The sequence below is a fragment of the Sulfurospirillum sp. HTRB-L1 genome (genome assembly GCF_059415125.1).
Genome location: NZ_JCAHZR010000005.1, coordinates 165,635 through 209,621 on the forward strand (window position 1 = coordinate 165,635; position 43,987 = coordinate 209,621).

Annotated in this window: 54 protein-coding genes (1 of these 54 only partly in view); 30 read left to right on the forward strand and 24 right to left on the reverse strand. The window is 45.9% G+C overall.

What is annotated here, in order from left to right:
- The 8 genes from AC5SLM_RS10015 to AC5SLM_RS10050 form a co-directional block, all read right to left on the reverse strand.
- Positions 1–86 carry the 5' portion of a hypothetical protein gene (locus AC5SLM_RS10015; RefSeq protein ID WP_495250811.1) on the reverse strand. The gene continues 151 nt to the left of window position 1, outside the view, so 86 of the gene's 237 nt are visible here — the first part of the coding sequence; the start codon lies at positions 84–86; its stop codon lies off the left edge, out of view.
- Positions 79–453: a flagellar export chaperone FliS gene (fliS, locus tag AC5SLM_RS10020; RefSeq protein ID WP_495250812.1), complete on the reverse strand. Its 375-nt coding sequence runs from the start codon at positions 451–453 to the stop codon at positions 79–81. Before fliS ends, AC5SLM_RS10015 begins: the two co-directional genes overlap by 8 nt.
- A gap of 12 nt (positions 454–465) precedes the next feature.
- Positions 466–2,166 (reverse strand): flagellar filament capping protein FliD, encoded by a 1,701-nt coding sequence (gene fliD / locus AC5SLM_RS10025; RefSeq protein ID WP_495250813.1) that lies wholly within the window; start codon positions 2,164–2,166, stop codon positions 466–468.
- A 3-nt stretch (positions 2,167–2,169) separates the two neighbouring features.
- On the reverse strand, positions 2,170–2,553 hold the full coding sequence (gene flaG / locus AC5SLM_RS10030) for a flagella length regulator FlaG (RefSeq protein ID WP_495250814.1): 384 nt from the start codon (positions 2,551–2,553) through the stop codon (positions 2,170–2,172).
- 119 nt (positions 2,554–2,672) lie between these two features.
- A complete protein-coding gene (locus AC5SLM_RS10035) occupies positions 2,673–3,416 on the reverse strand; it encodes an amino acid ABC transporter ATP-binding protein (protein ID WP_495250815.1) in 744 nt (247 codons plus the stop codon).
- Positions 3,417–3,424: 8 nt separating this feature from the next.
- Positions 3,425–4,513, reverse strand: a complete 1,089-nt coding sequence (locus tag AC5SLM_RS10040; RefSeq protein ID WP_495250816.1) for an amino acid ABC transporter permease — start codon at positions 4,511–4,513, stop codon at positions 3,425–3,427.
- Position 4,514: 1 nt separating this feature from the next.
- Positions 4,515–5,669 (reverse strand): amino acid ABC transporter permease, encoded by a 1,155-nt coding sequence (locus tag AC5SLM_RS10045; RefSeq protein WP_495250817.1) that lies wholly within the window; start codon positions 5,667–5,669, stop codon positions 4,515–4,517.
- A 66-nt stretch (positions 5,670–5,735) separates the two neighbouring features.
- Positions 5,736–6,755: an amino acid ABC transporter substrate-binding protein gene (locus AC5SLM_RS10050; protein WP_495250818.1), complete on the reverse strand. Its 1,020-nt coding sequence runs from the start codon at positions 6,753–6,755 to the stop codon at positions 5,736–5,738.
- 338 nt (positions 6,756–7,093) lie between these two features.
- Here AC5SLM_RS10050 and AC5SLM_RS10055 point away from each other — a divergent pair, with 338 nt between their 5' ends.
- The 15 genes from AC5SLM_RS10055 to AC5SLM_RS10125 all read left to right on the forward strand — a co-directional run bounded on the left by AC5SLM_RS10055 (position 7,094) and on the right by AC5SLM_RS10125 (position 18,525).
- Positions 7,094–7,459: a hypothetical protein gene (locus tag AC5SLM_RS10055; RefSeq protein ID WP_495250819.1), complete on the forward strand. Its 366-nt coding sequence runs from the start codon at positions 7,094–7,096 to the stop codon at positions 7,457–7,459.
- Entirely contained in the window at positions 7,449–8,024 is a 576-nt protein-coding gene (gene rsmD, locus AC5SLM_RS10060) for a 16S rRNA (guanine(966)-N(2))-methyltransferase RsmD (protein WP_495250820.1), read from the forward strand. The genes AC5SLM_RS10055 and rsmD overlap by 11 nt, the downstream gene beginning before the upstream one ends.
- Before the next feature lie 55 nt (positions 8,025–8,079).
- Entirely contained in the window at positions 8,080–9,132 is a 1,053-nt protein-coding gene (locus tag AC5SLM_RS10065; protein WP_495250821.1) for a flagellar basal body P-ring protein FlgI, read from the forward strand.
- A complete protein-coding gene (locus AC5SLM_RS10070) occupies positions 9,132–9,419 on the forward strand; it encodes a rod-binding protein (RefSeq protein ID WP_495250822.1) in 288 nt (95 codons plus the stop codon). The genes AC5SLM_RS10065 and AC5SLM_RS10070 overlap by 1 nt, the downstream gene beginning before the upstream one ends.
- A 59-nt stretch (positions 9,420–9,478) precedes the next feature.
- Positions 9,479–9,676, forward strand: a complete 198-nt coding sequence (locus AC5SLM_RS10075; protein WP_495250823.1) for a flagellar biosynthesis anti-sigma factor FlgM — start codon at positions 9,479–9,481, stop codon at positions 9,674–9,676.
- A 30-nt stretch (positions 9,677–9,706) separates the two neighbouring features.
- Positions 9,707–10,135 (forward strand): hypothetical protein, encoded by a 429-nt coding sequence (locus tag AC5SLM_RS10080; RefSeq protein WP_495250824.1) that lies wholly within the window; start codon positions 9,707–9,709, stop codon positions 10,133–10,135.
- A 2-nt stretch (positions 10,136–10,137) separates the two neighbouring features.
- The gene (gene flgK / locus AC5SLM_RS10085; RefSeq protein ID WP_495250825.1) at positions 10,138–11,991 is read left to right on the forward strand and encodes a flagellar hook-associated protein FlgK; all 1,854 of its coding nucleotides are present in this window, start codon (positions 10,138–10,140) and stop codon (positions 11,989–11,991) included.
- A 12-nt stretch (positions 11,992–12,003) separates the two neighbouring features.
- Positions 12,004–12,801 carry an ABC transporter permease gene (locus AC5SLM_RS10090; protein ID WP_495250866.1) on the forward strand — a complete coding sequence of 266 codons (798 nt, stop codon included), beginning with the start codon at positions 12,004–12,006 and terminating at the stop codon, positions 12,799–12,801.
- Entirely contained in the window at positions 12,785–13,534 is a 750-nt protein-coding gene (locus AC5SLM_RS10095; RefSeq protein WP_495250826.1) for a TIGR02757 family protein, read from the forward strand. Before AC5SLM_RS10090 ends, AC5SLM_RS10095 begins: the two co-directional genes overlap by 17 nt.
- A gap of 82 nt (positions 13,535–13,616) precedes the next feature.
- Positions 13,617–14,297 carry a F0F1 ATP synthase subunit A gene (locus AC5SLM_RS10100; protein ID WP_495250827.1) on the forward strand — a complete coding sequence of 227 codons (681 nt, stop codon included), beginning with the start codon at positions 13,617–13,619 and terminating at the stop codon, positions 14,295–14,297.
- Between the two features lie 8 nt (positions 14,298–14,305).
- Positions 14,306–14,590 carry a hypothetical protein gene (locus AC5SLM_RS10105; RefSeq protein WP_495250828.1) on the forward strand — a complete coding sequence of 95 codons (285 nt, stop codon included), beginning with the start codon at positions 14,306–14,308 and terminating at the stop codon, positions 14,588–14,590.
- Entirely contained in the window at positions 14,565–15,125 is a 561-nt protein-coding gene (locus tag AC5SLM_RS10110) for a thiamine phosphate synthase (protein ID WP_495250829.1), read from the forward strand. The genes AC5SLM_RS10105 and AC5SLM_RS10110 overlap by 26 nt, the downstream gene beginning before the upstream one ends.
- Before the next feature lie 8 nt (positions 15,126–15,133).
- On the forward strand, positions 15,134–16,561 hold the full coding sequence (gatB, locus tag AC5SLM_RS10115; protein WP_495250830.1) for an Asp-tRNA(Asn)/Glu-tRNA(Gln) amidotransferase subunit GatB: 1,428 nt from the start codon (positions 15,134–15,136) through the stop codon (positions 16,559–16,561).
- Between the two features lie 3 nt (positions 16,562–16,564).
- Entirely contained in the window at positions 16,565–17,458 is an 894-nt protein-coding gene (locus tag AC5SLM_RS10120) for an NAD(P)H-dependent glycerol-3-phosphate dehydrogenase (protein WP_495250831.1), read from the forward strand.
- Complete coding sequence (locus AC5SLM_RS10125; protein WP_495250832.1) at positions 17,455–18,525, forward strand: glycoside hydrolase family 3 protein; 1,071 nt, start codon at positions 17,455–17,457, stop codon at positions 18,523–18,525. The genes AC5SLM_RS10120 and AC5SLM_RS10125 overlap by 4 nt, the downstream gene beginning before the upstream one ends.
- On the opposite strand, the gene truA is transcribed toward AC5SLM_RS10125, so the two are convergent.
- Genes truA through glmU form a run of 7 tightly spaced genes read right to left on the reverse strand, consistent with a single transcriptional unit; the run spans position 18,519 to position 24,891 of the window.
- Positions 18,519–19,247, reverse strand: coding sequence for a tRNA pseudouridine(38-40) synthase TruA (truA, locus tag AC5SLM_RS10130; protein ID WP_495250833.1), 729 nt, complete (start codon positions 19,245–19,247; stop codon positions 18,519–18,521). The two genes, AC5SLM_RS10125 and truA, sit on opposite strands and share 7 nt — an antisense overlap.
- 1 nt (position 19,248) lies before the next feature.
- Positions 19,249–20,283, reverse strand: a complete 1,035-nt coding sequence (locus AC5SLM_RS10135) for an LptF/LptG family permease (RefSeq protein WP_495250834.1) — start codon at positions 20,281–20,283, stop codon at positions 19,249–19,251.
- Positions 20,276–21,001: a prepilin peptidase gene (locus AC5SLM_RS10140; protein ID WP_495250835.1), complete on the reverse strand. Its 726-nt coding sequence runs from the start codon at positions 20,999–21,001 to the stop codon at positions 20,276–20,278. Before AC5SLM_RS10140 ends, AC5SLM_RS10135 begins: the two co-directional genes overlap by 8 nt.
- A gap of 1 nt (position 21,002) precedes the next feature.
- On the reverse strand, positions 21,003–21,674 hold the full coding sequence (gene uppS / locus AC5SLM_RS10145; RefSeq protein WP_495250836.1) for a polyprenyl diphosphate synthase: 672 nt from the start codon (positions 21,672–21,674) through the stop codon (positions 21,003–21,005).
- A gap of 3 nt (positions 21,675–21,677) precedes the next feature.
- Positions 21,678–22,403, reverse strand: a complete 726-nt coding sequence (locus AC5SLM_RS10150) for a hypothetical protein (protein WP_495250837.1) — start codon at positions 22,401–22,403, stop codon at positions 21,678–21,680.
- A complete protein-coding gene (coaBC, locus tag AC5SLM_RS10155; protein ID WP_495250838.1) occupies positions 22,403–23,590 on the reverse strand; it encodes a bifunctional phosphopantothenoylcysteine decarboxylase/phosphopantothenate--cysteine ligase CoaBC in 1,188 nt (395 codons plus the stop codon). Before coaBC ends, AC5SLM_RS10150 begins: the two co-directional genes overlap by 1 nt.
- Positions 23,591–23,592: 2 nt before the next feature.
- Complete coding sequence (glmU, locus tag AC5SLM_RS10160; RefSeq protein WP_495250839.1) at positions 23,593–24,891, reverse strand: bifunctional UDP-N-acetylglucosamine diphosphorylase/glucosamine-1-phosphate N-acetyltransferase GlmU; 1,299 nt, start codon at positions 24,889–24,891, stop codon at positions 23,593–23,595.
- A 188-nt stretch (positions 24,892–25,079) separates the two neighbouring features.
- On the opposite strand from glmU, the gene AC5SLM_RS10165 reads away from it, so the two are divergent.
- The 4 genes from AC5SLM_RS10165 to AC5SLM_RS10180 are packed head-to-tail and all read left to right on the forward strand — an operon-like array spanning position 25,080 to position 28,206.
- Positions 25,080–25,844: a motility protein A gene (locus AC5SLM_RS10165; RefSeq protein WP_495250840.1), complete on the forward strand. Its 765-nt coding sequence runs from the start codon at positions 25,080–25,082 to the stop codon at positions 25,842–25,844.
- A 9-nt stretch (positions 25,845–25,853) separates the two neighbouring features.
- Positions 25,854–26,633, forward strand: coding sequence for a flagellar motor protein MotB (locus AC5SLM_RS10170; protein ID WP_495250841.1), 780 nt, complete (start codon positions 25,854–25,856; stop codon positions 26,631–26,633).
- A gap of 2 nt (positions 26,634–26,635) precedes the next feature.
- The gene (fliP, locus tag AC5SLM_RS10175) at positions 26,636–27,367 is read left to right on the forward strand and encodes a flagellar type III secretion system pore protein FliP (protein ID WP_495250867.1); all 732 of its coding nucleotides are present in this window, start codon (positions 26,636–26,638) and stop codon (positions 27,365–27,367) included.
- Complete coding sequence (locus AC5SLM_RS10180; protein ID WP_495250842.1) at positions 27,364–28,206, forward strand: CvfB family protein; 843 nt, start codon at positions 27,364–27,366, stop codon at positions 28,204–28,206. The genes fliP and AC5SLM_RS10180 overlap by 4 nt, the downstream gene beginning before the upstream one ends.
- Here the strand turns inward: AC5SLM_RS10180 and AC5SLM_RS10185 are convergent.
- The 5 genes from AC5SLM_RS10185 to AC5SLM_RS10205 are packed head-to-tail and all read right to left on the reverse strand — an operon-like array spanning position 28,193 to position 32,068.
- Positions 28,193–29,041: a DMT family transporter gene (locus tag AC5SLM_RS10185; RefSeq protein WP_495250843.1), complete on the reverse strand. Its 849-nt coding sequence runs from the start codon at positions 29,039–29,041 to the stop codon at positions 28,193–28,195. The two genes, AC5SLM_RS10180 and AC5SLM_RS10185, sit on opposite strands and share 14 nt — an antisense overlap.
- A 9-nt stretch (positions 29,042–29,050) precedes the next feature.
- Positions 29,051–30,004 carry a hypothetical protein gene (locus AC5SLM_RS10190; protein WP_495250844.1) on the reverse strand — a complete coding sequence of 318 codons (954 nt, stop codon included), beginning with the start codon at positions 30,002–30,004 and terminating at the stop codon, positions 29,051–29,053.
- The gene (locus AC5SLM_RS10195) at positions 30,001–30,654 is read right to left on the reverse strand and encodes an ABC transporter ATP-binding protein (RefSeq protein ID WP_495250845.1); all 654 of its coding nucleotides are present in this window, start codon (positions 30,652–30,654) and stop codon (positions 30,001–30,003) included. The genes AC5SLM_RS10190 and AC5SLM_RS10195 overlap by 4 nt, the downstream gene beginning before the upstream one ends.
- The gene (locus tag AC5SLM_RS10200) at positions 30,651–31,811 is read right to left on the reverse strand and encodes an ABC transporter permease (RefSeq protein WP_495250846.1); all 1,161 of its coding nucleotides are present in this window, start codon (positions 31,809–31,811) and stop codon (positions 30,651–30,653) included. Before AC5SLM_RS10200 ends, AC5SLM_RS10195 begins: the two co-directional genes overlap by 4 nt.
- Positions 31,808–32,068, reverse strand: coding sequence for a hypothetical protein (locus AC5SLM_RS10205; RefSeq protein WP_495250847.1), 261 nt, complete (start codon positions 32,066–32,068; stop codon positions 31,808–31,810). The genes AC5SLM_RS10200 and AC5SLM_RS10205 overlap by 4 nt, the downstream gene beginning before the upstream one ends.
- 326 nt (positions 32,069–32,394) lie before the next feature.
- Here AC5SLM_RS10205 and AC5SLM_RS10210 point away from each other — a divergent pair, with 326 nt between their 5' ends.
- From AC5SLM_RS10210 to AC5SLM_RS10235, 6 genes are read left to right on the forward strand one after another with little or no spacing between them, the layout of a single operon-like run.
- The gene (locus AC5SLM_RS10210; protein ID WP_495250868.1) at positions 32,395–35,217 is read left to right on the forward strand and encodes a monovalent cation/H+ antiporter subunit A; all 2,823 of its coding nucleotides are present in this window, start codon (positions 32,395–32,397) and stop codon (positions 35,215–35,217) included.
- Complete coding sequence (locus AC5SLM_RS10215; protein ID WP_495250848.1) at positions 35,217–35,567, forward strand: Na+/H+ antiporter subunit C; 351 nt, start codon at positions 35,217–35,219, stop codon at positions 35,565–35,567. Before AC5SLM_RS10210 ends, AC5SLM_RS10215 begins: the two co-directional genes overlap by 1 nt.
- Positions 35,564–37,081: a monovalent cation/H+ antiporter subunit D gene (locus tag AC5SLM_RS10220; RefSeq protein ID WP_495250849.1), complete on the forward strand. Its 1,518-nt coding sequence runs from the start codon at positions 35,564–35,566 to the stop codon at positions 37,079–37,081. The genes AC5SLM_RS10215 and AC5SLM_RS10220 overlap by 4 nt, the downstream gene beginning before the upstream one ends.
- The gene (locus tag AC5SLM_RS10225; RefSeq protein WP_495250850.1) at positions 37,081–37,590 is read left to right on the forward strand and encodes a Na+/H+ antiporter subunit E; all 510 of its coding nucleotides are present in this window, start codon (positions 37,081–37,083) and stop codon (positions 37,588–37,590) included. Before AC5SLM_RS10220 ends, AC5SLM_RS10225 begins: the two co-directional genes overlap by 1 nt.
- On the forward strand, positions 37,584–37,853 hold the full coding sequence (locus AC5SLM_RS10230) for a K+/H+ antiporter subunit F (protein WP_495250851.1): 270 nt from the start codon (positions 37,584–37,586) through the stop codon (positions 37,851–37,853). The genes AC5SLM_RS10225 and AC5SLM_RS10230 overlap by 7 nt, the downstream gene beginning before the upstream one ends.
- An 11-nt stretch (positions 37,854–37,864) precedes the next feature.
- Positions 37,865–38,164 carry a Na+/H+ antiporter subunit G gene (locus tag AC5SLM_RS10235; protein ID WP_495250852.1) on the forward strand — a complete coding sequence of 100 codons (300 nt, stop codon included), beginning with the start codon at positions 37,865–37,867 and terminating at the stop codon, positions 38,162–38,164.
- Positions 38,165–38,215: 51 nt separating this feature from the next.
- Here the strand turns inward: AC5SLM_RS10235 and AC5SLM_RS10240 are convergent, their stop codons facing one another.
- The 3 genes from AC5SLM_RS10240 to AC5SLM_RS10250 are packed head-to-tail and all read right to left on the reverse strand — an operon-like array spanning position 38,216 to position 40,186.
- Positions 38,216–39,217, reverse strand: a complete 1,002-nt coding sequence (locus tag AC5SLM_RS10240) for a diguanylate cyclase domain-containing protein (protein WP_495250853.1) — start codon at positions 39,215–39,217, stop codon at positions 38,216–38,218.
- Entirely contained in the window at positions 39,214–39,816 is a 603-nt protein-coding gene (locus tag AC5SLM_RS10245) for a chemotaxis protein CheX (protein ID WP_495250854.1), read from the reverse strand. Before AC5SLM_RS10245 ends, AC5SLM_RS10240 begins: the two co-directional genes overlap by 4 nt.
- Entirely contained in the window at positions 39,800–40,186 is a 387-nt protein-coding gene (locus AC5SLM_RS10250) for a response regulator (protein ID WP_495250855.1), read from the reverse strand. Before AC5SLM_RS10250 ends, AC5SLM_RS10245 begins: the two co-directional genes overlap by 17 nt.
- Before the next feature lie 190 nt (positions 40,187–40,376).
- Between AC5SLM_RS10250 and AC5SLM_RS10255 the strand changes: the two genes are divergently transcribed.
- Positions 40,377–40,808 carry a DoxX family protein gene (locus AC5SLM_RS10255; protein WP_495250856.1) on the forward strand — a complete coding sequence of 144 codons (432 nt, stop codon included), beginning with the start codon at positions 40,377–40,379 and terminating at the stop codon, positions 40,806–40,808.
- Positions 40,809–40,991: 183 nt separating this feature from the next.
- Here AC5SLM_RS10255 and AC5SLM_RS10260 read toward each other — a convergent pair whose 3' ends face one another.
- Entirely contained in the window at positions 40,992–41,660 is a 669-nt protein-coding gene (locus AC5SLM_RS10260; protein WP_495250857.1) for a helix-turn-helix domain-containing protein, read from the reverse strand.
- Positions 41,661–41,803: 143 nt separating this feature from the next.
- Between AC5SLM_RS10260 and AC5SLM_RS10265 the strand changes: the two genes are divergently transcribed.
- From AC5SLM_RS10265 to AC5SLM_RS10280, 4 genes are all read left to right on the forward strand, one after another.
- A complete protein-coding gene (locus AC5SLM_RS10265) occupies positions 41,804–41,995 on the forward strand; it encodes a helix-turn-helix transcriptional regulator (protein ID WP_495250858.1) in 192 nt (63 codons plus the stop codon).
- Entirely contained in the window at positions 41,958–42,353 is a 396-nt protein-coding gene (locus AC5SLM_RS10270) for a hypothetical protein (protein ID WP_495250859.1), read from the forward strand. The genes AC5SLM_RS10265 and AC5SLM_RS10270 overlap by 38 nt, the downstream gene beginning before the upstream one ends.
- 71 nt (positions 42,354–42,424) lie before the next feature.
- On the forward strand, positions 42,425–43,000 hold the full coding sequence (locus tag AC5SLM_RS10275; RefSeq protein ID WP_495250860.1) for a hypothetical protein: 576 nt from the start codon (positions 42,425–42,427) through the stop codon (positions 42,998–43,000).
- Between the two features lie 10 nt (positions 43,001–43,010).
- Positions 43,011–43,880: a hypothetical protein gene (locus AC5SLM_RS10280; RefSeq protein ID WP_495250861.1), complete on the forward strand. Its 870-nt coding sequence runs from the start codon at positions 43,011–43,013 to the stop codon at positions 43,878–43,880.
- Positions 43,881–43,987 lie beyond the last annotated feature (107 nt).

Here is a 43,987-nt window from a genome sequence, read left to right on the forward strand (position 1 = left end):
GTGTGAAAGGTAGCGACTAGCGTTTCACACTGGAGTAAATCTTCGGTGATGATAGCAAGCTTGAAGGCTTTGAGCCAGTTATTCATAGATGCGCGTGCTCTCTTTCCAAGCTTCTAAGAGGCTTTTGGTTACGTTAATCACCTCGTCCAAATGGGCTGTTTTACTTTCGATATTGGCAAGTGCTAAGAGTTGAAGTTGGCGAACATACAAGCCACTCAAATAATGCGCCACGTCCCCTCCTGAATAATTAAGAGAATTTAACAATTCTGCAAAAATAGCTGAACACCGGTTAATCCAGTAGGTTTTTTTCTCGATATCTTCATTTTCGATAGCTTTTCTTGCCTGTGCCGCGAATCGCAAAATCCCTTCATAAAGCATTTCAATGAGCTTTTCGGATGACTCAATGGCAACATTGTTGCGCGAATAAGCCGCGTAGGCTAGATTACTTTTCATTTAAACCCCTTGTTAATTGCTGTTAAGTTGTGCATCAATCATAGATTGAAGTGTGGAAAATTGGTTATTAAGATTAGCAATCATGACATCATAAGCAGCAAACTGTGCCACCATGGTCGCGTACTTGCTGTCTAGCTGTTCAATAGCACGCGTTCTTTCTTTGGTAAGGCGCGTTTGCGCGTTTGTAAACTGCTCGCTTAGGAGAGTAATGGAACCACCGTTGCTAGAGACCATGTTTTCGATGGATTGGTTGAGTTGGCTAAAAATGCCCTCATTGCTCTCAAAACTACCAGTGACAGTGCGCGCTGTGTAGCCTACGGCATTAAGCCCTGTTGAGCTCCCTTTGACGGAAATATCCCATCCCTCTTTTTGGCTTAGGGTTACTTTGGTTCCAGAAGAATCCAAAGAGGCCGTAATACCCTCAGCAACAAGGGCTTTGTTGATAGCATCACGCAACGCCAACGCATTGTCCTCCGCACTTGAACCTTCAGGTGTGGTAAAAATAATTGCGGTGCCATTGATGGTTAAATCGCCATATTTTAAGTCAAGTGCGCCCGCACTTACGGTATTTTTAGGGGTGTAAAGTGTGGTATTTGGCGTACTCATGCCCTTGAAAAAAGATTCGACATCCAAGGCATTGTTAGTAAGCTTTTCTTTGAGCGTGGATTCTGTTAGTTCAAGAAGCCCGCCTTCGTTGAGGGCGAGGCCGTATTGGTCTAAAGAACGCCCCTCAGAGTCCATGCTTGTTAGTAAACGGTTAAGAACAGTTTTGATAGCATTGATTTGGGAATTTCCCTGTAAAGAACCCGACTCTCCCGTTTCACTATCATAATCCGTAGCGACAGCAAGGTTGTTGACCAAATCGTTGTAAGCAGTTACAAAATTGTTCATCTCTTCAATCAACGCATCGGTGTCTTGGGTAACGTTAAAGGTTGTTCTTCCGGTTTCTGTTAGTTTTAGTGTTAACCCAACGGTAATATCATCGATAGTATTGGTTTCACGTTGTACAAAAATGCCATTGTAGGTAAATTTTGCATTGCTCGCGCTAGAGAGTCGGCTTGTTTGGGCATCATCTTCTCCAACAAGGTCATTATGGTTGAGTCCAAGATCGTCTAGCACAGTATTGCCAGAAAACTCAATTTTTTGACTCTCACCCGTGTTGGCCGATTGGATGATGAGTCTGTAGGGATTTTCACCGCCCACGTTCATGATGCGTGCCTCGACTTTTCCATCGGTGCCATTGTTGATGGCATCGGCAAGTTCAGTAAGCGTCATGCTTGCTTTAACGTCAATAGAATAGGTTTTCCCATCAATAGAAATGCCAAGGGTGTCGTTACCGCTTGCAAACGTTGATGTTTGGCTTGCCTTGCCCACGGTTTGAAAAATATCTTTTGCAGCAAGTTGGGTAACGTTGACGGTGATTTCTTGGGTCAACACGCCCGCCTCCGCCGTTAAGCTAGCGGAAGTTCCTGAAGTGCTGACATTTCTACCTTGAAAGAGCAAGTCGCTTGACAAAGCAGAGGCGGCACTTTTGAGTGAATTGAGGTAGCCTGTGATAGCCGTTAAGTCTTTTTGTTGTGTAAGGTTTTGTTCTAGCTTGGTGTCAATAGGTGTTACTTTTGCGCTTTCGTCAACTGCACGGAGTTGTTCGATAATCTCATAGGTTAATACACTGCTACCAATACCAAGTGAACTTAATGCGCCAGTTGCCATGGTCTATCCTTTTTTATCAAAAATAAGTCCGATAATTTCTCTAAAATGCTCCGAAAGCTTCATAGCTTCCTCGGTTGGGATTTTACGAATGGTTTTTCCACTACTTTTTTCCATAACGCTCACATACAACGTTTCGATTTTGTCATTAAAACCAAAAGCAATATTGGTGTTAAGTGATTCCATGTGTGTGTTTAGACTACGTACGGTTTCGTTTAACTGCTGTTCGATTTCTTTTCTCTCTTGCGCATTTTGTGTTTGTGCGTCTGTGGCTATTTTGCGGGAAACATCCGCTTGTTCCACCTGCCTTGTTTCGACAGTGGTGTTCGAAGCAGGTTTTACTGTGGTGGCAGCATCCATCTGCTTACTGACAGCGCTAAAAATTTCCATCTGCAACTCCTTTGCTTGGGTGCTTTACCAGCTATTTATTGTAAGACATATCGACGGAACAAAAAAAAAGTTTACATATAAGGAGGTGATACCCCTGATGATTAGGGGTATCGTGTGAATTAATGGGAAAGAATTTGTTCGAGGAAAAGTTTAAGGCGGTCAGATTCTGGGTTTTTAAAGAATTTATCAGGGGTGTTTTCTTCAACAACCTGCCCTGCATCCATAAAGATGATACGATCCGCTACTTTTTTGGCAAAGCCCATTTCGTGGGTGACACACACCATAGTGCGCCCTTCTCTAGCAAGTTCAATCATAACATCAAGCACTTCTGCAACCATTTCAGGGTCAAGGGCGGAGGTGGGTTCATCAAAAAGCATGATTTTTGGGTTTTTGCACAAACTGCGCGCAATAGCAACCCGTTGTTGTTGACCGCCTGAGAGTTGGTTGGGGTATTTGTGGGCTTGCTCGGCAATGTTGACACGTGTGAGGTACTTCATCGCCAGTGCTTCTGCGTCCTTGCGTGACATCTTTTTAACCCACATGGGAGAAAGGGTGAGGTTATCAAGAATAGAAAGGTGCGGAAAGAGGTTGAAGTGTTGGAAAACCATGGCAACTTCTTCGCGAATCGCTTTGATTTTTTTAACATCGTTGGTGAGCTCAATATTGTCCACCACAATGGTTCCTTCTTGAAACTCTTCGAGGCGATTAATACAGCGGATAAGCGTTGATTTTCCCGAGCCAGATGGCCCACATACGACAATGATTTCACCTTTTTTAACACTCAGATTAATCTCTTTTAGGACGTGAAAGTCCCCGTACCATTTGTTGAGATTGTTAATTTCAATAATATTATTTTCTTCCATAATTTGTCCTATCGTAAATTTGTATTAAAGCGTTTTTCAAGTCGCTGGCTAAACCGAGACATGGAATAACAAAAGAACCAGAAGATAAACGTTACAAACACATACCCTTCTGTTTCAAACCCTAACCAATAAGAATCCGCAGCGCTCAGACGTACCATTCCCAATAAGTCGAAAAGCCCGATAATCAGTACCAATGTGGTGTCTTGAAAGAGGGCAATAGAAACGCCGACTAAGTTAGGGATAGCAACTTTAAGGGCTTGGGGCAAGATAACTAAGCCCATTTTTTGCCAATAAGAAAGTCCAATAGCATCTGCTGCTTCGTATTGCCCTTTAGGGATAGCTTGAAGGCCGCCGCGAATATTTTCAGCAATGTAAGCTGCTTCAAACATGGCAATCCCAATGAGTGCGCGAAGGAGCTTATCAAAGGTGATGCCTTCGGGAAAAAACAAAGGAAGGATAATGGAAGACATGAACAAAATCGTAATCAGAGGAACCCCGCGAATAAACTCAATGTACGTCACACAAATACTACGAATAATAGGCAAATCCGAAGCGCGTCCTAGGGCTAAAAAGACCCCAATAGGAAAAGCAACGATGATACCAGTGGCCGCGACAACAACAGTGAGCATAAGTCCGCCCCATCTGTCTGTGGGGACCATTTCAAGCCCCAATGTTCCGCCGATGGTCAAGACAGCAGCCGTGGCTAAAAAGAGGTTAAAAAGGGCAAATTTTATCAAAGTGCCTTTAAGGTAGCGCAAGGCAAAAAGCAAAAGAATGAAAAGTCCAAGCCCAAGATTAAGCCGCCACCGTTCACCTTCGGGGTAGAACCCATACATAAACATGTCGAGTTTGTAGTTAATGAACACCCAACAAGCACCGCCATTTGCCGCACAGTCTTCACGTGTACTTCCAACAAAAGTCGCATCAAAGTATGCCCACTGAAGAAAAGGTGGGATGATGATGTATAAAAGTCCTACGCCCAAAAGGGTTAAAATAATGTTTAGAGGGGAAGAGAAAAGATTCTCATGCGCCCAGCGCCACGCGCCTTTAGAATAAACAGGAGCGGGCTTGATTGGTTTGATGTCATATACAGCCATCTTAACGCTCCTTGATTTTCATTTTGTGATTAAACCAGTTTAAAATTGCTGAAACTAGCAAACTGATGGTGAGATACACGAGCATCGTAATGGCAATGATTTCGATGGCTTGTCCTACTTGGTTGAGCGATGTTCCGGCAAAAACCGTCACAATCTCAGGATACCCAATAGCTGCAGCTAGTGAAGAGTTTTTAATCAGGTTAAGGTATTGATTGATGATAGGAGGAATAGAGATGCGAATCGCTTGGGGTAAGATAACAAGTTTGAGGGTTTGATAAGGGCTCAAACTTAACGAATCTGCCGCCTCTCGCTGTCCTTTTCCCACCGCTTCAATGCCTGAACGTACGGCTTCAGCGATGAAGGTGGCCGTGTAAATGGTGAGGGCAAAGGTTAGGGCTAAAAATTCGGGTGAAATGGATTTTCCGCCTGAGAAGTTAAAGCCGCGAAGTTCAGGATAACTAAACCCAAAATCCGCCCCGCCAATGAAAAATGCGATGATAGGAACAAGGATAAAAAGGGCAAGACCAAGCCAGATGACAGGGAAAATCTCCCCTGTTTTTTCTTGGCGAATATTGGCCCATCGGTTGATGAAAAATACAGCAACAATGGCGACAAAAAAGCCAACTAAAACACTGAGGGTCGTGCTATTCCAAGAAAACTGAGGGATGAAAAAGCCGCGATTATTGAGAAAAAAGGTATCAAAAAATTCTAAACTATGACGAGGGCTAGGAAGGGATTTAAGAACAACGTTGTACCAAAAAAAGATTTGCAAAAGAATAGGAATATTGCGGAAAATATCGATGTAAGCAGCGGCAAGTTTGCGAATAAGCCAGTTGTTTGAAAGCCGCAAAATCCCGATAAAAATCCCAAGGATAGTGGCCAATAAAATGCCCGTAAAACCAACAATAAGTGTGTTGAGTAATCCCACCAAAAAAACACGTGCATGGGTGTCCGTTTCGGTGAAAGAGATGGGGGATTCATAAATCCCAAATCCTGCCGTTCCTTCAAAAAATCCAAACCCCGTTTGGATGCCTCTTTGTTCTATATTGTTGAGGGTGTTAACCCCAATATACCACAAAAAAGCAACGAGGCCTACGACAGTTAAAAGTTGAAAGAGAAAACCTCTTACCTTTTCGTTTCGTAAAGCAGCTAGCATTAAATTCCTTTTACATGTAAAGTGCGCGGGCAGGGGTTAACCTGCCCGAAATATCTAAAAAAGTGATTATCTAAAAGGAGGAGAGTACTGTAAGCCGCCTTTGTTCCATTGTGCGTTTAGACCGCGCTCAATATTTAAAGGAGTGCTTGTTCCGACATTGCGCTCAAACACTTCGCCGTAGTTGCCCACTTGCTTGACAATGTTGTAAGCCCATTCGGGTTTTAAACCAAGATTTTGGCCCATTTGACCTTCAGTACCTAGGATGCGTTTGACTTCTGGGTCCGTTGCTTTTGTTTTAAGTTCGTCTGCATTTTTGCTAGTGATGCCGTATTCTTCAGCAGCAACCATGGCAAAGAATGTCCATTTTACAATGTTAAACCACTTGTCATCCCCTTGGCGTACCACTGGTCCTAAAGGCTCTTTAGAGATGATTTCAGGAAGAACGATGTGGCCAGCTGGGTCGGAGAGTTTTGTGCGAAGTCCGTAGAGTTGTGAAGCGTCTGAGGTGAGGATGTCACAACGTCCTGCTTCGTAGCTTTGAACCACTTGGTCGTTGGTGTCGTAAGAGACGGTTTTGTATTTCATGTTATTGGCGCGGAAATAATCGGCTACGTTAAGTTCTGTGGTAGTTCCTGTTTGCAAACATACAGAAGCGCCATCAAGCTCAAGGGCGCTTTTAACACCAAGAGATTTTCGTACCATAAAGCCTTGGCCGTCGTAGTAGTTAACACCAACAAAGTTAAGGCCCAAGGAAGTGTCACGCGATTGTGTCCAAGTAGTGTTGCGAACAAGGACATCAATTTCACCAGATTGAAGGGCAGCTAGACGCTCTTTAGCGTTGAGCGCAATGTAGCGCACCTTGGTTGCATCTCCAAGAACAGCCGCAGCAACTGCGCGACAACCGTCTACGTCCATACCGCGGTATTGACCGCCTGAGATAATTTCAGAAAAGCCTGGCAAGCCACCATCGATACCACATTTAACAAAACCCTGTTTAATCGTGTCATCAAACGTATCTGCTTGCACGCTCAAACTTCCAACACTTAATGCAGTCACCGCTGCAAGTGCCAACTTTGTCAACTTCATACGAACTCCTCGTGGTAAGTTTTAGATTCGTGACACAAGCCCAAGGGACTTGTTGCCATGTCACCTATTGTAATGAGAATTTATACAGCCACCATTAAAAACCCAGTGAAACCTGTGGGAAAAAAGCAATTTTGACCCCCTTGCTACCATAAGAAACAAGCAAAGGGAGAAAAAAGTGACACTTTGAACCGACCGTAAGTTCAACATAAGTTTTTGATAAGTGACAAGAACGTTGTGATTTTAACATAAAACAGACTGCGGGGAGAAAAAAAATGGTTATTTTTTACGCACAAAACTGTTTTATGCTACAATTTTGAAAATTTATCTTTGGACTGTTTATGAAAATCGCACTTTCTTGCCGTTCCGTCTTGTTGGACAAGGCTCTCTCCCTCTTTTTAAAGCCCCACATTGTGCCCTTGAAGCAGTGTGACTTTGTGGTTTGCGACCATGAAGCAACCCTAGGCACCCCCTTGTTTCGCATTGGAATTAATACGCCTTTCCCTTTTTCTAAAAGCGCTTTAATGTTGGCGTTGGAAAATTTTTACACCTCCTTAAAAACCACTGCGCTCATAGAGCAAGAACCCCTTGTCCATGCCGCGCCCGTAGCAAAAGATTTTTCCAAACTCGAAGCAGCACTGAGTGCCATCACAGCAAAGTACCAAGAAGACGTGCTTCAAGCAGTGAGGGAGCATTATGAAGGATAAGGCCTTACATGTAAGCATTGGGGGCGGAAAATTTCGTGGTAAAAAACTCAAACTTCCCTCCCTTTCCACAACCCGTAGCACGAAAAGTATTTTGAAAGAATCCTTGTTTAATACCTTGCAATTTGACCTGTGCGATGCCGTGTTTGTGGAAGTGTTTGGCGGAAGCGGTTCTATTGGGATTGAAGCGGTGAGCCGTGGGGCAAACCATGCGTATTTTATCGAAAAGGACGCGGCAGCTTTTGGGGTACTTGAAGAGAATTGCGCCAGTGTAGACAAAACGCGCTTTACATGTAAAAGAGGAAACGCTTTTGAACTTTTGCCCAAACTTGTCGCTTCTCTTACGGCGCCCGCATACGTTTATTTTGACCCTCCCTTTGCCTTTCGAGAGGGAATGGACGAGGTATACCAAGCGTGTTTTGACTTGGCTCAAACCCTCCCACCCCACAACATTAGAATGCTTATTTTTGAACATATGCATTCTTTAACGATGCCTCAGACCCTTGGGGATTTTGTCCTTCAAAAAACCAAAGCCTTTGGAAAGAGTGCCTTGAGTTATTACATGTAAAGAGTGGAACGCTTCTTGCTTTTTCTTCTCGACTTCTGTCGAAAAAAGGAAAACAATGAAGCGGATTCTTGTTGGGTTACTCTTTCTCTCCTTCCATTTACACGCCGATCGCGTTAAAGATATTGCCAATGTGATTGGCGTGCGCGAAAACCAATTAATCGGTTACGGCCTTGTGGTGGGTCTTAGCGGCACGGGCGATGGCTCCTCTTCCGAATTTACCCTGCAATCCCTTTCTAATCTTCTCCAAACCGTAAACGTAAAAATCGACCCCGATGATATTAAATCAAAAAACATTGCTGCGGTGATTGTTACCGCCAAGCTTCCTCCTTTTGCACGCCAAGGCGATACATTGGACACCATCGTTTCTTCCATTGGGGATGCAAAATCCCTTGAAGGAGGCACCTTGCTTATTACGCCGCTTAAGGGAGTGGATGGGGAAATCTACGCCCTTGCCCAAGGTTCAGTGAGCATTGGTGGGCGCAACATTCGTGGCGCGGGACAACCTAGCCATGCTACTTCTGGCGCTATTTTTAGTGGTGGCATTGTGGAGCGGGAAGTGGTGTATGATATTTACAACCAATCCAACGTCAACCTTAGCCTTAACCATTCTGATTTTAAAACCGCCCTTGCTATCCAAGAAAGCATCAATACCCATTTTGATGCGCGGGTTGCCATTGCGATTGACCCACGAACAGTGACGATGCAACGCCCCCACAATTACTCCATGGTAGAGTTTTTAGCCAAGACCTTAGACTTGTATGTTGCCTATGAAAAAGAGGAAAAAATCATCATCGATGAGCGCACGGGAACCGTGGTGGCGGGAATCAACATTTTAGTGGACCCTGTGGTTATTACCCATGGTGAAATTACGCTCAAAATCCGACCCATGGATGCGTTTAATCCCGAAGAAGTAGGGCAGGTAGATTTGCAAGATGGGGTTGCGCTAAGCCCTAATAATAACCTTTTAAATATGCAAAATGGTCGTACAACCGTTGCTAATGTCACCCGAGCGCTTAACCGCTTGGGCGCAACACCCAAAGAGATTATTGCCATCTTGGAAAACATGAAACGCGCGGGTGCTATTCGCGCAAAATTGGAGGTCATCTGATGAATATAGATACAAGTCTTGCCACCCTTTCTCGCATATATGAAGTGCCTTCGGTAAAGATTGAGACGGAAGATGATGCGCGATTAAAAGAACAAACAGATAAGTTCGAGGCATTTTTTATTAAACAAGTACTAGACATCGCCCTAAAAAATGAAAACACGCTCTTCCCTAAAGACCCTGGGGATAAGATTTATCAGTCTATGTACAACGACACCATGAGTGAGAGTTTTAGCGGGTCATTTGGGTTTAGTGAGTTGTTATTTAATTTTTTAAAGGAACAAAGTTAACAAATTAGGCGCACTGCCGATGTAGTAGGAAAGTTATTTTTTACGACAAAGGAAGTGTCATGATTCAAGCGGTGCAATCGCAAGCTTCAGTGCTTGCGTCGCAAGTGTCGCAACGCGGCGACAAAAACGAACCAGTAGATATAAAAACCAAAGAGACGGACCGAGCAAGTGCTTTAAAAGAGCAAATTGCTAAAGGAACCTACGCGATTAACCTCGAACAAACAGCCAAGGCTGTGGCGGAGGAGTTGCTCGGCTGATCTCTTTACCTTAACCCGTAAAGGACGATCATGCTACACCATTACTTACAAAATGCAACCAAGGACATCCAAAGCCTCATCCAACTCACGCAAGCGGATATTGTAGAGATTAAAGAGGCAAGGCACCAAGGTGTTCAAGAGCGTGCAAAACTTAAAAGTGATCTCATCTACGCCTTTCAAACTAAAAAATCCCTTCTTGATAATGAACTTGTAAAGCTGATGGGAGAGAACCAAGGGAAAGAACTTTCAGAGGTATTGAGCGAAGAAGAAAAAGACGGGCTAAGCATCATGAAAGAAGAGCTTGCTTCGTTGCATAAGCTTAACAAAGAGTACGCTAAATACGTGGTGATTGTAGGTGAATTTTACAATTCCTTGCTAGAGAGCATGTTTCCCCGCGAGATGGATGGCTACCACAAGTCCCTTCCAAAGCCCGCGTCACTTCTGAAGGTGAGGGCATAGCTATGAGCCTTTTTAGCACGCTTAACACGGGGGTTTCTGGGCTTAACACGGCCAGTTTATCCATTGCAACAACAAGCCATAATATCGCCAATGCAAACAACCCTTACTACACACGCCAACGTGTCGTAACCTCTGCGAGTATTCCTTTAAAAACAATACCCGGAGACGTGGGCACGGGAGTAAAAGTTGACACCATTGCGCGGATTCATGATGAGTTTCTTTATGCCCGCCTCAAACAAAGTACTAATTCTCTCTCCTACAGTAGCTATTCACAGCAACGTTTGCAAGAAGTTGCGCGCTACTTTCCAGATTTAGACGATGTGGGGATTCAAAATGACATCAAAAATTATTATGATGCGTGGAACAATTTTGCCTCCAATCCCAGCGAAGGGTCGCAAAAGATTAACCTGATTCAAAGCGCAAAAAGCCTAGCAACCGACATCCAAAACACACGAAATCAAATACGAACTTTGCAAGATACTGTCAACGATGAACTCAAAACCAATGTGGATGAGCTTAATCGCATTGGGGAGCAAATCGCTAAGATTAACGGCGAGATTTCAAGAGTAGAAAGTTCGGATCAAAACCGTGCCAATGATTTGCGCGACCAACGCGACCAACTTGAGCTTACCATGGCGGGATTAATCGACTTTTCTGTTTTTAAAGGGCAAATGGTAACGGAAAACGTTATTGATGTAAATTTAACAGATCAAGGGAAAGATTATCATCTTAATATTGCAGGATTTTCTTTTGTGGATGGTACAACTTTTCACCCGATTGTGATTGATAATGCCAACAATGAAAGTTCGTATTATTCTGTTTATCATGAGCAACAAGACGGTAAGCGTATTGAAATGACGGGATTGTTGCAAGGGGGAAAGATAGGGGCGATGCTTGATTTGCGCGGGCGTGTCATCGAAGCAGGTGGTGGCGGGTACCCATCGGATGGTACCTTGCAAGGCTATATCGATGATTTGGATACGTTTGCCAAAACACTGATTGTGCAGACCAATAATATTTATGCGCAAAGTGCCCAAGCACGCATGGAGTCTTCTTCTATGGCAGGGTTGACGCCCAATACATCACTGATGAATTACGACAATAGCTTTCAACGCGGCACTTTTGAAGCAGTGGTGTACGATGCACAGGGCAATGAAGTAGCGCGTAAAACTATTGAAATCAACGTCTTAACCACCATGGATGATGGTTCGGCACAAAGTATTGTGGGGCAATTTAACCGCAATACGGATGATAACAAAGACAACGATGCCACTAACGATGTGGACGATTATTTCTTCGCCAATTACAACTATGACCCTGAATCCAAGCAAGGCTCCCTTAGCTTTGCACCAACAGATGCACAAGCTGGCTATACGATTGCCATTGTAGATAATGGCAGTAATTTTCCTGGCGTGGTGGGCATGAGCCGTTTTTTTGATGGAGAGAGTGCGGCCGATATAAAAGTAGACAACGTATTTATCACCGATCCAACCAAGCTTCAAGGTTTTAGCGCTCCGGTTGAGGGGAACAATACGCTAGCCAATGCTATGGTGCAAATGCAGTACGATAAACTTTCTTTTTTTCGTGCTAATGGAACGGTCGCCAATGAAACCATCGAAGGGTTTTATCGTTTTGTGACGGTAAAAGTGGCAACCGACACGGAATCCGCTGGGCGAAGCAATGACACCAATCAGGCACTTTATAACACGATTTACTCTGAATTTCAATCCGTTAGCGGGGTGAGTATCGATGAGGAATTGATTGACTTGATGAAATTTCAAACTGCCTATTCGGCCAATGCCAAAGTGATTACGGCCATCGACCAAATGCTCGATGTGCTTCTTGGGATAAAATAGCGCGTGAGACGTCTGCCTCTTGTTAGCGTGGTTGTTCTTGGGGTGATTGTTTGTGTCTCTTTTTTGGGACATTGGATTTACCCCATCAGCCCCACGGACTTACAGCCAGATGCTATTTTATTGCCCCCTTCTTTTTCCCATCCCATGGGAACGGACAGGCTGGGGCGCGATGTATTTGCGCGGGTGATTGCAGGAGGGCAGGTTTCTTTGTTGATTGGCACGGGTAGCGCTTTGATTGCAAGTTTGGCGGGCTTGATGATTGGGGTGAGTGCAGGTTTTTTGGGGAAAACAGCCGATAAAACCATCGTTGTTTTGATTGATTTGTTTTTAACCTTCCCCACCTTTTTCTTGTTGCTTGCTTTGGTAAGTTACGTGGAAGCTTCGGTGTGGGTATTGGTTGTGGTGATTTCCATCACAGGGTGGATGGGGATGGCACGCTTGATTCGCAGTGAAAGCTTTGGTATTGCGCAAAAACCTTTTATTAAAATCCTTGTGATGGCCAAGGTTCCTTCGGTGAAAATCATTCTTAAATACTTCGCTCCCTTGTTGGCTCCGATTTTTTTCATCAGTTTTACCTTTGGGGTCAGCGGTGCCATCTTGGCCGAGAGTGGACTCTCTTTTTTGGGGATTGGCATCATGCCCCCGCAAATGAGTTGGGGGACGATTTTGGCCGAAGGAAAAGAGGTGTTAGACATTGCGTGGTGGCTTAGTTTTTTTCCTGGATTGATGATTTTTGGAGTGACTTACGCTTTAATTACGCTCTCGGATTACTTCCAGTCTCGTACCAATCAAAATGAACTTCACGCTTAAAGCTCACCTCGAAGCGGAGGTGAAAAAGCGCAATAATGCGTGCGAACTCCTTCCTAGCGCCTCTCCTGATCCTTTGTGGATTGCTAAAGAACACCAAGACGAATACAGCGCTTTGGTGTGCGCCTTGTTTGCCTATGGCAACGCGCGGGCTATTGTAAATTACCTTTCCACCTTTCCTTTTGATGCCTTACATGTAAAGAGTGAGGCAGACTTGCATGCTTTTACCTGGAAGCCCTATCGCTTTCAAAGTGCCTCTGACGTAGAAGCGTTTATGCTTGCCCTGTGGCGCTTGAAGCAAGAAAACTCCCTCAATACCTTGTTTTTAGAAGGGTATGACACTTCCCAGCGTGTGATTGAAGGGGTTGCTAACATCATGAGGGCACTGCATGCAAACATAACACACCCAAGCAGGGGCGTGGAATTTTTAATCGGAAAACCCTTTACATGTAAGCCCAAAAGTCCTCTAAAACGGTGGATGATGTATTTGCGGTGGATGGTGCGCAAAGACGCTATTGATCTTGGACTTTGGCATGGGGTGGCGCGCAAGGATTTGCTCATGCCCCTTGATACACACACCTACAAAGTTGCGCATGCTTTGGGGCTTTTAAAAAGAAAGAGTTATGATTTTCGTGCCGTTGAGGAACTTACCTGTGCCTTAAGAGCATTTGATGAAAACGATCCCGTGAAATATGACTTTGCTTTGTTTCGTTTAGGCCAAGAAAGAGGCTTGTAGCGGGTGTTTTGAGAGAAGTTTCATCTAAACTTAACAAAACGACTGCTATAATCAGCCCAAAATTTACACAAAGGCGTGCTGGATGAAAGACCTATTTCTCTTTGCTGGGTTTGTTTCTTACGACCACTCTTGGATATTTATTTTCCACGTATTTTTAACGGCAGTGGTATGTTTACTGATTGCTCGCGCAGCAACTTCTTCAATGCAATTGGTACCACGCGGGGTGCAAAATGTAGCGGAAGCCTATTTGATGGGCGTAATGAAAATGGGCCGTGATACCTTTGGTTCTGAAGAACTCGCCCGCAAATATTTGCCGATGATTGCTACGGTGGGTTTGATGGTACTAATCGCCAACGTGATGGGGATTATTCCAGGTTTTGAATCTCCTACAGCAGACATTAACTACACGTTGGCTTTGGCGATTATCGTCTTTCTTTACTACAATTACGAAGGTATTCGCACCAATGGGGTAAAGAAATATTTTGCCCACTTTATGGGGCCATCACCCTTTCTAGCGCCTATTATGTTCCCTGTTGAAATTCTCTCCCATATGTCACGGGTAGTCTCGCTCTCTTTCCGACTTTTTGGCTGTATTCGTGGAGATGACCTTTTCTTGGCCATTATCCTTGTGTTAGCCCCTTGGATTGCGCCTTTGGCACCCTATACCCTTCTTGGTGTTATGGGCTTGCTCCAAACCTTTGTTTTCATGATGCTCACCACCGTATACCTCGCGGGCGCAGTGATTATAAGTGAGGACCATTAGGCACGCCTTTGGCCTCAAAACCCTTTTTTGATACACTGGCCACACTCTTAGCAGGTGCCTCTTGGGCATTTGCTTTAGTGGGGGCTAGTGTTGGTTTTTACCTCTTCTTCCCCTACGGACTCCTAAGCGCCTTGCTTGTCTCTTTTGTTGCGGCTTTGCCCGGACTGTTGTGTGTGATTTTTTTTGAAATTGCATTATTGCAAAAACAAAAGCTAGAAGAAATGAAGCGCCACACCGAACTTCTTGAATCCATCGATGCTAAATTAGATGTTCGCTTCTTATCTCATCACTGATCCTCATTTTTATTCCCAAGACCCCGTGGTGTTACGCAAAATTCTTGCGGGAGTTTTTATGCGCCATCTCCCAACCCATGCGTGTTTACGTGATAAAAGCACCCCAGAGTATGCTGCGCTAGCGAGTGTGTTTGTACCTTTCGTTCGCTCTTATGGGGTAAAGGCTGTGTTACACAGCGATGTTGACTTGGCGCTTGCTTTAGAGGCAGACGGGGTTCATCTCCCTTTTCCTTTGGCACATCGCATTGGGCAGGCAAAAGAAAATGGGTTATATGTTATGGTGAGTACACACACCCAAGAAGAGGCATTAATTGCGCAAAAAGAAGGGGCAGACGCGATTACCTTTAGTCCTATTTTTCCTACGCCTGGCAAAGGCCCCGCCGTTGGTTTAGAGAAACTAAAAGAAATAATCGGTATACTAAGCCTCGACGTATTCGCACTTGGTGGCATTATCACCGATGCGCAAATTCGCTTGTGCAAGCAAGCGGGCGCATCCGGATTTGCCTCCATTCGATACTTTTGTAATCCACGCTAAGGCAACCCATGTTTGAAACCGTTATTGGGCTTGAGGTTCACGCTCAGCTTAACACAAAAACAAAAATCTTTTGCGCGTGTTCGACGCGTTTTGGAGATGCCCCCAACACCAACGTATGTACCGTGTGCTTAGGCCTTCCAGGTGCCCTTCCTGTGCTTAATAAAGAAGCCGTAAAAAAATCCATCAGTTTTGGAACGGCCGTGAATGCTACGGTCAATAAAACTTCTATTTTTAACCGAAAAAATTACTTTTACCCCGACCTTCCCAAGGGCTATCAGATTAGCCAGTTTGAGATTCCTATTGTGGAAAAAGGGGAGATTTTTTTAGATTTTGAAGATGGCACCCAAAAACGCATCGGCGTAACACGTGCGCACTTGGAAGAAGACGCAGGGAAAAACATTCACCACGGCAACGAAAGCCATGTAGACTTAAACCGTGCCGGAACGCCTTTGCTTGAGATTGTCAGTGAGCCAGATTTGCGCAGTAGTGAAGAAGCGGTGATGTATTTGAAAAAACTTCATGCCATCTTGCGCTACCTTGACATCAGTGATGCCAACATGCAAGAGGGGAGTTTTCGGTGTGACGCGAACGTCTCCATTCGCCCCAAGGGCGACACGAAACTCTACACACGCGTGGAAATCAAAAACCTGAACTCGTTTAAATTTATCCAAAAAGCGATTGAATTTGAAGCGGCCAGACAGCGCGAAGCGTGGGAAGATGGGCTGTATGCGCGCGAAGTGGTGCAAGAGACCCGCCTCTTTGATACGCAAACAGGAGTGACACGGAGCATGCGTGGCAAGGAAGATAGCGCAGAGTATCGCTATTTTCCAGACCCTGATTTGTTGCCAGTAATCATTCCTGATGCCATGATGGAAGAATGCCGCAAGATTCCCGAGCTTCCTGATGGGAAAAAAGCACGCTTAGTAAAAGAATACGGCATCAAAGAATACGATGCCGCAGTCATTACAGGCTCAGTGGAAATGGCCCATTATTTTGAAGCGATGGTCAAAGAAGGCGCGGGGGCAAAAACTTCGGTGACATGGCTTACCGTAGAGCTTTTGGCGCGACTAAACCATGGGCTTAGCATTGAAACTTCTCCTGTGGATGCGTGCAAGCTTGGTGCGCTGGTTAAACGCATTGAGGATGGTACCATTAGCGGCAAGGCAGCCAAAGAGGTGTTGGACTATCTGATGGACCATGCTGTTGGTGTGGACGCGGCCATTGAAACGCTAGGCTTAATGCAAGTGAGTGATGATGGGGCGATTTTAGAGATTATTGATGCCATTATCGCAGCCAATGGGGACAAGGTAGCACAATACAAAGGCGGCAAAGAGCAACTCTTTGGCTTTTTTGTGGGGCAAACCATGAAAGCTAGCAAGGGCACTGCAAACCCTGCAAAAGTCAACGAACTTTTGCGAACAAGACTCAATGGTTAGCCTGTGAACGTCGGTGTTATTGGGGGAGGAAAGTGGGGGCAAGCACTGCACTTTGCCTTTTCAAGAAACCACGAAAGCCGCTTGTATTCGCGCACACCAAAGGAGATAGAAGGCTTTGCTTCCCTTGAGACGGTTTTAGCCCATTCGCTGCTCGTGTTTGCCTTGCCAGCCCAAGTAGCAAGCGTGTGGCTAGAGGCGCACTTTGTGGATAAGGGGCAAAGTATTTTAGTGGCGGCGAAGGGGATTGATGTAGCAGAGCATCTGTTTTTGAATGAGATTTTTTCCAAACATCTCTCAACAGACCGCCTCGCTTTTCTCTCAGGCCCCTCCTTTGCAGCCGAAGTAATGCGCTCACTGCCTACGGCGCTGGTGATTAGCTCCTCTTCTTCGTCCCTTGCCAAAACCTATGAAAAACTTTTTCCCGCATTTATTAAAACCTACACAAACGACGACGTGGTCGGTGCAGAAGTAAGTGGGGCGTATAAAAATGTCATTGCCATTGCCAGTGGTATTTGCGATGGCTTGGAGCTTGGCAATAACGCAAGGGCAAGTTTGATTGCTAGAGGGCTTGTGGAGATGGCGCGCTTTGGGGCACATTTTGGCGCCAAAGAATCTTCTTTTTTAGGACTCAGCGGTGCAGGAGACCTGTTTTTGACGGCTTCAAGCACGCTTTCGCGCAACTACCGTGTTGGATTAGGACTAGCGCGCCAAAGACCTCTTACGCAGATTTTAGAAGAATTAGGCGAGGTGGCCGAGGGGGTTTACACCGCCAAAGCGATTGTCTCCATGAGCCTCCAATATGGGATTTACACACCTATCGCCAAGGAAGTAGCGCGCATGCTTGAAGGCAAATCACCCCTTGAAAGTTTACGTGATTTATTGAGCCAATCCGCATGAAATTTTCTTTACATGTAAGCCTTTTGTGCGGCCTTTTTGCCTCCCTTGCTTTGGCTTCTCCTTCGGTGGAGACCATGGTAGGACAAATGGTGATGGTGGGGTTTGAAGGCCAAGAAAACGCACAATTAGCTCCTGTGTCCAAGGCGGTAGAAGAGGGAAGTGTTGGCGGGGTGCTTTTGTTAGGACGCAATATCGCAAGTTCCCAACAGCTCAAAACCCTCACCCACACGCTCCAATCGCACGCATCAGTGCCTTTGTTGATTGCCGTGGACCAAGAAGGGGGAAGGGTCGCGCGTTTAAATACCACCAATGGATTTAACGCTTCCCCTTCAGCCAAAGAAGTGGCGATGGAGATGAGCCTTGAAGCGGCGGCTACTTTGTACCAGAGTATGGCGCAAGAGCTTAAAGCCCATGGTATTAACTACAATCTCGCCCCTGTGGTGGACCTTGAAAATCCTAATTCCCCCATCATTGGAAAAATTGGGCGGAGTTTTAGCCCCTATGCCACCACCACAAGTGTGTATGCTCAAGCCTTTGTGGAAGCCTTTGAGGGTGAAAATGTTGCCACTTCCTTAAAGCATTTTCCAGGGCACGGAAGTGCGGTGAGTGATTCCCACCTTGTCCTAACCGATGTTACGCACACGTGGAGCTTTGATGAGTTGCGGCCGTATTATGATTTTATTCAACTGGGTAAAGCCCAAAGCATCATGGTAGCGCACGTTTATTTGCGCCGTTTTGACCCAGATTTTCCTGCCTCTTTGTCAAAGATTTTGGTTAATGACCTCTTGCGCGAACGTATGGGATTTAAAGGCGTGGTGATTAGCGATGATATGCTTATGAAAGGTGTTTCCCATAACTTTTCTTTTGAAGAACGCATTATTCATAGTATTAATGCGGGGGTGGACATCATCATTGTTTCGGATTTTTATATCCAAGGTGTGCCCGTGCCTAAACGGATACACGTTATTGTACTAGAGGCACTAGGCCGTGGTGAGATTGAATTACAAACCCTTGAAGCAGCGTACTCGCGTATTTTGGCCTTTAAAAAACCTTTTTACCCTCAGTAATAGATGCGCGTTAAATAAAGCCCGTTTGGCGGCACGGGTTTTGTGAAGACTTGGCGTTTATTGGCAAGTTGTGCCCGTAAATCCTCCAAAGACAAACTCCCTCTCTCATGCGCAAGGGCCGCCCCAATCATCATCCGTACCTGCGAGCGCAAAAACCCACTTCCTCGAAAGGAAAACACACTCAGATGTTTATGGGCATACACCCGTGCATCAAATAAGAGGCGAATGTTGTGGGTAGTGGGGCTTCCTACTTTTTTAAACAAGGTAAAATCATGGGTGCCTATAAAACACGCCAACGCTTCGTTGGTGCGTTCAAGAGAGAGAGGCTGGGGCTCAAAGAGGCGGTAGGGGGCTAAAAATGGAGAAAAAGGACCGTGGTCAAGCACGTAGCGGTATTGCCTTGCCTTGGCGCTATAGCGCGCGTGCATGGCGTCACTGTGAAGGGTGATTTTCGTGATGTAAGCGTAGGGGGAAAGATGGCGATTGAGCGCAGATTGCAAGTGTGTGAGAGCATGCCAGTGGGGCGGCAAGTCTACGTGTACCACTTGCCCAAGGGCGTGCACCCCTTTGTCTGTGCGCCCCGCACCCGCAGGTGTGGCAAAGATATTGAGCTTGCGCAAAGCGGTAATGAGGCAGTGCATCACCGTGTTGGTGTCGTGGGCTTGTTGTTGAAACCCACCAAAACGCGACCCATCATAGGCAAGAGTAAAAAACGCACGCATCTTAGTATCTTCGTACAATCTTTCGCTGAAAATAAAGCCAAGAAACAACCAAAAAAAGTCCAAAAATCAAAGGAATGCTTAAAAGTGGCAAGGTTTTATTGACAAGCATAATGAGGGCAAAATAGGTAAAAAGTACCAGAAAAGTGGCCCCGTAAATCCCCCGTTTTTGGTAACGGTAAGTAACAATGCCAAAACTTAAGGCAAAAAGTGCGGTTGCCATGGGGAAAAGTGCGATGAGAATATCTAAAGAGAGCCCTTCGGCACGGCGTTTATTGGTCTTGGCCTCTTTCCAGTATTCAACCAGCGAGACAACCTCGGTAAGAGAGCCGCTTCCGTAGGTTTGGAGAAACATTTCATCAAAAATGAGTTCATGCATGCGAGAAGGGGCAAATTCATACCCGCGTCCTTTTTCCAAAGAAAGAACAAGTTCCCCTTGGGTGTTGGCAATCCTTCCTCCTTCGGCAAGCAAAAGGCGTTCATTGTTTTGCGGGCTTTTTGTGGCATACATGACAACTTGTTCGTATTCGTCCCCACCTTCTTTTTCATGCTTTGATTCAATAAACACAAGCCAATCTGAAAACCGTTGGCCAAATTCGGCTGCTTTGAGGGTCAGCTTGGCATTGGTGCGTTTGTAATCAACAAAATTTTTGTTTAACTGCCCTGCAATGGGGAGTAAAACAAGGGCGTTTGCCAACAAAAGAAGTGAGGTGAGGGTGGCAAGAAGGAAAAAAAAGCGTGCAATTTTCTTGGGGGAATAACCCAATGTGAAGAGCACAATGGTTTCATTCTCGCGGGAAAGCTTAAACAGGGTGAGGCCCAAAGCAATAAAAAAAGAGATGGGGATAGTGAAAAGCAAGATTTGAGGAAGCATAAAAAGATAGAGTTTGCCAAGTTCTAAAAAAGTGATTTCGATGACGGAAGTGACCCGCGCAATCTGAATGAAAAAAACAATAGACATGATGAAAAAAAGTGTGGCAAATAAGGAGCCAAACAGGGAAAAAAAGTGGCCTAAAAAATAACGGTTGATTCTATCCATAGTAAACCTCAATGAGCCTAGTTAAGGGGGTTTGGAGCAGATAAGTGATAAAAAGCCCCAAGGCCAAAAAAGGGATGAAGGGCAAGGCTGTGTCTTTTTTGGAAAAGAGGTAAAAAGCAAAAAGCGCTAACACTGCCGCTATGTAAATAGCCACAAGTCCTAAGTTGATACCAAGGACGGCTCCTATGATGCTAGCGATGAGAATGTCGGCTTCTCCCATGGCTTCTTTTTTGGAAAGGGTTGAAACTCCCATGCGCAACAACGCAAAGCCACCGGCAAACAAAAGCCCGTGTTCTAAGGAAAGAAGGACATCTCCGCTTAAAAAAGCAAGCCCAAGGGCGGGAAAACTCAAAGCATCAGGAACCGCTTTGTAGCGAAAATCAATCACCGAAAGGGCTAATAATAAAGCAAAACAAAAGCCCAGTATTAGCGCTTCAGCCCAAGGTTCCCAAAGTGCCACAAGTACAAAAATCCCGCCACATGCGAGTTCCATGAGAGGGTATTGGATGCTAATGGGAGCTTTACATGTAGCGCATTTACCCCGAAGGCACAGCCAGGACAAAAGGGGGATGTTGTGATACCATCGCAAAGGGGTCTTACATGTAAGGCAATGGGAGCTTGGCAATACCACGCTTTGCGCCAAAGGGAGGCGGTAGATGGCGACGTTTAAAAACGACCCCACGCACAATCCCAATAATCCCATTAGGCCAACCACCATATTAAAGCCCTCCAAAACGTCGGTCTGCTTGCATGTAAGAGGCTATAAGTTCTTCTAATTCTTTACATGTAAAGGCAGGCCACAAGGTGGACGTGAAGCGCAATTCTGCATACGCTGCTTGCCACAATAAAAAATTAGATAACCGCATTTCACCTCCTGTGCGAATGAGTAAGTCCACAGGAGTAGGGTTATCAAGCGCCGCTTCAAGGGTATCGGGCGTAATGGGTGTGTGGGTGCTAGCTAGGCGTTGTGCCGCGCGGGCGATTTCATCCCATCCGCCGTAATTAAGCGCCAAGACTTGCGTGAGTCCTGTGTTCTTGGCGGTGGCTGTTTTGGTGTGCATGATGGCTTTTTTAAGGGAAGGAGAAAAAGGATGCATGTCTCCCATAACCTCAAAACGTATGTTGTGTTCCAAAAGGGTGGGAAGTTCTTGCTTTAAAAATTTTGCCAACAACTTCATCAAAAAATCCACTTCCGTTTGGGGGCGTTTCCAATTTTCCGTACTAAAAGCATACAATGTGAGCATGTGCACACCCGCTTTGGCCGCATAGGTTGTGACTTCTCGCACCACCAAAGCACCTTTTTCGTGTCCTTTGGCGCGCGGTAAGCCTTGTGCCTTTGCCCAACGTCCGTTGCCGTCCATGATGATGGCAAGATGAGAAAGTGTATTCATGGGCTACCCTTTCACATCAAGCAATGCGTGGGTGCCTTCCCATAAGGGCGTGAGGGTCTCGTTGGAGCGTAGTGTAAGCGCAAAGGGCAGGGCTTGGGTATGGTGTGCTAAAAAAGTAGCGGTGCGCTCAAACAGTGTTTCAAGGGTAAGGGTACGTTTCATCACGTTGAGTGTTCCTCTGAGGGCTCCAAGGTTTTCATAAGCAAGGTAGAAGTCTACCAAAGAGTCGTTTAAATTCTTATTTTCTTTCCATTGAATGAGAAATTGCCGCTCTTGTATTTTTAAAGGCAGGTGCACAATGCCCTCATGAAGGGCTAAAAGCATGGAGCCAAGGGTGTGGAAGAGGGATTTGTCTTGGGCAAGGTAGAGTTCATGCAACAGCCACTGCTTTAAGACCAGGGAAGGCGTTTTTGCCTCCAAAAGCATTTCTAAAAAATCAAAAGAATCCATCTCCAGTAGCCCGCCGTCTGATTGGAGCACACGGGGCTTGAGGCGTAAATGGCTGATGGTCAAGATGCCTTCTTTGGATTCGCTAAAATTTCCCCAATAACGCTGTGAGACACCGAGTTCCTTGTGGCTCCTTGTGGTCATCTCTTTGTGCCCCACCTTGAGCCGATACCGTCCGTGCCCCACTTTTTCAAGCACCTCGATGCTAATGGGAAGGGCGGCGTTAAAGCGAATGGTATGGTGTGCCTTGATGGCGTGGGTGAGCGATTGGGCAAGACCCATTAAAAGCACGCCTCAATAAGCTCCAATGCCGCTTCAAGTTTGCCAAGTGGCGCAAAGGTAATCTCTTTGTGTGGCGTAAGGAGGTGCAATTGGGTGGTGTCGCTTCCAAAGGTGAGTGTGTCGTTTAAAATGTTTAAACACACCGCATCAAGTCCCTTGGCTTTTAACATCGCACGTGCATGGGCATGGGCATTTAGGGCATCTGTTTCCGCCTTGAAGCCAATGCAGCGTATGCCCGTTGCTGCTGCTTGGGTGAGAATATCTTCGTTTTCCACTAATTCTAAGTTCCACGAAGCACCTAGGTCGCTTTTTTTTGCCTTTCCCTCAAAAGACTTTTTGGGCAGATAATCACTCACCGCTGCTGCCATCATGAGGGTTTCGTGGGAGGGAATAAGTTCAAAAAGCGTGCGCTTTAGCGAAGCGGTATCGGTGTAAGAAAGACGGGCAAAAGGAAGGTGCGGGGCGTGGGGAGGAGCACTGGTGAGTAAGGTTGGCGTAGCCCCTTTTAAAAAAAGAGCCAAGGCGAGGGCTTCGGCCATTTTTCCACTCGAATGGTTGCTAAGGCACCGCACGGCATCAAGGGCTTCGGTGGTACCTCCGCCTGTAACAAGAACCTTTTTTCCCAAAAGAGCAGGGGTGCGCAAAAGGGTTTGCGCGATGCAGTAAAACACGCTCTCAGGTTCTGCCATAGCACCTTTGCCATGGGTTTGACACGCAAGGAGTTTGGCGATAGGCTCGACAATACACGCTCCCCGTTGGCGCAACAATTTGATGGAAACTTGCGTGGCGGGGTGTTCTATCATCTGTGTGTTGGCCGCAGGTGCTAAAACAAGAGGGTGAGGGCACGCCAGAGCCGTTTGCAGTAACAATCCATCGGCAATGCCGTGGGAGAGTTTGTTTAGGGTGTTGGCCGTGGCTGGAGCGATGCAAAAAAGCTCCGCCCAACGGTGGACGTGGATGTGGTTGTCTTGGCTTGTCCAATCTTCGCTTTTTGCGTGTAAAACCCGCTCGCCTGTGATGGCTTCAAAGGTTAAAGGTGTGACAAAACGTTTGGCTTCTTCGCTCATGATGACGCGTACACTGGCTCCGGCTTTGATGAGCAAGCGGGCAAGTTCAACGCTTTTATAAGCAGCGATGCTTCCTGTGACGCCCAGTAAAATCCGTCGTGAGGCTAAAAGGTGTTCCATGGTTACTGCTTTGTGGGGAAAAAACGGTGGAAAAAACCCGCTTTAATGGAGAGTTTGGCGCGGCTAATGGCCAGTGCTCCTGTGGGAACATTTTGCGTGATGGTCGAACCTGCGGCGATAAGCACATCATCTTCAATGGTAACAGGAGCGATGAGTTGCGTGTCGCTGCCGATGAAAACATTTTTCCCAATCTGCGTGCGGTGTTTGGCTTTGCCATCATAGTTACATGTAATCGTCCCGCACCCCACATTGGTACCCTCATCAATGCTTGCATCTCCAAGGTAACTAAGATGCCCTGCTTTAACGCCTTTGAGGGTGGAGTTTTTCACTTCCACGAAGTTGCCAAGGTGAGAATCTTGGATGTGGCAATGGGGGCGAATCCGCGCCAAAGGGCCTACGTGAGAGCGCTCAATGGTGCTAGACTCCACAACGCTGTTGGCTTTGATGGATGAGCTGATAATGGTTGAATCCCCCAAAATACTGACGCCATTTTCAAGAAAACACTCCCCCTCAAAGCGTGCTCTAGCGTCAAGAAAAATGGTTTCAGGAAGGCGCATGCTCACCCCTTGTTCCATCCATTTTTCCCTTAAGCGCTGTTGCATGGCGGTTTCGGCTTGAGCAAGGTGAAGTTTGGAATTAACCCCCATAAACGCCTGCTCGTCCACCATGACTGCCTTGACTTTTTCGCCTTGCTTGGTGGCGATTTCCACGAGGTCGGTGAGGTAATACTCGTTTTGTGCGTTCGTATTGCGCAGGTTGGGCAGGGCGTTTTCTAAAAACTTTTTTTGAAACACGTACACGCCCGCATTAACCGTGCGGAGGGATTTTTCTTCCGCGGAGGCATCTTTTTCTTCGACGATGCGGGTGACATTAGAAGAAGCGTCCACAACAACCCTGCCATACCCAAAGGGATTGCGCGCTTCAAAGACGCTCATGACAATAGCTGCGTCGTGGTTTAATAAGGGAGCGAGTGTGCGTGCTTCCACCAACGGCATGTCGCCGTTTAAGACAAGCACGGTGTCGTGTTTGGGCTGCGCGGCTTTGATGGCCCCGCCCGTGCCGGGGAAGTTGGCATGGTCTTGCAAGGTAAAGGTGATACCTTCAAAATACGAGGCCATAGCAGTTTGAATAGCTTCGTGCTCGTGGTAGAGCACCACGTGAATATCATCGCTTAATGTTTTGGCTTCGCAAAGGATGTGGTAGAGCATCGGATGACCGCTAATGGGGTGTAAAACCTTTGGCAAAGAAGACTTCATGCGTGTGCCAAACCCTGCAGCCATGATGACAACAGAAAGATTCATGGGAGCGTCCTTATTAAAAAAGGGTATTGTATCAAAAATAGGTGAGAAGCGGATTAAGCTAGTCTCACCTATTTCCTTACATGTAAGGAATGCTTTGAGCGTATTTGTAGAGACTTAAAGGTTCTTTAACCAATCTTTAACCCAAAAGCAACTAGAATATCCGCATCTTTCACAAGGGGCGTAAACGCATGGATTTGGGAACGGTTGTTGGGTTAGTCATGACGCTGGCACTTTTAGCAGGCGCAATGGCTATGGGTGTAGGGGTAGGTCCTTATATCGATGTTCCTTCTATTCTCATCGTATTTGGCGGTACAACAGGTGCGCTGCTCACTGGCTTTAAGATGGAGCAGATGAAAAACATGGTCAAAATCTTTATGATTGCGATCAAACCTCCTCAAGAAAATGTTCCAGAATTGATTAAAAAAATGGTAGATTACTCCACAAAAGCGCGACGGGATGGTATCTTGGCCTTAGAAAATGATGCCAACAATGAATCCAATGCCTTTTTGCGCAAAGGCCTTTCCATGGCGGTAGATGGCAACGAGCCTGACAATATCCGCGATTTGCTTGAGATTGAGATGGAACAAACCAGTGCACGTCACAAAAGCAACGCCGATATTTTTGACCGCATGGCAGGATTTGCGGGTTCTATGGGGATGATTGGTACGCTCATCGGCCTTGTAGCGATGCTTTTGAACATGGCAGACCCTTCTGCTATTGGCCCTGCGATGGCGGTAGCCTTGCTTACCACGATGTATGGGGCGATGATTGGTAACATTGTTGGCGCTCCTGTGAACAGTATTTTGCTCATCCGAGATAGCGATGAAACCTTGGCGAAAACGCTCATCTTGCAAGGCATTATGGCCATTCAAGCGGGAGACAACCCCCGTACCCTTGAAGCCAAGTTGCTCTCTTTCTTGCCCCCCAATGAACGTACGAGTCAGTTTGAGTAAGCAGTAATTATGGCTAAGAAAAAAGACCCTTGCAAGTGTCCTAAATGCTTGCCAAACTGGCTAGCAGCCTTTGGCGACTTGATGTCTTTGTTGCTGTGCTTTTTTGTGCTTTTGCTTTCCATGTCCACCATGGATGCCAAAAAAGTACAAGAGGCCATCGGCTCTCTTGCGGGCGCGTTGAGCGTTCTTGAGGGAGGTACGAAAACAGAAATCAGTCGCGAACGGCAACAACAAGCCACCCCCATTGAACAGCAAGAAGAGACTACCCAAATGGTCAAAACCCTTGCGCGTACCATTACAGATGTCAATGAAATGCTCAAAGCAACAGGTTCGCCCGAGGTGACCCTGGAAGAATCTGAAGATGGTTTTATTATTCGTTTGCCTTCTAATTTATTGTTTCGGCCAGGTTCTGCGGCCATTGACAATGACGATGCTATTTTGTTTTTAAAGCGCATCGCCATGGTGGTGCAACAGCTCCCCGAAGATTTGCACATCAATGCAAGGGGTCACACAGACAACACCCCTCCTGCACAAGATAGCCCCTTTAGGGACAATTGGGAGCTCTCCTCCGCCCGCGCGGTCAGTGTGATTAAAGAATTGCTTCAAAACAACATTAAACCCGAACGGGTAGTGGCTTCGGGAAAATCCTCCTATGAGCCTTTGGCATCCAATGCAACGGTAGAGGGGCGCGCTAAAAACAGACGTGTCGACTTGCATTTTTACTCTCTTAACAAAGACAACAAAGGCGCAGCCCAACAAAGTGTGCTTGACCAACAAGGTGCGCAGTGAGAATTCTTTTTGGGATTTTTCTCCTCAGCGCCTCGTTGTTAGGCGTGGACGAGACGGTGACCATCCCTACGGTCAACCTTAGCCTAAGCGCACCCAGTTCCCCTGAACAGCTCGTTACAAGCCTTAATGTTCTCATTGTTTTAACCATTCTCGCCCTAGCGCCCTCGTTGGTTTTTATGATGACGAGTTTTTTACGCCTTGTTATCGTTTTTTCCTTTTTGCGCCAAGCCATCGGCACCCAACAAATGCCACCCAACACGGTGGTCATTTCGCTGGCGCTGATTTTAACTTTTTTTATCATGGAGCCCATTGCAAAACAATCTTATGAGGTAGCGGTAAAACCCTATCTCGCGGAAGAAATTGGCTACCAAGATGCCTTTGCCTTGGGTATTGAACCTTTCAAGGAATTTATGATTCGTAACACAAGAGAAAAAGACTTAGCCCTTTTCTTTCGGATTCGTAACCTTGAAAACCCTGCCACTGTCCAAGATGTGCCCTTGACCGTAGCCGTCCCTGCGTTTATGATTAGCGAGCTAAAAACGGCGTTTGAGATAGGTTTTTTGCTCTATTTACCCTTTTTGGTAATTGACATGGTGGTGAGTTCTGTGCTTATGAGTATGGGGATGATGATGTTGCCCCCTGTGATGATTTCGATGCCCTTTAAGTTGCTTATCTTCGTGTTGGTGGATGGCTGGAATTTACTCGTTGGAAATTTAGTGGAGAGTTTCAGGTGACACAAACCTTGCAGATAGGCCGTATAAATCAGCTCATGATTGAGCGAAAAAGTGATCCTGGGTTGTATTTAAAAGCGGGTGATGGGGAAGAGGTTTTACTTCCTAATGCTTATGTTTCCATCACGATGGAGATAGGTCAAACCCTAGACGTGTTTGTCTACACAGACTCCGAAGACAGGCTGGTTGCTTCAACGCGTATGCCTGAGGCGCGTTTGGGGGAATTTGCCCTCTTGGAAGTTAAAGATGTTACCTCCTTTGGTGCCTTTTGCGATTGGGGCTTACCAAAAGAGTTATTTGTACCCGTAAAATTTCAAAAAACACCCTTTAAGGTTGGCCAAAAACGGGTCATTCGGGTGAGTTTGGACGAGCAAACCAACCGCCTCATTGGCGTGGAAAAATTTGGCAAGTTTCTCACCACCCGCCGCCCAGATTTTGCCACAGGGGACGAGGTAGCGTTGTTTATTCTTGCCTCCACGCCCCTTGGATTTAAGGCTATTATTAACAACCGTTTCACGGGAATGCTCTTTCATAATGAAGTGTTTGAACCTTTACATGTAGGGCAACGCACCAAAGGGTACATCAAAGAAGTACGGATGGATGGCAAGATAACCCTTTCTTTGCGTCCTTTGGAAGATGGAGATGGGTTTGCTAAAGAGAAAATCCTCAACGTTTTGCGCAGCAATGGCTACGCGCTTCCTTTTGCCTACAAGGCTTCACCCGAAGAGGTGTATGCCCATTTTGGCCTCAGTAAAAAAGCCTACAAGCGTGCATTGACACAACTCCAAGCCGAAGGGGTGATTAGCCTCAGTGATGAAGGAATGCGCTTTATCGGGGCCTAAGGGTTGCTAGAGAGTTGAGCGTAATGGCGCTAAGAATGATAGCGCCTCCTAAAAATGTGGCGTGGGTGGGAATTTCACCCAGCCACCACCATCCCCAAAAAGGCGCCAAAAGACTCTCCGTAATCATCAATAATCCCATATGTGCAGGGATGAGATACTGTGTGCCTGTTCCAATCAAAATGCGTGAAAACGGGGTGACAAAAAGCCCCATGAGGGCCACAAACAAAAGCCCGTACAAAGAGATTTCAAAAGAAAAACTGAGTCCGCAAAAAAGCGCCATAAAAAACCCGCCAAAAGAGACAAAAGCTACTCTACTCGCTTTTTTATAACGCGAGAGGGTGACAAACAAAAAAGACATGCACACCACAGCACCCATGGCATAGAGGTTGCCTTGAAAATCCCCCGTACCCAAGTCGTCTGAAAGGATGATGTACAATCCAATAAAAACAAAAAAAGCAGCCACATAAATACGCAAAGGCGTGGGTTCTTTTAAGAGTACAAGGGCGATGAGTGCACTCACCACGGGTGCGCTGGCGAGGATTAAAACCGTGTTAGCGATACCTGTGAGGGAAACAGCCATCACAAAACAGTAATTGCCCACACCCATGCAAAGTCCCGCCAAAAGGGCACCTTGGGGTTGTGCGCTTAAGCTTTGTTTCCATGTCTTGACGCCTTGAGAAAGCAAGATGAGTTGTGTGGAGAGTAAAACAAAAAGGCCAAAATAGACCCCAACAACCACTCCTGGTGCGTTGGCAAGGCGAATGAGCGGTGCCTCAGCACTCATTAGTGCCACGCCTGCGAGGGTAATGAGTAAGCCTTTGGTTTCTTGACGCATTTTTTTCCTTTAAAGCCAGACCCCATTTCTAAGAAAATACCCAAGGGGATAGGCGCTTAACACCACTACAAGAAGGGTGTTACATGTAAAGGAGAGAGTGTACCAAAAAATTTTCACAGGACGCTGAAGTGTGGCGCTAACAAGGACAAAAAGAGCACCAAGGCCACCAAGAAAAAGTAAAAGGTAGAATAAATAGCCTATAAAATAGTATTCACTTTGAAGGAGACAAAAAGGACATTTGTGGGTGGGAAGTTCGTACACATAAGGAGAAAAAAAACGAATAAGGGCATGCACTGTCACCGCCATCCACAAGAAGGTAGCAAGGCCAAAAAGAACTGGACGGCGCAGGTAGTACAACAGGCCAAGTAAGCCATAAAGGCCAAAAAAGAAGCCCAAAATGACGCTGTTTTCATACCATGGGTTCTTGCTTGAGGCTTGGTCAAATAACACGCTACAACAGGCCACGGGCGTGTCGGTGGGGATGTTGAGAAAATGGGCAAGTTCAAGCAAAAACTCTACCACCAAAATAAAAAAGAGCCCTTGAAAAAGCAAGAATTTTTTTCGCGTAAAAGGGTAAGTGGTTTCGCTTAAATCCACACGATGCAGCAAAATCCAGGCGCACAACAAAAATAGCGTGAGTATTTTGACAAAAAACATCCACGCCCCCCAAGGGGTTGCGCTAACAATACCCGCCCCACACATGGCGCCTAGTACATGTAAAGAAAGCCCATCAATCACCCAGATAAAGAAAAAAAACAAAGGGAGTTTGAGCAGTAAAATAAACATGATAATAGTGGCAACCAAATAACTTTTTTTATTGAGTCCATACTGATAGGAGGTGGTAAGACGGGGGTTAAAATCAAGGCCGATGCGCAAGGAAGCCAAGAGGGCCACAAGGGCTAAAAAGAGCAAAATCCCCTCCACTAAAAGGAGGGTTTGCACGTAAGGGTTTGCCAAAATCACACACGCCGCCCGTGGGAAAGTTCAACATGGTTGCTGTTCCATGCTAAAAGTAAGGGGTCGTGGGTGGCGATGAGCAAGGTTTTTCCCGCTTCACGCAAGGTATCAAACGTCTTTAGAAGCTCCTTGGTTAGGGCGGCATCAAGGTTGGCACTGGGTTCATCGGCAAGGATAACGTCGGGGTCATTGATGAGTGCGCGTATGAGCGCTACCCGCTGTTGTTCGCCGCCTGAGAGAAAAGAAGCAAGGGTGTGTTGGCGTTCAAAAAGGCCAAAGCGTTTCAAAAGTGACTCGGCACGCGGGGTGATGTCTGTGCCATCAGGCAAAGCGGGGAGGGCCAAGTTGTTTAAAACACTCAGTCTTGGAATGAGGTGAAATTGCTGAAAAATGATGCCAATATGCCGACGGCGAAGGCGCGAAGCAAAATGCTCAGGCAAGGAAGAGAGCGGTTTAGAGGCCACATGGACAGTGCCGTGGCTAGGTTGGTAAAGGCCAGCACACAGGGCAAGCAAAGTGCTTTTACCACTCCCGCTCACCCCTTTTAGCAACATACATTCTCCTTGCTTTACATGTAAGGAAATGTCCCAAAGGGCTTGAAACTCTTGGGGTGTGCCTTCGTTAAAAACCTTGCTAACGTGTTCTACTTGAATCATCGCATCACCTCTCCTGCATCTTCCACGCTCGCCTTCCATGCAGGAAGGATAGAAGCGGCCAGATAGAGTGGCACGGTGGCAAAAAAGAGTAGGAAAAAAAGCGGTACATCTAAAGAAAAAGGAAGGGAAAAAGCGGGGCGCAGGGCACTGTAGCCCGTAAAGATAAGCCGCAAAAGTGGGGCGTCTAAGAAAAACACGTACCCAAGGGCGAGGGTAAATCCCACTAGAAAACCACCTACGCTAATGAGGGCCGCTTCAGTGAGTTTGTGTTTGATGATGTGTTCCACCTCCCATCCTAGGGCTTTTAAAATCCCAATTTCCCGTTTTTCTTGGGAGCTTAGACCGCTGGCTTTGTCGTATAAAATCATCGCAAACGTTGCAAAGCAAATGAGGCTTAAGGCTAAAAACCACCCGCCTTTCATGTCGTACAAACTTAAGTAACGCTGGATGAGCACTTCTTTAGTAAGCACGCGCAAAGTAGGGTTTGCCGTGATGATTTTAGAAGCCACGGTGCCCACTTCTTCCTCATTGGGCACCCTAATAAAGGCATCGGTATAGCCTTGAGGCAAGCCCAAAATGGCGCGTGCTTGTGCCATGGGCATCAAGATGACATCATTGCTTAGGAGGGAAAATTCAGGGTCAAAGGTGCCCGCATGGGTAAGTTTTTCAAATCCGCCCCCGTGTTTTAAAAAAGAAAGGGAATTGCCAGAGATGTATTTTTTAAGCAAATGGGCCAAAGAAGGAGAGGTGAGCATAGGCGGAAAGGGGGTGTCGAGCGCTTCTAAGTGTACACTTGAGGCAAGGGCATTGTACTGTTCCACATAAGGTTCGATGCCCACAAGGGTAACATAAAGGTTGTCAAGTTCCAAATAATACATCCCCCACACCCGCCCTTGCACCATGCTCACCCCCGCAATGCCCCAAAAAGGCTCCAAGGTTGCAGCAGTAATGGGGGCGCTCTGGCCGCCTTGCAGTTGCTGAATTGTAAGTTCTGGCAAGGAAGAGGCACTGTGCAAAAAGGCCTGTTTTAACCCATGGGTTATCATGAGTGCTGTACTCAAAAGGCCCACTAAAAGGGTAAAAATGATAGCAATAAGGAGGTTTTTGCGCCCAAACCTTCCCAGAGAGTGCAGGGTGTAATCAAACAGCGTCCTCATGGAAGAATACCTGTTTGAACAAAACTCCCGCGCAAGTGTTCGCGAAGTTCAGGGTGGGTGTCAAACACTGTCCATGAAGGTTGGGTGAGAGGGTGGCGCAAAAACAGGTGGCCAGAATGAAAGGCAGGAGTAGCAAAACCCGTCATGGCAGTGAAAGAAGTACGTGGAGAAGAAGCGGTGTAAAGGATGCCAAGTGCTCCAAAGAGAACCCCAAAAAGCGCTGTTGCGCCAACTAAAAACCACTGTTTGTGCGTCATCTTTTTCCTGTTTCTTTAGCGTGACAAAAGTATAGCTTGTTGGTGTTAAATGTTTGTTAAAGCAGTGGGATATTGGTAGGATTTTCCTTCACGCTTGTTACCTTTTGGCTTTTGATAAAACCTTTTGGTAGCTTTTTTTCACGCAATAAACCGATGCATTTTTGCGCACTTATAATAGGTAAGGCTGTTCCCTTTGGTGACATCCATATTTGAGGGGGAACCAAGCACTAGACTCCGTAGTTTTGGGGTATTTTAAAAAAATATAGCTATAATGGAGGCATTTTTTACACTTTTCCACATCCGTGTGGAGACAATGGTAGGTGCATATGACATTAGATGTGATAGGCCTGCCCCTGACGGTATTGTTGCCGTTTTTGGGAGCAGGAGTGGTAGCATACCTTGCTGGGATACACAGGGTTGCAAGTGCGTGGGGCGCAGGGATTATTACGCTTTTGTGCCTTGCTATGTTGTCACAATTGGCACATTTGCCATTTGAAGGGCACACGCTTGTGCAATCATGGACGTGGATTGAAAGCATTGGGCTAAATTTTTCCTTTCGCCTTGATGGCTTGGGAATGTTTTTTGCCTACTTGATTTTAATCATCGGGTTATTGATTGTGATTTATGCGCGGTATTACCTCTCAAGCAAAGACTCCATGGGAAGGTTTTACGCGTATTTGCTCTTATTTATGGGTTCCATGGTAGGCATCTCCTTATCTGAAAATATCCTTCAATTGGTTGTTTTTTGGGAACTCACTTCCCTTAGTTCTTTTTTGCTTATCAGTTTTTGGCAACACAAAAAAGAGGGACGTGATGGCGCGATGATGGCCCTTGTGGTCACAGGAGCGGGGGGATTGGCCCTTCTTGGGGGCGCGTTGCTCTTGGGGCACATCGTTGGAAGTTATGAACTTTCGGTGATTTTAGCCAGTCGAGAAGTGATTCTTGCGAGTCCTTGGTATACACCAACGGTGCTTTTGGTGCTGTTGGGCGTATTGACCAAATCAGCCCAATTTCCTTTTCACTTTTGGCTACCCCATGCCATGGCTGCACCCACGCCTGTTTCGGCCTACCTTCACTCCGCCACTATGGTTAAGGCCGGCATCTTTTTGCTTGCCCGCTTGTATCCTGCTCTTAGTGGTACAACAGAGTGGATGCTCATCGTCACGAGTGCAGGGCTTGTTACGCTTTTGTTGGGGGCGTTTACGGCATTTTTTAAACATGACTTAAAAGCCTTGTTGGCCTATTCGACAGTGAGTCATCTGGGGTTAATTACCTTGCTTTTTGGACTCTCCACGCCTCTTGCGGTGGTGGCAGCACTCTTCCATATTATGAACCATGCGGCTTTTAAAGCCTCTTTGTTTATGGTGGCGGGTATTGTGGACCACGAAACGGGCACGCGGGACATGCGCCGCTTGAGCGGATTGCTTTGGCTTATGCCGCACACGGCAACCTTGGCGATGATAGGCGCGGCTTCGATGGCAGGAATCCCTCTATTTAACGGCTTTTTGAGCAAAGAGATGTTTTTTGAACGCACGGTGATAGATGGGTTTAACTTCTTGCTTCCTGTTCTTGCTACGATAGGTGGTGCGCTTTCGGTGGCTTACTCCATTCGCTTTATAGGTGATGTCTTTTTTGGCCCCAAGGCAGAAGGGTTGGAAAAAACGCCCCATGAGCCTGCACAAGGAATGAAATTCTCCGTCAATATCTTAGTGGCCATTTGTTTTGTGGTAGGCATTATTCCAGTGTACACAGCGGCACCTATCTTGGCAGTAGCAGTGGAAGGCTCTTTGCAAGGGCAATTACCCCAGTACTCTTTGGCGTTGTGGCACGGGTTTAATATACCGCTTCTCATGAGCGCCTTAGCCCTTGCTGGCGGGATTTACATGTATACCAAGCGTGTGGCCTTGTTCGCGTGGTATGAAAAAGGGTTCGCGCATATTGATGCTAGGGTTCCTTACAATGCCATACTAGAGACTTGTTTTTCTCTTGCTAGACGCTGTAGCGGGGTGTTGCACACGGGTTCGTTGCAATTTTCCGTGTACAGCTTCATTGGTGCTTCGTTAGTGATGGGCGTGATTGGGTTTATGTATGGCTCAGCACCCCTCTTTGGCGAGCGCGCATTTTTACCTGTGGATTGGATTAGCATCATTGTTACAGCAGGATTGATGATTGCGACGCTTTCCACGGTGCGATTTCACCGTAAACGGTTACTCGCACTTGTGATTATTGGGATGGTGGGCTTGATTGTTTCGTTAGTGTTTATCAAGTTTTCCGCTCCGGATTTGGCGCTCACGCAGTTGAGCGTGGAGGTGGTTACTGTGGTACTTATCTTGTTAGCCTTGTATTATTTGCCCGCCACAACCCCCAAAGAATCTTCACCACACAAGGTCAAATACGATACCATCATCGCCGTACTTGGAGCGATAGGGGTGTTTATACTCACCCTTTCTGTCTTGACCCGCGAATACACTACTATTGGAGATTATTTTCTTGCCAATGCCCTTAGTGGCGGCGGGGGAACCAACGTGGTCAATGTCATTTTGGTTGATTTTAGGGGCTTTGATACCTTGGGTGAGATTACCGTGCTTGGAATTGCAGGCTTGGGCATCTTTGCGATGCTTCAAGGCTTAAGGCTCTTTGCACCTTCACGCGATGAAAACGGCGTGCGTTGGTCCAATGATATCCACCCTCACATCATGCAATCACTGCTACGCTTGTTGATGCCTTTAATGTTGCTTGTGGCGGTTTATATCTTTTTGCGAGGCCACAACTTGCCCGGCGGGGGATTTATCGCAGGGTTGATTGCAGCAGTGGCACTCATCGTGCAATACCTCGCCAATGGCATTGAATGGACAACCAAGCGGCTTGGGTTTGATAAGCACTTTTTGATTGGTTTTGGGGTATTGATTGCGGGTGTGACAGGTTTGGTTTCCATGTTGCTTGGCTACCCGTTCCTCACTTCCGCGTTTACTCACCTGCACTGGCCTATTGTAGGCGAGTTTGAGATTGCCAGTGCTATTGCCTTTGACCTTGGTGTCTTCTTGGTCGTCGTGGGAGCAACGGTGATGATTTTGGTGCAGTTGGGAAAATTAAGCCTTACCTCCCATAAGCTTACCGATGAAATTACCCAAGCGAAGGAGGAAAAGTAATGGAAGTTTTAATAGCCCTTATTATTGCCACCCTTGCGGGGGCGGGGATTTTCTTGACGCTAAAAGCGCGAACATACCCTGTAGTGCTTGGGTTGACGATGTTGGCTTACGCGGTAAACTTGTTTTTGTTTGTGATGGGGCGCTTACATGTAAACATGCCTCCGGTATTGCGTGATGGCATTGAAACCTACGCAGACCCTTTGCCCCAAGCTTTAGTGCTTACGGCTATTGTTATTAGCTTTGGAATGACCGCCTTTGTCATCGTTTTGGCCCTTCGCGCACAGCACGAACTTGGAAACGACCATGTTGATGGCAAAGGCCTATGCCAAGCTACAGGAGAGAACCAATGACCCACAGTGCGATTTTACCGATTTTACTGCCACTGTTTGGGGCGATTGCTGTACTGTTTGCCAAAATGTTGAGCCACAGAGCCCAACAAAGGCTCTCTATGGTAGTGATGGTGTTGCTAGTAGTGCTTAACCTTTGGATTATGTGCTCCATGAGTAGCGCAGATCATATGGTGTACCAACTTGGCAACTGGGCCGCGCCCTTTGGCATTACCTTGGTGCTAGACTCCTTGTCGGCCACGATGGTGTTGCTTACTTCTATCCTTGCCTTTGCGGCCCTGTGGTATGGGATTGCTACGGGCGTGGATGGAAACAGTGTCCATTTTCACGTGCTGTTTCACTTGCAGCTTTTTGGGATTAACGGCGCATTTTTAACGGGCGACGTGTTTAACCTCTTTGTCTTTTTTGAAATCTTACTGCTTGCTTCTTACTCATTGTTGTTGCATGGAAATGGAAAAGAGCGCACAAAGGCAAGCTTGCATTATGTGATTATTAACCTTGTGGGTTCCACCCTCTTTTTGTTCGCGGTGGGAACCTTGTACGGGATTTTAGGAACGCTCAACATCGCCGACATGGCCCTAAAGGTGAGCGAACTTTCTCCTGATAATGTCAATGTCGTTGCGGCGGCGGGTTTGTTGCTGCTCTTGGTGTTTGGACTAAAAGCAGCCATGTTTCCGTTGTATTTTTGGCTCCCAGGGGCCTATTCACGCACCAGTGCGCCCGTAGCGGCACTCTTTGCCATCATGACAAAAGTGGGCATATACAGCATTATTCGTATTCACGGGACGATTTTTGGAAGTGAGGCGGGGGTTTTGAGTTTTTACCACTTGCCTTGGGTGCTGTTTTTGGGCCTCATCACGTTAGTGTTGGCAACCTTTGGGGTCATGAGCGCAAAGGCACTTAAAGAACAAGTGGCATACTTGGTGCTTGCTTCGGTAGCGACGCTACTTATTGCCCTTGGGATTAACACTCCCGAAGCTCTTGGAGGCGCGTTGTACTACATGCTGCACTCCACCTTGGCTGCGGGCGGGTTCTTTTTGTTGGCAGATTGTATTGGTTTGTTGCGCGGAAAATACCACGACGCCATCGTTCAAACCGCCGCATTTAAAAAGATGATTTTTGCAGGAAGCTTGTTCTTCGCTTACGCTGTTGCAATGGCGGGGATGCCGCCATTGTCGGGCTTTTTCGGAAAAATGATGATTCTCTCAGGTGCTCTTGAGAGCGACCATGTGGGTGTGGTGTACTTTTTTGTTTTACTAACGGGATTGTTTATCATCATCTCCTTAACCCGTACGGGGTCTTTGATGTTTTATGACACCGCTCCAAACGAAACATCCCTTGAGATTGCAGTGAAAACCTCTTGGTTTTATCCTGCGCTCTTTTTGTTGGCCATGAGTGTGTGTTTGGTCGTGTTTGCCAACCCTGTTTCTGGCTTTTTGAGCGATACAGCAACCATGTTGTATGATGCAAAAGGGTACATGCAATTGGTGTTGCAACCCATGATGGAGGGACAATAATGGCAGAAATTAAAAAACAAAGCACGTGGTTTCCTCATCCAGTTTTGAGTATTTTTCTGGTGATTTCGTGGTTATTGCTGAACAATACTGTTGCCATGGGGCATGTGGTTTTGGGCGGCATTTTGGCGATTTTGATTCCGTGGTTTACTTCTCGGTTTTGGCCTGAAAAACTTTGCCTGAAAAACCCAGGGGTCTTTGCGCGGTTTGCCTTGGTGGTGGCCTATGATATTCTCATCGCCAATGTCACGGTAGCGCGGTTGATTTTGAGCCCCAACGACCTTTTGAAGCCCGATTTTTTGGAAATCCCACTGGATATCGAACACCCACTGGGGATTAGTGTCTTAGCCAGTACTATCTCTTTGACACCAGGAACAGTTTCGAGTGATTTGAGTCAAGATAGAAAAACATTGCTTGTGCACGCCTTACATGTAGAAGACAAGGAAGAGGAAATTGCGCGCATTAAGGCGCGTTATGAGAAGCCATTGATGGAGGTTTTTAAGCCATGTTAAATTTTGTTTTGCCTGCGGCGTTTATTATGATTGTGTTGTCGCTGATTTTCAATATGTACCGATTGGTTTGGGGGCCAAGTGTGCCTGACCGTATTTTGGCCTTGGATACCTCCTATATCAACGCGGTTGCGTTATTGATTTTATTTAGCTTGTACCTTAAAAATACCCTTTACTTTGAAGCAGCCTTATTGATTGCTTTGATGGGATTTGTGGGAACTGTTGCCCTTAGTAAGTATTTACTACGTGGCGACATTATCGAGTAGAGGAGGGTACTATGGAGATTGTTATTTCACTGTTAATACTGCTAGGGGCTTTTTTTACGTTGGTAGGGTCAATCGGGCTCATTAAGTTGCCAGATTTTTTTATGCGATTGCACGGACCAACCAAAGCGACCACGTTGGGCGTGGGGTCTATCTTGATTGCTTCAACCTTGTATTACATCACCTTTAAAGGTGAGATTAGTTTGCATGAAATTCTTATCACCCTGTTTTTGTTCATCACAGCACCCGTAAGCGCGCATTTGATGGCAAAGGCTGCGCTGCATGAGCGTAAAAAAGAAAAAGGGAAAGACTAAAACACGTATTGCCCTTGAAGCTTGTGTGTTCAAGGGCGCGTGCAAATGGGTTTAGGGCGCAGAAACAAACGCTTGGTTTTTGCCCCGTGACTTTGCCACATACAAAGCAATGTCGGCTTTTTGAATCAATTCCTCTGGAGTACTAGCATGGTCAGGGAAAACCGCAATCCCAATGCTTGGCGAAAGGGAGAGGGTGTGTTTTTTAAAGTCCATCGCTGGTTTAAAGAGTTTGAGGATTTTGTGGGCTACATGTAAAGCATCGTCCTTGTCCGAATCTTTCAATAACACCAAAAATTCATCTCCTCCAAACCGCACAAGAGTGTCGGACTCTCTTGTGGCTATTCTTAAAAATTCCGCTGCCCTAATAAGCACATCGTCTCCTATGTTGTGCCCCAAAACATCGTTAATGCGCTTAAAATTATCGAGGTCTAGAAAGAGTAAGGCAAGGGGTTTTTTATTGCGCTGCGCTTCTTTAAAGGCATGTTCAAGGCGGTCTTGAAACAAATAGCGATTGGGCAGGTTGGTCAGTTGGTCGTAATTGGCTTGGCGAAAGATAACATCGCGCTGTTTGACCAACAAGGCTTCGGCGGCTTTGAGTTTATTGATAGTATTGGTGGCATTTTCCATCATAGAAGAGAGCTCTTTGGATTTAGAAGCTTCGCGCCTACGGGATTCCATGAGCGGTGTTTGGTCATAAATAAGCACCATAACACGGGTTGCATCATAAGGCACAATGGTCATGTCTTGTTGCATAAAATCAAAATTGACACGACTGCTTAGGGGCAGGGGAATGGGAAGCAAAAAGCCTTCTACACTAGCGATAGAAAAGGTTGGGCTTCCTAGCTTCAACGTGGTTTTAATGCGCCTTGAAAGGGTCTTTATGCGCTCCTCATCGAGGGTAAAAAGCTCATAAAGAGGCAAGCCAAGGGCATGCTGTTGGGGGATGTTGGTGTGAATAGCCATCCAACGATTCCACGTGTAAATTTTTAAATCTGCATCCACTACCATGACGCCAATATGCACCGCATCAATTAAAAGTTCTGCGCGAATCATGAAAAGATCTTTTGAAGCATGAGTGTCAGCTTTTCAAGCATCGCGTTGCTTAGGAGGATAAACATGTGTCCTTGAATGTTTTTCTCGGCAACATCAAGCGCGGTAGAGATGACAATGGCATTGTCGTACTCAAGGGCTTCGTGAAAGGTGGAAGAGCCAATACAGCTAATCTTTTGGATGTCTGGCACGGCAAACAAGGACTCTCCTTCAAGCATTTGACTCAGTTGTCCGATGCACGAAGCGGTGAGAATGTTGGTGAGCTCCAAAAGTGCTGCTTGAATATCTTCGTTTGAATTGGGCGATTCGCACAGCAAGAGAGTGGTAAACTCTTTTGCCGATTCTTCTGAAAAAGCAAAGATAACCTCACCGCCAAAGGAGCCAAAAAATCGCTGTTTGGTCGCGTAAAAAGCGGTAGTTTCTCCCATGTGGGAAAGAATGGTTTCGTGGAGCTTATAAATAGGGATAGTATGAATGGAAGGCACGCGCAAATGGACATAACTCTCTAACATGTCACCAATAAGTGAGGCAGCAAGACCAAAAGAGATATTGATGGTTTCTAAAAGTGCATCATTTTGGCGTTCATCAAACATGGGCGTCATGGGGTTTTCCTGTTGCTAAATCCAGCAAAACAGCTCTAAGTTTGTCGGTTTCGATGGGTTTGTACAAAATTTCCGTGGCGCCAAGGGCGAGAACACGTTCTTTGGTAAGTTTTTGCCGGTCTGCTGAAATCATAATGACAACGGCCTTGGGATCAAAGGCACGAATCTCTTCTAGGGCTTCAAAGCCATTTTTCTTTGGCATAGTGATATCTAAAAGCACGATATCAGGGCGGTGCTCTTTGTAAAGAGCAACAGCAGCCTCGCCATCTTCTGCCTCAAAAATAGTAGCGCGCTTGCGCAAGGCTTCGGGCAAGGTCTGAATAGACCAATTTCGAGAAAGACGCGAATCATCGACGATAAGAAATTTCATTAAACCCCCCCTAAAAAGCTCTGATTGTAGCTAAAAATCCATAACAAATGCGTTAAGTATTGCCCAGATGCCATGAAATGCCAATGCTTTTGTTTTTAGCTTCCTCTGTGGCGTGGACAAAAAATGTTTTTTAGACACTTTACATGTAAAGAATTGGTATACTTTCGCAAACAATACAAGGAAAAATCACATGGGTGTTATTGAAAAAAAACTTGCGGCGTTGCTGAGTGCAGATTTGGGAAAACTGGTCTTGCGCGTATCGATTGCGGTATTGATGGTGTTTCATGGGCTAAAAAAGATGAGCGCGGGGATTAGCGGGATTAAAGCCTTGGTGGTTAAGGGCGGATTTCCTGAAGTGCTTGCATATGGGGTTTACGTGGGCGAAGTCATTGTGCCAATTTTACTCATTTTGGGACTTTTTACGCGCCTGAGTGCTTTTTTCTTTGCTTTAACCATGGGCTTTGTACTTGCTTTGGCTTATTCAGGAAGAATCTTTGCCATCGATGGCAGAACGGGCGGATTGGTTGCTGAACTTCCTTTGCTTTATCTATTGGCCGCTCTTGCTGTGTTTTTCCTAGGAGCTGGAAAGTACAGTTTGGACAATAAATTGGGACAAGCCTAGTGAAAACTGGGCTTTTTGGCTTGATTTAATGGGAAAAATTTTGTGAGGTGGTACCTGAGGGCGGACTAGAAATAGTTTTTTAAAACCCTAAATTTAGGGTTTTAAACCTTTAAGCTTTCAATCAGTACCGCCACCAGTACCGTAAAAACTCTGTAAAATATTTTGTAGTATAGCAAAATATTTTTAAAATGGAATGTTATCGGGCGGATTGGTTAAATTAACCATATCGTTAACACTGCTTTTAAGACTATTTATGAATCCAAAAATATACAAAGCGTGAGCGAGTTTTGTGGTGCGCATGAGCGCTTCTGCAATAAACGATAAAGATGTTGCATCTAGCTTTTTGATGGTTTCTTCTAATTCATTTTGTTGCAGTGGTGAACCATCAATTGGGCAAACTCGCTCGCTTTTTTTGATTTCTTTTAATAAAAATTGGCGCCAAAAAAGCGCTGAGCTTTGTTCAAAGAAAAATAAAACTTGGTCTAGCTCATCTTTTGAAGACTTATTTTTTTCAGAAAAAATTTCAAAAAAAACTGCAATAGAATGAAAATCAAGTTCAAATTCTAACACTATTTTTTTCGCGACTTTGCGCAAAACAGGAAGTAAAGAGTTTAAAAATATTTTATCTTGATCTTGCGCTGCATCCTCTAAAAACTTATCACCTTCGCCCGTAACGAGCCAATTCAAATTTACTTTGTATCGTTGAGCTATCATTGTGATTGTTGCATTTATGTTTTCTGCCTTTTTTATGTTTGAAACATATTGTTGTGAAATAGAAAATTCTTCCACAATATCTTTGCTTTTTAAGCCCAAATCTTCAAAAACTTGTGAAATTCTGTCTCCAACTGACATTTATTAGCCTTTTTTCGGTAAAATGATTGACTTTAACTGTAAATTATTGTAAAATACTCTAAGAATACAACAAAAACCGTTATTTAGAATATCATTGTTAATTTTACTGGATAATTACCCAAAAAATAATTAAAGGAGAAAAAATGCAAATAGATCAAAGCGCAGCAGATAAGCTGCTGAGGATGAAAGACGTAATAAAAATAGTACCGCTTTCCCGGCCAACAATATATCGTTTGGTCGAGTCTGGCGAGTTTCCAGCCTACTTCAAGGTCGGTGGCGCGACATTTTGGCGCCAGAGTGACGTTCAAAAATTCATACAAAACAAAACCGCATAAGGAGCGAAAAAATGACACAGGAAATTCAAAACGCGCTTTTGGCGCACAGCGCAAAAATCGAAGAAGTGCAGAAGATGTGCAGAAGATGTGCAGAATTGGCGAGGAAGACGTTGGTGAGGCAAAAATCGCAAAAGTAAAAGAATTATGTCGCATAATCGAGGATGAGCTAGATTCGGAATACATAGTAGCTTCAGTGTGGGATTATTTGGGTTTTCCTCACATGATTTTCGAAAAGTCGGATGGCTACAACTACAGCGAGTTGAGCGTTCGCCGAGAAAACCTTTCAATCATGAAAAACCTCGACGACATCGAAGGCCTGATTTTCGTGGACATCGCAGAATTTAACACCGTTCTGTGAACAGTCGCCCCTCTCCGCCGCCAAGCAAAGTGAGGGGCTCAAAAAATCCAAACCGCATAAAAGGATTGAATATGAAGAATTATAGCGAAAATCGCATTAATGAAAAATTAGGGCAGCTTAAATCAGCAATGTTCGAACAAAGCTGGAACGAGCTGGTGCAAAACTGGAGCGGGGGTAAATACTACATACACACCGCGAGCGAGCTTAAAAACGAAGCGGGCTTGGCGGCGCTGGAAGAGCTCACGCTTCGCGCGCTAAAACAAGACGTGCGCCGCCACGATAGCCGCGCCAAACGCCTGCTTGCAACGCTAAAAAGCAATAACACACTAGCTGGCGCTGCACTACTAGCTAGCACTTTCCGCTCAGCGTGTAAAAATTGGGCGCTCAACGAGTGCGCAAGCCTGCGCGTTGGCTGCGCTACGCTACAAGCGAGCTTTACGCCGCCACAAGAAGAAGAGGAACACCCTTTTGCTGCAGCAGTTGCTGCAGGCGCCCCCCTTGGGGCTATACAAGCGCGCAATGGCGGCGCTCAAATCGTTCTTTGTGGTGCAGAGTTTCGAGCTCAAAAAGCCAAAAAACCAAACAAAAAAGTTGCGAATTACGCAAATTTAAAAAATGCTAGCTACGCACAAACAGCGTTGTTTTAAGGGGGGCAAAATGAATAGACTTAAAAATAACTTAAAAAATAACTTCGTAACTGGCGATGCTCAATTTTTTAGGCAAAACACAATGAGCCTAGCGGCAATTGGGCTGTATTTTTACCTTTGCGCAAAGCCTGAAAATTGGGATTTTTCAATACCGAGAATGGCAAAAGAGCTGCAAAATGGCGAAAACTCGATTCAAAATGCGGCGAAAGAATTGGCGGCCGTTGGCGTGCTGTTGCGCGTCCCAAAGCGTGAAGAGGGGGGCAAAATGGCAGGGTGGGAATGGATACTCCACCCCACCCCTGAAGAGCTCGAAATCACGCAAGACCCCATAAATAGGACATCCCACCGTACCCCCCAAAACCGTGCCGTCGGTATTCGTGTCGTCGGAAAGGGGGGGTTCAAAATAAAGAATGAAGAAAAAATAATGAAGATTAAAAAAAGAGAGAGAGAAGAGCCATCATCATTTTCAGTTTTTTTAAAGCAAGCGCGGGAAAAATATAAAAGTAGACGAATAATTAATGACGTGCAGGTGGCAAGCAATGGCTATCTTGCCCGCGCGGGCATTATTTTGCCGCTAAAGGCCGCTACTCAGCTTTGGCTTTGGCTTTTTGAAAATCAATCTCAACTTGGCAAAACAGGGGTGGAGTTACCCGCCACGCCCGGCAAAAGCGCAGCGGCGCCAAAAAAGCGGCAAAACCAAGATTGGGCGTATCTGGTTTCCCAAAGTGATAAAATTAAGGCCGTTCTTGAAACATATGGACTTCAGTGGAGAGATATTGTGCGGGGGACGGTTTCATGTCCGGAAAACATATTTTTTGAAAAAACAACAAGTCCTGATGGCATGAGTCAAAGTGTGTATATTTTTAGATATGTGGCTTAATGGGGCTGGCTTTTATGGCGACCCCCTAGCAAAAACCGCTCAAAAATCAACGAACGGGGGTCGAGTAGTATGTTTCCCTTACCGCATGGTTTTTCGTCCAAATTTGA

Excerpts from the sequence above, each read along its gene's own strand:
- fliS (WP_495250812.1), bottom strand. The coding sequence starts at position 453 with ATGAAAAGTAATCTAGCCTACGCGGCTTATTCGCGCAACAATGTTGCC.
- fliD (WP_495250813.1), bottom strand. The coding sequence starts at position 2,166 with ATGGCAACTGGCGCATTAAGTTCACTTGGTATTGGTAGCAGTGTATTA.
- flaG (WP_495250814.1), bottom strand. The coding sequence starts at position 2,553 with ATGGAAATTTTTAGCGCTGTCAGTAAGCAGATGGATGCTGCCACCACA.
- AC5SLM_RS10035 (WP_495250815.1), bottom strand. The coding sequence starts at position 3,416 with ATGGAAGAAAATAATATTATTGAAATTAACAATCTCAACAAATGGTAC.
- AC5SLM_RS10040 (WP_495250816.1), bottom strand. The coding sequence starts at position 4,513 with ATGGCTGTATATGACATCAAACCAATCAAGCCCGCTCCTGTTTATTCT.
- AC5SLM_RS10045 (WP_495250817.1), bottom strand. The coding sequence starts at position 5,669 with ATGCTAGCTGCTTTACGAAACGAAAAGGTAAGAGGTTTTCTCTTTCAA.
- AC5SLM_RS10050 (WP_495250818.1), bottom strand. The coding sequence starts at position 6,755 with ATGAAGTTGACAAAGTTGGCACTTGCAGCGGTGACTGCATTAAGTGTT.
- AC5SLM_RS10055 (WP_495250819.1), top strand. The coding sequence starts at position 7,094 with ATGAAAATCGCACTTTCTTGCCGTTCCGTCTTGTTGGACAAGGCTCTC.
- rsmD (WP_495250820.1), top strand. The coding sequence starts at position 7,449 with ATGAAGGATAAGGCCTTACATGTAAGCATTGGGGGCGGAAAATTTCGT.
- AC5SLM_RS10065 (WP_495250821.1), top strand. The coding sequence starts at position 8,080 with ATGAAGCGGATTCTTGTTGGGTTACTCTTTCTCTCCTTCCATTTACAC.
- AC5SLM_RS10070 (WP_495250822.1), top strand. The coding sequence starts at position 9,132 with ATGAATATAGATACAAGTCTTGCCACCCTTTCTCGCATATATGAAGTG.
- AC5SLM_RS10075 (WP_495250823.1), top strand. The coding sequence starts at position 9,479 with ATGATTCAAGCGGTGCAATCGCAAGCTTCAGTGCTTGCGTCGCAAGTG.
- AC5SLM_RS10080 (WP_495250824.1), top strand. The coding sequence starts at position 9,707 with ATGCTACACCATTACTTACAAAATGCAACCAAGGACATCCAAAGCCTC.
- flgK (WP_495250825.1), top strand. The coding sequence starts at position 10,138 with ATGAGCCTTTTTAGCACGCTTAACACGGGGGTTTCTGGGCTTAACACG.
- AC5SLM_RS10095 (WP_495250826.1), top strand. The coding sequence starts at position 12,785 with ATGAACTTCACGCTTAAAGCTCACCTCGAAGCGGAGGTGAAAAAGCGC.
- AC5SLM_RS10100 (WP_495250827.1), top strand. The coding sequence starts at position 13,617 with ATGAAAGACCTATTTCTCTTTGCTGGGTTTGTTTCTTACGACCACTCT.
- AC5SLM_RS10110 (WP_495250829.1), top strand. The coding sequence starts at position 14,565 with ATGTTCGCTTCTTATCTCATCACTGATCCTCATTTTTATTCCCAAGAC.
- gatB (WP_495250830.1), top strand. The coding sequence starts at position 15,134 with ATGTTTGAAACCGTTATTGGGCTTGAGGTTCACGCTCAGCTTAACACA.
- AC5SLM_RS10125 (WP_495250832.1), top strand. The coding sequence starts at position 17,455 with ATGAAATTTTCTTTACATGTAAGCCTTTTGTGCGGCCTTTTTGCCTCC.
- truA (WP_495250833.1), bottom strand. The coding sequence starts at position 19,247 with ATGCGTGCGTTTTTTACTCTTGCCTATGATGGGTCGCGTTTTGGTGGG.
- AC5SLM_RS10135 (WP_495250834.1), bottom strand. The coding sequence starts at position 20,283 with ATGGATAGAATCAACCGTTATTTTTTAGGCCACTTTTTTTCCCTGTTT.
- AC5SLM_RS10140 (WP_495250835.1), bottom strand. The coding sequence starts at position 21,001 with ATGGTGGTTGGCCTAATGGGATTATTGGGATTGTGCGTGGGGTCGTTT.
- uppS (WP_495250836.1), bottom strand. The coding sequence starts at position 21,674 with ATGAATACACTTTCTCATCTTGCCATCATCATGGACGGCAACGGACGT.
- AC5SLM_RS10150 (WP_495250837.1), bottom strand. The coding sequence starts at position 22,403 with ATGGGTCTTGCCCAATCGCTCACCCACGCCATCAAGGCACACCATACC.
- coaBC (WP_495250838.1), bottom strand. The coding sequence starts at position 23,590 with ATGGAACACCTTTTAGCCTCACGACGGATTTTACTGGGCGTCACAGGA.
- glmU (WP_495250839.1), bottom strand. The coding sequence starts at position 24,891 with ATGAATCTTTCTGTTGTCATCATGGCTGCAGGGTTTGGCACACGCATG.
- AC5SLM_RS10165 (WP_495250840.1), top strand. The coding sequence starts at position 25,080 with ATGGATTTGGGAACGGTTGTTGGGTTAGTCATGACGCTGGCACTTTTA.
- AC5SLM_RS10170 (WP_495250841.1), top strand. The coding sequence starts at position 25,854 with ATGGCTAAGAAAAAAGACCCTTGCAAGTGTCCTAAATGCTTGCCAAAC.
- AC5SLM_RS10185 (WP_495250843.1), bottom strand. The coding sequence starts at position 29,041 with ATGCGTCAAGAAACCAAAGGCTTACTCATTACCCTCGCAGGCGTGGCA.
- AC5SLM_RS10195 (WP_495250845.1), bottom strand. The coding sequence starts at position 30,654 with ATGATTCAAGTAGAACACGTTAGCAAGGTTTTTAACGAAGGCACACCC.
- AC5SLM_RS10200 (WP_495250846.1), bottom strand. The coding sequence starts at position 31,811 with ATGAGGACGCTGTTTGATTACACCCTGCACTCTCTGGGAAGGTTTGGG.
- AC5SLM_RS10205 (WP_495250847.1), bottom strand. The coding sequence starts at position 32,068 with ATGACGCACAAACAGTGGTTTTTAGTTGGCGCAACAGCGCTTTTTGGG.
- AC5SLM_RS10210 (WP_495250868.1), top strand. The coding sequence starts at position 32,395 with ATGACATTAGATGTGATAGGCCTGCCCCTGACGGTATTGTTGCCGTTT.
- AC5SLM_RS10215 (WP_495250848.1), top strand. The coding sequence starts at position 35,217 with ATGGAAGTTTTAATAGCCCTTATTATTGCCACCCTTGCGGGGGCGGGG.
- AC5SLM_RS10220 (WP_495250849.1), top strand. The coding sequence starts at position 35,564 with ATGACCCACAGTGCGATTTTACCGATTTTACTGCCACTGTTTGGGGCG.
- AC5SLM_RS10225 (WP_495250850.1), top strand. The coding sequence starts at position 37,081 with ATGGCAGAAATTAAAAAACAAAGCACGTGGTTTCCTCATCCAGTTTTG.
- AC5SLM_RS10230 (WP_495250851.1), top strand. The coding sequence starts at position 37,584 with ATGTTAAATTTTGTTTTGCCTGCGGCGTTTATTATGATTGTGTTGTCG.
- AC5SLM_RS10235 (WP_495250852.1), top strand. The coding sequence starts at position 37,865 with ATGGAGATTGTTATTTCACTGTTAATACTGCTAGGGGCTTTTTTTACG.
- AC5SLM_RS10240 (WP_495250853.1), bottom strand. The coding sequence starts at position 39,217 with ATGATTCGCGCAGAACTTTTAATTGATGCGGTGCATATTGGCGTCATG.
- AC5SLM_RS10245 (WP_495250854.1), bottom strand. The coding sequence starts at position 39,816 with ATGACGCCCATGTTTGATGAACGCCAAAATGATGCACTTTTAGAAACC.
- AC5SLM_RS10250 (WP_495250855.1), bottom strand. The coding sequence starts at position 40,186 with ATGAAATTTCTTATCGTCGATGATTCGCGTCTTTCTCGAAATTGGTCT.
- AC5SLM_RS10255 (WP_495250856.1), top strand. The coding sequence starts at position 40,377 with ATGGGTGTTATTGAAAAAAAACTTGCGGCGTTGCTGAGTGCAGATTTG.
- AC5SLM_RS10260 (WP_495250857.1), bottom strand. The coding sequence starts at position 41,660 with ATGTCAGTTGGAGACAGAATTTCACAAGTTTTTGAAGATTTGGGCTTA.
- AC5SLM_RS10265 (WP_495250858.1), top strand. The coding sequence starts at position 41,804 with ATGCAAATAGATCAAAGCGCAGCAGATAAGCTGCTGAGGATGAAAGAC.
- AC5SLM_RS10275 (WP_495250860.1), top strand. The coding sequence starts at position 42,425 with ATGAAGAATTATAGCGAAAATCGCATTAATGAAAAATTAGGGCAGCTT.
- AC5SLM_RS10280 (WP_495250861.1), top strand. The coding sequence starts at position 43,011 with ATGAATAGACTTAAAAATAACTTAAAAAATAACTTCGTAACTGGCGAT.